Origin of the sequence: Myxococcus sp. XM-1-1-1, assembly GCF_020037095.1 — a bacterium.
Classification (GTDB): Bacteria; Myxococcota; Myxococcia; order Myxococcales; family Myxococcaceae; genus Myxococcus; species Myxococcus fulvus.
On the sequence record NZ_JAIQDH010000023.1, the window covers coordinates 56470 to 113806 of the forward strand.

A 57337-nucleotide genomic window follows, 5' to 3' on the forward strand; every position below is an offset into this window, starting at 1 on the left:
GGGGCACGCCCATGACGCCGAGGATGACGTGGGCCGGCAGCGGATAGGCCAGCTGCTCCACCAGGTCCGCGTGCCCGTCCTTGGCGAAGCGGCCAATCAGCTCGCGCGCCATCTTCTCGATGAAGGGCTCCATCCCGGCGATGCGCTGCGCGGTGAAGCCCCGGTTCATCAGGCGCCTGAGGCGCGTGTGGTCCGGCGGGTCCATGCCCAGGAGCACGTGGGCGATGGGGAAGCCCTGCGACAGGATGCCCCTGGCCTCCTCCGTGAGCTGGGTGCCGCTCACCAGCATGTCCCGGTTGGAGAAGCGCGTCGTCTCCTTGAGGACCTGGAGGATGTCGTCGTGGCGGCTGACCAACCACATGCCGAGCATGGGGTTGAAGCTGACGGGCTCCTCCTTGCGCAGCCGCTCGAAGAACGGGTGGGGGTTGTCCACGTGCGGCCCCGCGAAGGGGTTGTACTGGGCGCCCAGGTGGGGGCAGCGCCCTGTCGGGGCGTGGGCCGGGACTCCGGTCTCTTCCTGCTTCTGAACCGTCACGGGCATGGTGTCACTCGCAGTTCGAGCGCGGGCCCCCCAGCTCACCGCTCGGACATGGGTTGATTGAGGCGTGGGGCACAGCCGGTCCGGAGCCAGGGCGAGGGAATTACCGGGCGAGTTGGAGGCTCTGGAGTGACCGCCTATACAACGATTCCCGACTATTAAGCCAGTGGGGGAGGATTTTTATAGTCTGGCTGGCCTCTACCCATGGCAGGAAGATGCGCTATTCCTGAAATGTGCCGGATTTCAGACGGTTGGCGGGTCCCGTCGGCCGCAAGTCGGCTCGGATTCTGAGGAAAAGGGAGGCGGGGGAGGGACGGCCGGGGAGCGCGAGCGGGCTCGACCGCGGTGTCACCATGGGTGGCCTCGGGGGCCCCGGGGAGGGGGCCGCCACGAAAGCCAGACGGACGGCGGGTGCGGCGAGCTTCAGCCGCTCTTGCGGACGTTGGCGCGGCGCTGCTGCTCCACCCAGGCGTGGGCCTCGGCCATCGTCTTGACGAACTCCGTCTTGAACTCGGTCTTGCCGGTCAGGAACATGCCCAGGGAGATGACCTTGCCGAAGGTCTGCTGGACCATGTCCGCGCCCACGTAGACGCAGCCCTTGAACCACTCCGGCTTGCTGTTGTCGGACAGGTAGCGGCGCGCCTCCGCCTGGAGCTGCGAGTTGCCGATGTCCGCAATCATGAAGTAGGGGCCGGCCTTGGCGACCTGGCTGTAGATTTCAACGGCCCGCTTCATGTCCTCCAGGTTCAGCATGCCGCTGAACACCGCCACCAGCACGTCCTGCTGCTCGTGGCGAATCTGGTGCGCACCGAACTTCCATTCCTGTTGCTGCATGGGCACTCCCTCTGAGCTGGCCACACAAGCATACAACCCGTGGCCCACGGGAGCGAGAATCCAGTCTTCGCCTTCAAACCGCGACTTGAGGACGACCCTGGGTCTGGAATGGGACAGCGGGGGTGTCGCCCGGCACACAGCCGGGCCTCGCGTCTCAGCCCGCCTTGCGCTGCTGTCGGGCGCGGTGCTGGTCGACCCAGGTGCGCGCGTCCGCGAGGGTGTCGACGAAGGTGGTGTCGAAGCTGGTCTTGCCTGTGTAGAGCATGGCGAGCGAGATGGCCTTGCCGAAGGTCTTCTGGACGATGTCGGCGCCCACGTAGACGCAGCCCTTGAACCACTCGCTCTTGTTGTTCTCGGAGAGGTAGCGCCGGCCGGCGGCCTCGATTTGGGAGCGGCCGATTTCCGCGACGATGTAGTAGGGGCCCAGAATCGTGAACAGCTCCGCGTAGACCTCGGAGGTGCGCTTCACGTCGTCCAGGGTGATGGGGCCTTCGAAGGTCGCCACCGCCATGTCGGCTGATTCGATGCGAACGCGGTGCGCGCCGAACTTCCACTCCCGAGGCTTCTCCGCCATGTGCTCCCCCACCCAGAGGTCCTGTCTGTCCGAAGAATAACGCCCGCTCCCGGGCAGAAGGCAAACAGACGTCCCGAGTTGTGTGCCCGAAGTTCCAGGGAGACGTTTTTCTCCACATGCACACGAATTACGTGGTGCCGGGGTGTTCGGGTGAGAACGGGGGCGGTGCGGGTGTGTTGACGGTGGGGGGGGCGGGAGGGGCTCATGCCGGGTTCCCATGGCTCGCCCGTTCTTCTTCTCGCTCGTGCTGGGGCTCGTCCTCGTGACGCTGGGGTGTCGGCGCGGGGAGGGTGAGCGCGAGCGGGGGGCGCGGCTGGTGCTGAAGTACCAGCCGCTGTGGGGGCCTCCGGAGCCGTTCCGGGAGCTCTTGGCGGGCTTCGAGGAGGCGCACCCCGGGGTGACGTTGGTGACGGAGGCGTTGCCGAACTCGTCGGACCTGGCGCACCAGTTCTTCCTCACGTCGTTGGAGGGAGGGGCGGCGGACTTCGACGTGCTGGTGGCGGACGTGGTGTGGGTGCCGGAGTTCGCGCGGGCGGGGTGGATAGCGGACCTGTCCGAGGCGTTCCCGCCCGAGCGGCTGCGCGAGGAGTTCCTGCCGGGGCCGGTGGAGGCGGTGGTGGTGGAGGGCCGGACGTACGCGGTGCCGTGGTACCTGGACGTGGGGGTGCTGTACTACCGGACGGATTTGGTGCCTCGGGCGCCGCGCACGTACGCGGAGTTGGAGCGGTTCGCGTTGGATGCGAAGGCGAAGGCGCCGGGGGTGCAGGGCTTCGTGTGGCAGGGGCGGCAGTACGAGGGCCTGAGCTGCAACGTGTACGAGGCGCTGTGGGGGCACGGTGGGCAGGCGTTGGGGGAGGACGGGCGCGTGTTGTTGGACACGGAGGCGGGGCGCGAGGCGCTCGGGTATCTGCGCGGGCTGCTGACGCGCGGGGTGTCTCCGGAGACGGTGATGGGGTTCGGCGAGGAGGAGGCGCGGCGCGTGTTCCAGGAGGGGCGCGCGGTGTTCATGCGCAACTGGCCGTATGCGTGGAGCGAGGCGCAGAAGGAGGGCTCGCCGATTCGGGGGAAGGTGGGCATGGCGCCCCTGCCCACGGTGAGCGGGGAGCCTGGGTTTGGGACGCTGGGTGGGTATCAGCTCGCGGTGAACGCGAGGGTGTCACCGGAGCGCAGGAGGCTCGCGGAGAAGCTCATCGCGCACCTGACGTCGCCGGAGGCGAACCTGGTGCTGGCGGTGCACTACGCGCGCAACCCGCCGAGGGCGGCGGTGTATGACGATGCGAGGTTGAAACAGGGCTCACCGTTCATCGCGAGCCTGCGGGAGATGGTGGAGCGCGCGCGGCCCCGGCCGGTGACGCCGTACTACAACCTGATTTCGGATGTGTTGCAGAGCGAGTTCTCCGCGGCGGTGGCGGGGATTCGCACGCCCGAGGAGGCCTTGGGGCGGGCGCAGAAGCAGGTGGACCACCTGATGGGGGAGGGGCGATGAGCGGGCTCGCGGTGGGGTGGGCTCGGTGCGGCCGTGCCTCGGGTGGACGGATGCGGCTGCTGCGTGAGCACGAGCGGGAGGCGCGATGAGCGAGCCGGTGCGTGGCTCGCTGGAGCGGGAGCGCCGGCAGGCGTACTGGTTGGTGGCGCCGGCGGTGGTGGTGCTGGCGGGCGTGGCGCTGTACCCGATTCTCGCGGCGGTGTGGCTGAGCCTGCACCGCTTCATCCTTGTCTTCGGCGAGCGGAGGTTCGTGGGGCTGGGGAACTACGCATACCTGCTGAGTGACGCGCGGTTCTGGGCGGCGCTGGGGAACACGGCGTACTTCACCGCGGTGGCGGTGACGGTGGAGTTGCTGCTCGCGGTGCCGCTGGCGCTGCTGCTCCAGAGGTCCTTCCCGGGGCGGGGCTTGCTGAGAGCCTCGGTGCTGGTGCCGTGGGCGATTCCCACCGTGGTGAGCGCGAGGCTGTGGGCGTGGATGTTCAATCCGGACTACGGGCTCATCAATCGCTTGCTGCTCGGACGGGACATCAACTGGCTGGGGGCGCCGGGGTACGCGTTGCACGCGGCGATACTGGTGGACGTGTGGAAGACGACGCCCTTCGTGGCGCTGTTGGTGTTGGCCGGGCTGCAAGGGATTCCGGAGGACCTGTACAAGGCGGCGCGGGTGGACGGGGCTTCACCGTGGAGAATCTTCCGGTCGATAACGCTGCCGTTGCTCAAGCCGGCGCTGTTGCTGGCGGTGCTGTTCCGCTCGTTGGATGCGTTCCGGGTGTTCGACGCCATCTACGTGCTGACGGAGGGCGGGCCGGCGAACACGACGGAGACGTTGAGCATCTACGCGTACAAGACGCTGATGCGCTCGGGGGACTTCGGGTACGGGAGCACGTTGTCGGTGGCGACGTTCCTGTGCGTGGTGGTGCTGGCGGCGGTGTGGCTGCGGCTGTTGGGGCGCGAGGAGCGGGCGCGATGAGACAGCGCGTGGGGTTGGGGACGGCGCTGGCGGTGGTGGCGTTCCTGACGTTCTTCCTGGGGCCGTTCTTCTGGCAGGTGCTGACGAGCCTGTGGCCAGACGGAGAGCTGACCCGGCCGTGGCCGTCGCATCTGACGTGGGAGAGCTACGCGAGCGTGCTGTGGGGGCGGCCGTTCCTGCGGGTGGTGGTGAACTCGCTGGTGGTGGCGGCGCTGACGACGGCGTTCTGCCTGGGGGTGGGCTCGGCGGCGGCGTTCGCGCTGGCGAAGCTGGAGTTCTGGGGGAAGGGGCTGCTGTTGAGCGCGGCGCTGGCGGTGAGCATGTTCCCGCCGATTGCGACGGTGAGCCCGCTGTATCTCATCCTGCGCGCGGTGGGGTTGCGAGACAGCCTGGTGGGGCTGGCGTTGCCCTATGCGACGTTCGCGATGCCGTTGACCTTGTGGGTGCTGACGTCGTTCTTCAAGCAGCTGCCGGATGAGCTGTATCGGGCGGCGAGGGTGGACGGGTGCACGCCGTTCCAGGCGTTCCGGCGGGTGTTGTTACCCCTGGCGGCGCCGGGGCTCGCGACGACGGCGATATTGGTGTTCATCTTCGCGTGGAACGAGTTCCTGTTCGCGCTGACGTTCCTGACGACGCCGGAGAAGCGCACGGTGCCCGTGGCCATCAGCCTGTTCGCCAGCGAGTACCGTGAGCCGTGGGGAGAGATTGCCGCGGCCTCCGTGGTGGCGACGCTGCCCCTGGTGGTGCTGACCGTGTTGTTCCAGCGGAGGATTGTGTCCGGGCTCACGGCGGGGGCGGTGAAGGAGTAGGGCGCACGGGGTGGGAGAGACCCGCCCCCGCGCGGGGGATTCCTCGGGTGAGGCCTGGCGGAGTAAATCCTTTCGCATCCCATGCTCCGTGCTCCGTCGTCCCAGGTTGGTCCGTTCCGGTTGCTGCGGCAGTGTGGCTCCGGAGGCATGGGTGAGGTGTTCGAGGCCGTCAACGAGAACACCGGACAACTGGTGGCGCTGAAGCTGCTGTCCCGGGACGCGTCGAGGGAGCCGCAGGTCGTCGCGCGCTTCCTCCAGGAGGGGCGCGCGCTGGTGAAGCTCGACCTCCCGGATGTGGTGCGAGCCTTTCATTGTGAGAAGCAGGCGGACCAGGTGTTCCTGGTCATGGAGTTGCTCGACGGCCAGGACCTGCGGAAGTGGATGGGTAGGCACTCGGGACGCGTGCCGCGCGAGACGGCCTTGGCCCTGTGCGCGCAGGTCGCGCGAGTGATGGCGGAGATCCACGCGAAGGGCATCGTCCACCGTGACCTGAAGCCGGAGAACGTGTTCCTCTGCACTGACGCGAGCTCGGCCCTGGGATATCGGGTCAAGCTGCTGGACTTCGGCATCGCCAAGCTGCCGCCGTACCGTGATGACGGAGTCGCCGCGACCCAGGTCCATACGCATGAGAACGTGCTCATCGGGACCTATCACTACACGGCACCGGAGCAGCTCCGGAGTGCCTCCTCGGCGAAGGTCTCCGCAGACGTCTACTCCCTGGGGGTGATGTTGTTCGAGTTGCTCGCGGGGCAGCGGCCCTTCGAGTCGGAGGAGATGGTCGAGGTCATCTCCGCGCACGTGAACACGCCGCCGCCCTTCCTGGGGCAGTTGGCGCCGACGATTCCGGGGGCGCTCGCGACCTTCGTGGCGTCGATGCTCGCGAAGTCGCCCGAGGAGCGCCCGACGATGGCGCGGTGTCGCGACATGCTGCTCCGGCCCTGGGCGCAGGAGCAGGACGTCTGTCCCGTGCCGGGGCTGGCGTCCTTCAATGAGTCGCAGGCGGAGCTGTTCTTCGGGCGCGGGGCGGAGACGCGCAGGGTGCTCGAGTCTCTGGACGAAGCACGCTCGGGAGGGCGGCGCTGGGTCTCGCTGGAAGGGCCGAGTGGTGTGGGCAAGTCCTCGCTGCTGCACGCGGGCGTGCTGCCGAGGCTCCGTGAGCCACCGCCGCCAGGGCTGCCGCGCTGGGTGGTCGTCGTGGCGAGGCCGTCGTATGAGCCGGTGCGGAGCCTCGCGAAGGCGCTCGTGACGGCCTTCCCCACGCGGGATGCGGATGCGGTGGAGCGAGGGCTGCGAAGCGGGCCCGAGGGCCTGCGGACCTTCGTCCAGACGAACGTTCCTGAAGACAGCTTGATGCTGCTGGTCGTGGAACCGCTGGAGGAGCTCTTCACCTCGGGGAGCGCCGAGCAGTCGGTGCTGGATGGGCTGCTTGTCACTGCCTTGTCCGGGGAGGGGCGGCTGCGGCTGCTGACGTGCTTGCGCAGCGACTTCCTGCACCGGCTGGAGCAGCTGCCGAGGCTTCCCCACCAGCTTCAAGAAGCGATGCGCTTCCCGCTCTTGCCGATGGGTGAAGCGGCGCTGAAGGAGGTCGTCGAGGGGATGGCGCGCCAGGCGGGGATGCAGCTCAGTGAAGGTCTGGCGGAGCGGATGGTGCGCGACGCGAAGGGAGAGGGCGGCGGGCTGCCGTTGCTCGGGCATGCGCTGCGCTCACTGTGGACCTTGAGCGGCGGCGCGCCCCTGACGCACGAGCACTATGACCGGATGGGAGGCGTGGGCGGCGCGCTGTCCCAGCAGGCGGAGCAACTGCTGGCGAGCCTGGGCGAGCAGGGCCGGGAGCGTGCGAAGTGGATCCTGCTGTCCCTGGTCCAGGTGGGACGTGGCGTGCAGGACACGCGGAGACCACGCCCCAGGAGCGAGGTGTTGGCGGAGGCGGGAGGTGATGCACTCGCCGAAGAAGCGTTGCTTCGCCTGAGCGGGCTGTCCGGGGTGGCGGGCGGTGAGCCCGGACCTCGACTGGTGCTCCTGTCCGGAGGGGCCGAGGTCGAGTCCCAACGTGTGGACCTGGTGCATGAGACGCTGTTGCAGCGGGTCCGCTCGCTCGTCGCGTGGCTGGAGGAGGAGCGGCGAGAGCTGGAGGTGCGCGCGGACGTCGAGGTCGCCGCACGGAACTGGGAAGAGGCCGCGCGGCCGAATGAGTGGCTCCCTCGGGGAACGATGCTGACGCACTACCAGGGCGGTGTCGGCACCCCTGGACGGGGTGCCCATCGGCTGAGTCCTCGCGCGAACGCATTTCTCCAGGCCGCGAGCTGGTTGGAGCGGCGTCGGGTGTGGACCGGCCGCGCATTGGTGGCCGCGGCTTCATTGGCCGTCGTCGTGATGCTTGGAGTGACGGTGCAGGCGTGGGAGCAGCGCGAGCGCGCCGACCAGAACCTCCACCGCATCATGAACTCCGCGGAAGGCATCGTCTCCGACGCGGACTGGGAGCTGAGCTGGATTGCGAACACGCTCGAGGTCCGGCGGGCGTTGCTACGTGGCTTGTCGGACTCGCTGGAGGGGTTCTCCGAGGAGGAGCAGCAGCGGCGAGAGGTCCTCTGGCAACGCATCAAGCTTGCCCACCGGATGGCCGACCTGAGCTTCCTGAATGACACGCTGCAGGTCGCAGGTGCGCACCTCCTCCAAGCAAGGAACCTCCTGACCCAAGGTGAGGCGCTCGGTTTTGGAGACGAGGGTTACCGCATGCAGTGGGCCTTCAATCAATCGAAGCAGGGCAAGGTCGACCTGGCGGCGGGGCGATTGTCCGAAGCGCGAGCCCTCTTCCTGCAATCCGTCGAGTATTTCGAAGCGCAGCGTGCTGCTGAGCCTCGCTCGGTCTCCGGAGACCGGGACTCCGCGGTGGGCCTCAGCGAGCTGGCGGACCTGGAGCTCGCCGAGGGGCATGTGGAGGGGGCCCTGCGCTGGATCGAGCGCGCCGTCCCGCTGTTCTCCACGCGGGACCCTGACTACGGCGCGGCGCTGTACGCGCAGGGCCTGGCGTATCAGGCGGAGGTGATGCGACGGGCGGGGCGCCTGGCGGACGCGCACCCTCGATTGGATGAGGCCATGAGGCTCATGGCACAGGAGGCGAGCACGCATGCCGGGGACCATCACCGCAAGTGGATGCTGGAGTGGGTCCGACTCTGGAGCGCGAGATTGGCCTCTGACGAGGGCCGCTGGACGGACGCAGCGGTGGGCTACACGGCCGCGGTGACTTCCGGGCGCGAGCTGGTCAGGGGGGAGCCCACGAGCAAGCGATTCGCCCTGGCGCTCCTGGAAGCCCTGCGTGGGGCCGAGGCGTTGGCGCTTCGGCGAGGGGATTCTGACCAGGCGGAGGCACTGCGCAGGGAGGGGTGTGCGCTGGTCCATGAGTTCGTTGCGCGCGACCCGGAGGACGTGCGCTTCAAGGCCCTGGCGTGCGAGAGTTTCAAACCGTGACGTGGGGGATGCGCATGGCCGAGCCTTCTTTGTCGGAGTGGTCTTTCGAGGCGCTGTTGCAGCGGGTTCGAGAAGGGGAGAAGGCCGCGCGGGACGAATTGTGGAGCCGTTGTCTGCGACAGGTGTCCCAGTGGGCCGAGAAACAGCGTGCCCAGGTCGAGAAGGTCGGCGCGCGTCCTTCGGACGTCACCCAGGACTCCCTGCTGAAGGCGTTTCAACAGCTCGACCATTTCCAGGGGACCACGGAGCGGGAGTGGTGGGCGTGGCTCCGTCAGATCGTGAGGAACGAGGCCATCGGGACCTATCGACATGGCACCCGGAAGCGGCGCGACGCGACGGCGACGGTGTCGCTGGATGGAGAAGAACTCCTCGGCGTGAAGGCGCAGGAGCGCAGCCCGAGCCAGGTGACGGCACTCCAGGAAGAGTGGCGACGCCTCATCTCCGGCTTCCAGTGGTTGGAAGGTCATCAGCCGGACCAGCACCAGGCCCTGAAGATGTTCCATCTCGATGAGCACCCGGTGAAGGCCATCGCGGAGCACATGGGCAGGACGCCCAAGGCGGTCGAGAGCCTCATGGGGCGTGGGGTGCGCGCCTTGCGTGCCTGGATGGCGGATGAACCAGTCCTGGAGGACCCGCTCTCCACCGAGGCAGCCGCGGAGCGCAACGAGGTGGATGCGGCCTTCTCCAAGTACCTGCGGCGCCTGGAGACAGGAGAGACGGTGGAGGTTGAAGCCTTCGTGAAGGGCTACCCGGACTGCGAAGAAGAGCTCCGGGGCATGCTCCACTGGATGGACCAACTGCGTGCCTTGGACCCATCCAGGAAGCGCTGATGCCGCTCCACGGGATGCAGTGGGGGCGCTACGTCATCGACAGCCTCGTCGCGGTGGGCGGGTCGAGTGATGTCTATCGGGCTCGTGCGCTCGATGGGGATGGCTGGGTGGCGGTGAAGACCCTGAGCCAGAGCGCGAGCCTTCAGGCGGAGCTGGTCGCGAGGTTCCAGAACGAAGCAGAGGCGCTCCTGTCGCTGAGCCATCCGTATCTGGTCAAGGCGCTCGAGATGGGCACGCCCACGGAAGACGGGCCCCCCTTTCTCGTCCTGGAGTGGCTCCCGGTGAGCTTGCATGAGCTCCTCGCGCGGCGAGGTGGCCGACTGTCGTTGGAGGAAGGTGTCCAGGTGCTGCGCCAGCTCGCGCAGGTGCTCCACTTCCTGCACGAGAAGGGCGTCATCCATCGAGACCTGAAGCCCGAGAACGTCCTCATGGCTTGTTCCGGACCTGCCGCACTGGAGGTCCGTCTCACCGACCTGGGCCTGGCGCGCCTCATCCCGGGAGAGGGGGCACAGGCTCCTTCGCTGTACGTGTCCACGGCGAGGGATGCGCTGCTGGGGACGGGGGAGTACATGGCCCCCGAGCAGTGGACCAGTCCCAAGGGCGTGGACGCGAAGGTGGATGTCTATGCGCTGGGGGTGCTGGGCTTCCGTCTGCTGGTGGGCGCGCCTCCTTTCAGTGCGAGTGAGCGTTCGGGGTTGTTCTTCCTGCATGCGCTCAAGCCCCCGCCGCTGGCTCTCCTGGAGGGATTGGCTCCCGAGCCCCTTCGTGTCCTGCTCGGAGCCATGCTCGCGAAGAAGCCGGGGCAGCGGCCCGAGATGGTCGACGTGGCGAGGACCTTGGACTCGCTCGCGAGGGGCTGAGCCCGGTCTGGCGTCCTCTCTTCCGGAACGGATTTCCCGCGTGGGAGAGGTGCGACATGTGGACCGTGGAGCAGGCGATGCAAAGGCTCGTCGAGGAGCAGGAGTTGACTCGCGCCGAGCGTGACAACGTGACGCGGCAGCACGAGGTCGTGCGCGAAGTGCTGATTCGGCGGCTGCCACTGTCGGAGGTGTTCCTGTCGGGCTCGTACAGCCGGGGGACGGCGCTGCGTCCCTTGCACGACGTGGATGTGTTCGTCGTGTTCGACGCCGACCGCCAACCGAGGGGGCAACGGGAGCCTGACGCGTTGCTGGGTGAGGTGCGGCAGGTCTTCGAGGCGGAGTGGCCGGGACGCGACTCGCCGGCCCTGCAGAGACACTCCCTGCGCATCGACTTCTCCTCGGGAATCAGCGTCGACATCGTGCCGGCCTACACGCGAGGACCCGGGGGCTATCTCATTCCCCAGCGGGACACGGGCGCCTGGATTCAGACGAACCCGAAGGAACACCAGGCCGCCTGTGCCCAGGCGGACCAGGCCGCGAGAGGTCGACTCAATCCCCTCATCAAGCTGGTGAAGCAGTGGAACCGAGCTCGGGACAACAGTCCGCTGCGCTCCTTCCACCTGGAGGCGATGTGCTACTCGGCGTTTGCGTCGCCGCCCGAGGGGACGCTGCTGGAGCGACTCGAAGCCTTGTTCCGGCACCTGTCGGAGCGCGTCATGCAGACCTGCCGTGACCCGGCGAAGCTGGGCGTCGCGGTGGATGCTCGGATGACGCAGGGACAGAAGGAGGCCGCTCGCAACCTGTTCCAGAACGCCATCCGGGAGGTGCGCCTCGCTTCGCAGGAGCGCACGTCGAACCCGGAGCAGGCGCACCAGCGCCTCTCGACGCTGTTCGGGCCCGTCTACCGCAAGCGCGGCCCTTGAGCTCCTCGTGGGAAAATGAGCGGGCTCGCGAGGGGTCCACTTCGCGTTGGCGTCTTCCTCGGTGGACGACGTCAACCGAGGTGCGCACATGTCGAACGTGGAGCTGTCCATCAATCGCAGGACCGAGGCGCTCATCCTTCGTTACGAGCACGACCGGCCCGTCATCGAGGACGCGGCACGCCAGACGCTGACGCGTGAGGGGCTGGAGGGTTATCGCGACGTGGCCAGCGCGGTGCTCCATCCGTACGACGAGAGGCTCAGTGTGCGCTCGCTGCGGGGGGAGGAGTGGGCGGGGGCCTTCCTCGAGAACGAGCGGTTCGCGAGCGCGCTCATCGGCAAGGAGAAGGAGCTGGGGCTGGACCACCTGCCGGTGTACCTCTTCGGCTGCGCGCCGCTGGAGCTGATGCTCCACCTGGCTTCGTGCCTGCCCCGACGTCGCCTCCGGGTGTACCAGCAGTCCGGGAGCGGCGAGTGGTCGCTCGGCTTCGACCGGACGATGGCCGCCGCGTCCGAGGACTTCCTCGAGGTGGAGGGGCTGCCGAAGGCGAAGCAGGGCGGCTCGGGCGTGGTGGCGCTCGTCGTGGAGGTGACTCGCGCCATCGGCGACCAGGCGCTGGAGGCGTTCCGCAGGAAGCATGGCGCGAACCTCCTGGCCGAGGTCCGCGTGCGCCCGGTGCGTGGGCCTGGGCCGGCGGCCATCCAGAGCCCCGCGGAGGTGTCGCGCGCGGCGGAGCAGCTTCGCGGTGTGCTCGGGGATTTGCACGAGCGGCTGGGCGGCGCGACGTCGATGCTGCTGGCGATGGACTGCCCGGGGAGCTTCGCCGCCGCGCTGGGCACGGCGGTGAACGTGAACACGCAGCTCCCGCTGTGGCTCCACCACTACGACGCGGACCGGAGGCAGTACCTGCTCGTCCAGGAGATGAAGGCCGGACGCGCCGCGCCCCTGGCGGTGGAGTACACGACCGCGCAGTTCGCGGTGGCGGCGAAGGTCCTCGGCGAGCTGCGGAAGGTCCACCAGGAGTTGGTGTCCTGGTTGTCCGAGCCCGCGCAGCAGGACCTCCTGTCGGAGCTGAGCGAGCAGGACCGGACGCACTTCGTGAGCGGCTCCGTCGAGGATGCGCCGTCGACCGGACCCATCGAGATCTACCGTCACTTCGAGGGCAAGTGGGGCTTCGACGTGGGGATGTTGCTGGCCCTCAAGGAGCTGAAGGACCGCGTGGGCAGCGAGGACTGGAAGGAGTGCGTCCGGCTGTACATGGTCCACGAGGTCTTCCACGTCCAGCAGGGCGGGCTGACCTCGTACACGTTCAGCGGGAGCGGGCGCACGGGCTTCGTGCTGGAGGCGGCGGACTTCGACGCGGACGCCATCGCAATCGAGGTGGCCTTGGCGTGGCGTAAGTCGAAGCAGGAGGGGACGGTGGCGGACGACGGCGAGACCCAGACGATGGAGCGCATCATCTGGAACGCGATGGAGAGCCTGCGCATGTTCGAGCCGGAGACGCCCATCCGGACGCTCTCCGAACGACGGCTGCGCCGCTACCTCATCTGGATGTTCCAGGTGTGCCGGCTCAGCGCGCTGAAGTTGACCGCTGCGCGAGGCCCCGCGCCGAAGCTGGAGCGCGCGACGGTGGAGATCGCCGGCCTGAAGACGTCGCCGGACCCGTTCGAGACGTACTCGCAGCAGCGGGTGGACCTGCTCGACGTGGACCTGAATGACGAGCTCATCACGGGGGTTTACTTCCAGCGCAAGCTGGTGCGAGACCCGGATCGTCGCTGGGTGAAGCGCGTACTCGAGGCGCTCAGCCGATGGGGCGAGCAACCGCGCGAGGACGCGCAGGACGGGATGCGGCGGCTCTTCGAGGAGTTCTTCAACCGTCATCGCGAGCTGGCTCAGTCCCGCTGAGGGAGCGCGGCCCGCCATGGGAGAACAGAGCGCATCCCGGCTCGAGGGAGACCGGTATCAGTACCTGTACGCCTGGCACGAACTGCTCCGGCTGCTCGACGCAAAGTGTCCCTTCGAGCACGGCTATCTGGAGCATCCCGAGGCGGGCTCCGCGGACGACGTGACGCTGCACGCGCGGGAGGGCTCGGGCGTGGCGAGCCGCTTCGTGCAGGTGAAGTGGCACGTGGACCACCGTGAGGTGTACTCGCTGGACTCACTCACGGAGGTGCAGCGCGGGAAGGGACGCCCGCTGTTGCACAAGCTCTTCACGAGCTGGCGTGCGCTGCGTGCCCGAGGGCCCGTGGAGGTGTGGCTCGTGAGCAACTGGGGGGCGGAGGAGCGGCTCGGGCGCTACCTGGTGGGCCGGGACCACTCGCTGGCGCCGGCGTTCTTCTCGGAGTCTCGGCCTGGTGCGTTCGGAGAGGGGGGCTCGCGGTGGGCCGAGCGGTGCGAGACGACGCCGGAGGAGCTGGCGTCGTTCCTCGGGGACCTGCGCTTGCGGTTGGGGTTCGCGAGCATCCGGGACCTGGAGGAGCAGGTCGACTGGCGCATGGACGGGCTCGGGTTGCGGCAGGGCGTGAACCCGAGGGCCATCGTGCTCGATGGGATGCGCGAATGGGTGGAGCGCTCGGGGGAGGTGAAGCGGGTGACGCGCGAGTCGCTTGTGGCGTTCCTGCGGGCCCGGGAGCTGTTCGCGCCGCGGGAGGAGGGGCCCACGGTGAGCCTGTGGGTGCATGGGTGGGCGCGGCGCAGGTGGGAGGGGCCGCCGCCGACCGAGGAGCTGGATTGGACGGGGTGCTTCGAGCGGGACACGCGGCGTCATCCGGAGGAGGCGGTGTGGAGTGAGCGGCTGTGGCCGGAGCTTCGGGCGGCTCGGAAGCGGCTGATGGAGCGGGCGGAGGGGGCGCTGGTGGATGTCCGGGGGAAGGTGCCGCTGAGCGTGTCGCTGGCGGTGGGCTCGCAGTTCTCGGAGGCAGCGGGCTTCCGATTCCGGGCCGAGCAGTTCACGCGGGGGGAGACGTTCCTGTGGCGCTCGGACGTGGGGGCCTCGGAGCGGAGGCTGCGCGCCGTGGAGCGCGAGGGGGCGCCGGAGGGGCAGGCGTTGCTCGTGGTGTTCCAGCTCACGGGGGACGCGGGGGCGGAGCGGGAGCGCTTCGAGGTCGAGCACCCGGGGGTTCACCGCGCGGTGCTGGTGCTGGAGCCGGAGGAGGGGACGGGGGATGGGGCAGTGCGCTCGGCGGGGGACGCGGTGGCGTTCGCCGTGCAGGCTCGGGAGCTCATCCGTCGCGCGCGGAGCCAGTACCGGGTGCGGACGACGCACCTCTTGCTCTACGCGCCTTCGACGTGTGCCTTGTTCCTGGGACAGCGGCTCAACGCCGTGGGGCCCGTGGTGGTGCATGAACTCGCGCTGGATGGACGGTATGTGCCCGTGCTCACGGTGCAGACGGGGTGAGGGGCCGTGCGCCTTGGGGAGGGGGTGTGATTGTTGTTGGAGGTGTCTGTCTTGAAGGGGGTGGCGTGGTCCTGTCTGTAGGGCGCGGTGCTGTCATGGGTTTTCGGGGTGGGCGTGAGGAACTTCGCTGAGTGGAGGTGGTGATGGTGCGGGGTGGGGCGAAGGAGCGTGCGGGCGAACGATGTGTGGGATTGGACATTCAAGCACCTCGGCGTGGCGAGGGCCGCGGAGCTTGAGCTGGGTGAAAAGCCGTGGGGTGACGCGGGGGGGCTCTTTGACAGGTGAATAGGTGCTTGAATGGGGAGTGGGTGAGGGATTTCAATGGGTTGGGTGATGTGGGATGTCGCGTTGGCGTTGGAGTTCGTGGACAGGGTGGGGGGTGCTTGAAAACGGGGGTGGTAAGAGGGCGGAATCGTTTGGGATTCCAGGGCGGCTCCGCCGCTCGCCGTGATGCCGCAAGGCGTTGAGCACGAGTGCTTGCCCAGCACCTCTCCGAAGTCGCAGTCCGCCGCTCGCCGTGATGCCGCAAGGCGTTGAGCACTCCTTCTGGTCCATCGCCTGGGCCGCATCCGCCAGCCGCCGCTCGCCGTGATGCCGGAAGGCGTTGAGCACGCCCAGGCGGGATAGGGGGCACTGCCGGCGCTCATGACCGCCGCTCGCCGTGATGCCGGAAGGCGTTGAGCACTCCCCGTGGCGAGCCCAGAGGGGAATCTCCCCGGCCTCCGCCGCTCGCCGTGATGCCGGAAGGCGTTGAGCACATGCCGATGAACTGCCCCATGTTCGAGCGGGGCAACCCGCCGCTCGCCGTGATGCCGGAAGGCGTTGAGCACAAGAAGTTGTCCACCTCCGGGAAGCTCACGCCCACCGCCGCTCGCCGTGATGCCGGAAGGCGTTGAGCACTCGGTGTTGTTGCACGTCATGTATCGGGTATCGCCCGCCGCTCGCCGTGATGCCGGAAGGCGTTGAGCACAGTGCCCCCTCGGCCAGCGAGGCACCGAGGTCGAGCACCGCCGCTCGCCGTGATGCCGGAAGGCGTTGAGCACCGTCCTGTTGATCCAAATGCCAAACAGCAGCCACAACCCGCCGCTCGCCGTGATGCCGGAAGGCGTTGAGCACCGCTTGGCGTTCGAGAGCAGGGTCGGCGTGACGTTGCCGCCGCTCGCCGCGATGCCGGAAGGCGTTGAGCACTTCTTGTGTATTGGGTAGAGGCCAACGGCGGCCTCGCCCCGCCGCTCGCCGTGATGCCGGAAGGCGTTGAGCACTTTAGCCTCTGATTCATCATCCACTCAAAGGCGTTGCCGCCGCTCGCCGTGATGCCGGAAGGCGTTGAGCACGAATGCTTCTTCGTGCACTGCTCTCCCTTGAGAAACCGCCGCTCGCCGTGATGCCGGAAGGCGTTGAGCACAGGACTTGGTCGATGCTGATTTCCCGCTCGCTGTGCGGCCGCCGCTCGCAGTGATGCCGGAAGGCGTTGAGCACCGGCATCCAGTCTCGTCATGTGCTCCCTCCGGTACCGCCGCTCGCCGTGATGCCGGAAGGCGTTGAGCACCGGGCCCTGCGCGTGCGGCTGCTACTGGAGGAGGTGCTCCGCCGCTCGCCGTGATGCCGGAAGGCGTTGAGCACTTGTCGTCCATCATCCCCGAGAGGGCCTCCCACTTCCCGCCGCTCGCCGTGATGCCGGAAGGCGTTGAGCACTATGGGCCGGCCCTGACTGCGCCGGCATCGCCCGTAGGCCGCCGCTCGCTGTGATGCCGGAAGGCGTTGAGCACAGCGACTGGAAACCATCGTTAGCCAGCAGGAAAAGCCGCCGCTCGCCGTGATGCCGGAAGGCGTTGAGCACACCTGACAGAACGGGTAGCGGATGGTCTCGAACGAGCGCCCCCGCCGCTCGCCGTGATGCCGGAAGGCGTTGAGCACACCGGAATCTGACCGGTCGAGTGCGTGAGGTCCGTCGTCCGCCGCTCGCCGTGATGCCGGAAGGCGTTGAGCACCTTGACCGGCCGGAACTGCTTGCCTCCGTGGGTCCGCCGCTTGCCGTGATGCCGGAAGGCGTTGAGCACATGTCCCACGCGGCGCGGAAGTACTGCACTGAGTACCGCCGCTCGCCGTGATGCCGGAAGGCGTTGAGCACTGGGGGGCCTGCTGGACGACAACGTCGCCGATGCCGCCGCTCGCCGTGCTGCCGGAAGGCGTTGAGCACCTGCGCATCGTCGCGATGACGTGAGCCGGGTAGCTGACCGCCGCTCGCCGTGCTGCCGGAAGGCGTTGAGCACGTGGCGACGTCGTGATTCATGCCGATGCGGCTCCGTCGCGGCCTGTCGGGTCGCGCTCGAGAGGGAGCTTGCTCGGATTGTGCGGGATCTCGTAAGGGAAGGGTCCAAGCTGCGGAAGCTCGTCGTGAAGGGCGCCGAGGAGTGAGTCGTGGAGCGACGGTTCTTCGATTTGAACTCGGACGAGTACGTCAAGGGGCGCTGGTATCTCGGGGACCCGACCCATCTGGACGGCGGGGAAGTTGAAGACGTCTGGCGGTTCTCGGACGGTGTTCCCGTCGAACTCTCCGAGAGACTGCGCGTGCCGGTGCGCACGCCCGGAACCGCGCTCGATATCGAGTTCGCGGGAGTGGGCCTCGTGTCGATTGTCTCCGCACGAGTCGCGTCAGTCTTCCGAGAGTTGGCGCCCCACGACGTTCAGCTCTTCCCCGTGGAGGTCGAAGGGACGAGCGAGACCTGGTTCCTGCTCAACGTGGCCAGACAGCTCCGCTGTATCGATGACGAAGCCTCCGAAGAGGTCCAGCTCCGCACCGCGGAGGACTATGATGACCGGATTGGAGAGTATGGCTCCGTCATCGGGTTGCGAATCGACAAGTCGAAGGTCGGCGCCGAGAAGGTGTTTCGATTGTGGGGTTGGCGTGTACCGCTCATCGTCGACGAAGAGGTGAAGGATGCCTTGGAGGCGAACGGCATCCTGGGGGGACGCTTCGACGAGGTTTGAGGCCGGGAGGTCACAGCCTCAGGGCAGCGTCACCGGGACGGACTGGAGCGCTCCACCCGGGATGTCCGTGGGGAGCATCAGCTCTGGGCGGCCCCCGGGCGTGCCTCCGTTCTTGTACGTGTTGAGCTGCCCCGAAATCATCCACTGGCCCGGCTGGCCCCCGGGGCCCTGGGCGTAGTGGATGAAGGGCGTGGAGCCCGTCGGGAGGTTGTGCTTGCCGGTGGGGTGCGAGTAGTCGCTGGGCGTGTAGCTCCCCGCGGGCTTGAGGTTCGGGTGCTGCGACAGGAAGCCGTCCAGCTCCGCCTTGCCGTTCTTCGAGTAGTCCGCGTGGTGCAGGAAGGACAGGTTGTTGTTCTTCGTGTCGTGCAGCGCATGCACGGCGCAGCCGTTGAGCGCGCCCGTCACCACCATGTTCGGCTCGCCGGGACGCGGATGCAGCGGCACCCCCTGGATGCCCGCGAACTTGCCCTCGCCCGTCGAGAGGTAGTGCATGTAGTGCGCCGGGACGCCCGGGCTGCCCGCGGGCGAGACCGACAGGTTCGTGTTGTTCTGGTACTTGTGGGCGTTGAGCGACACCAATGAGTCGCTGGCGTTGACGAAGGGCTTCTGCGCGGTCGGCAGCGCCACGCCCTGCGGCGCGCCGCCCGGGAACATGTTGTAGGAGTTCAGGACGTTCTGCCCCGCGTGGCCCAGCGGGTTGGCGCCGAACGACGAGGTGACGTCCTTGCCCGGCTGCTTCGTGGGCGGGGTGTTCACCTTGCTCGACGAGGGCTTGCTGCCCTGCGTGTCGAACCCATCCTGCACGGAGTTCAGCTTGGTGGGCGCGGGCTTCGTCTCGACGGGCGGCGGGGCGCTCGGCTTGTTCGCGCCGCTCCCAGTGCCCGAAGGGCCCTTGGTGCTGAAGGGGTTCTTGAAACCGCCGAGCTTGATGCCTTTCACGGAGAGACTCCTGTTGTCGAGGGGATGGATGGCGCGTCGAGGGTGACTTGCAAGGCTCCAAGGCAACTTCCACGCCAGCCGGGTCTCCTTCCTGAGCTCTCAGGAAGCACTGGCACTTGTGGAGAAAGGGACCCCGCCCCGGCACACGCCGGCTGATGTCTCCTGTCCATCCCCTGATGTCTCCAGTCACCACCTTGAGGCCTGGACGCAGGGGGCGGACCGATGACCAGGGTGCCTGCTTCCGCTTCATTGTCCTGGTGCCACAAGGACTCGGGCTTACATTCCAGCCGGATGCCCCTCGTCTTCCTGCCCGACGTCGAGTCGCTGTTCCTTTGGGGAATCGAGCCGCTCCCTCGCGTGCTCTCCGACCTGCGCGGCTCGGGCGACGCCTCCTCCACCCTCCTCGTCACGCCCGACGGGCCTCACGAGTGCGAGGGGCGCGCGTTGCCGCTCGCCGCCACCGTCGAGCGACTCGCCGTGGTGCCCGCCTCCGAGGTCGACACATTCCCCGGCTCCCTCGCGCTCTGGACGCTCGCCAGCAAGCTCGCGCTGGAGTTCATCGCGCGGGAGCGCGTAGCGCCCACTCTCCTGCGCAGGAATGAGCGCATCGAGGCGCGCTGGGCCGCGGCCCTCTCCGCCGCAGAGGACTCCGGCCGCGTCGTCGCCCTTGCCCGGAGCATGCCCGCCGCCGCCCACGCCGTCCCCGTGGACGCCGGTCCCACTCCCTCCGTCTGGGCCCCCGAGGCCCTGCTGCGCGCCTTCCTCGACGCCACCGTGGATGCCTTCGTTCGCGCCGCGCGCGGCGGTGGGCCCTCGCTGCCTCCTCGCGCCACCTCGCGTCGCCCGGCCTCATGGGACGAGCGCTGGCGCGCGGCGCTCTCCGGGCCTCGCCGCGACTTCGCCCCCGAGGGCTTCGCCGAGCGCTCCGTCGTCGACGAGCTGACGCGCTGGAGCGAGCCCGCGCTCGGCGCGAGGGACCGGCTGCGCGCCTGCTTCCGGCTCGAGCCTCCGACGGCGGACCGCGAGCCCTTCGTGCTGAGCTTCCACCTCCAGGCCCCGGATGACCCGAGCCTGCTCGTGTCCGCCGCCGACGTCTGGGAGACCCGCGGACGCCACCTGGAGAAGCTCGGCCGCGCCTTCCGTGACCCGCAGGAGTCGCTGCTCGAGGCGCTCGGCCGCGCCGCCCGGCTCTTCTCCCCCATCGGCCTCGTGCTCGAAAGCCCCCGCCCCCAGGCCCTCCTGCTCGAACCCGACACCGCGTGGACGTTCCTCTCCGAGGGCGCTCGGTTGCTCGCCGACGCGGGCTTCGGTGTCATCGTCCCCGGTGAGCTCACCTCTTCGGGCCGACGCCGTCTGCGTCTGCGCATGCGCGTAGGCGCGAGCGTCCAGACCGCCGGCGTCGTCGAGGGCACCTCGGGCCTGGGGCTCGACTCGCTCCTGCGCGTGGACTGGGACGCCGTGCTGGGCGACACGCCGCTCTCCGCGCGCGAGCTCGCGCTGCTCGCCCAGCGCAAGGCCCCGCTCGTGCGCTTCCGTGGCGCGTGGGTCGCGGTGGATCCCCACGAACTCGACGCCATCCAGCGCCACCTCGCCGAGGGCCCCGGCCACCTGTCCGCGAGCGAGGCCGTGCGCGTGGCCCTGCTCGGAGAGACGCGACACGGACAGCTCCCCGTCACCGTCCTCGCCACCGGCGCGCTCGAGGAGCGCCTGGGCCGGCTGCGCTCGGGCGGCACCACCGCGCAGCCCGCCCCCGATGCCCTGCGCGCCACGCTGCGGCCGTATCAAGCGCGTGGACTGCACTGGCTGGACACCCTGGCGTCGCTCGGGCTCGGCGCGTGCCTGGCCGACGACATGGGCCTGGGCAAGACGGTGCAGGTGCTGGCCTTCCTGCTCCGGAGGCTCGAGCGTGCTCCGCGCGAGGTGCGCCCCACGCTGCTGGTGGCGCCCACCTCCGTGGTGGGCAACTGGGAGCGCGAGGTCGCCCGCTTCGCCCCCTTGCTGCGCCTGACGCCCCACTACGGCGCCGAGCGCGCTCGCGCGGTGAAGGACCTCCCGCGCGGCCCGGGCTCGCTCGTGCTCACCTCCTACGGCCTGCTGCGCCGCGACGCCGAGCTGCTCGCGCGCGTGGACTGGGCCACGGTGGTGCTCGACGAGGCGCAGAACATCAAGAACGCCGCCTCGGCCACGGCGCGCGCGGCCCGGGCGCTCTGCGCCAGCGAGCGCTTCGCCCTCACGGGGACCCCGGTGGAGAACCGCCTCGCGGAGCTGTGGTCCATCCTCGAGTTCGCCAACCCTGGCCTGCTCGGGCCGCTGGAGACCTTCCGGCGCGAGCTGGCGCTGCCCATCGAGCGCTATGGCAGCCAGGACGCCGCGCAGCGCCTGCGCCGCATCACCGGCCCGTTCGTCCTGCGCCGCCTCAAGAGCGACCCGAACATCATCGCGGACCTGCCGGCGAAGAACGAGATGAAGGTCGTCTGCACGCTCACGCGTGAGCAGGCCTCGCTCTACAAGGCCGTGGTGGACGAGGAGCTGCGCCGCATCGAGGACGCTGACGGCATCGAGCGCCGGGGCCGCGTGCTCGCGCTGCTGCTGTTCACCAAGCAGATCGCCAACCACCCCGCGCAGTACCTCGGCGAGTCGGGGCCCTTGCCGGGGCGCTCGGGGAAGCTGGCGCGCGTGACGGAGATGCTCGATGAGGCCCTGTCCGCAGGGGACAAGGCGCTCGTCTTCACCCAGTTCCGGGAGATGGGGGACCGGCTGGTGGCGCACCTGTCGGAGCAGCTGGGGCAGGAGGTGCTGTTCCTGCACGGCGGCACGTCGCGCAAGGCGCGCGATGCGCTGGTGCGCCGCTTCCAGGAAGAGCCCCACGGCCCGCGCGTCTTCGTGCTGTCCGTCAAGGCCGGCGGCACGGGCCTCAACCTGACGGCGGCGAGCCATGTCTTCCATTACGACCGCTGGTGGAACCCCGCCGTCGAGGACCAGGCCACGGACCGCGCGTACCGCATCGGCCAGACGCGCGCGGTGCAGGTCCACAAGCTGGTGTGCGCGGGCACCGTCGAGGAGAAGATAGACACGCTGCTCGAGCAGAAGCGCAGGCTCGCCGAGCGCGTCGTGGGCACGGGCGAGCACTGGGTGACCGAGCTGGACACGGCGGCGCTGCGCGAGCTGTTCTCGCTGTCCTCGGGCGCCGTCGCGGACGAGGCGGAGGAGCACGAGGCGCCCGGGCCGAGCGCACTCCGACGACGCGCGCCGCGCCGGAAGGGGGTGGCGTCATGAGCCGCTGGAATGACTGGGGTTGGACGTCCGCGCCGAAGCGGCCGCCTCCCGAGCACGGCATCAAGATGAAGAAGGCCGGCGTCACGTGGTGGGGCCAGCGCTGGTTGGAGGCGCTCGAGCGTGTGCTGGCGGGGGACTCGAAGCGACTGGCCCGAGGGCGCACGTACGCGCGGGCCGGGCGGACGCATGACCTGGTCATCCGCGGGGGCGAGGTCACCGCGAAGGTGACGGGCTCACGGCCCCGGCCCTATGTCATCTCGCTGAAGCTGGGACAGCTCGACGAGGACGTGTGGACGAAGGCCATCGCCGGGATGGGCGGCAAGGCGCAGTACAGCGCGGAGCTGCTGGCGGGGTCGATGCCCCAGGACATCGACGTGGTGTTCCGCGCGGCGGGCGTGAGCCTGTTCCCGCAGCGGCGCGAGGACCTGGTGACGAGCTGCTCCTGCCCGGACTGGGGAGACCCGTGCAAGCACGTGGCCGCCACGCACTACGTGCTCGGCGAGGCGCTGGACCGCGACCCGTTCCTCCTGTTCGAGCTGCGCGGCAGGACGAAGGAGCAGGTGCTGGGGGCCCTGCGGGCCACGCGCGGGAGCGGGAAGGCGGGCGCGCGGCGTCCAGCTTCGCCTTCGACGAAGCAGCGGGTGAAGTCGGAGGCGCCGGGCGTCGTCCCCGAGGTGCCGGGGGTGAGGTTGGGGAAGCTGACCTCGGCGGACTACGACCAGCCGCGGGCGCCGCTGCCCGCGCTGAGCTTCTCGTTCGACGCGCCGGAGCTGGAGGGGGCGGTCCTGCGGCAGTTGGGGACGCCGTCATCCTGGGGCGGGCAGGAGGGACCTGGGGAGGTGCTGGCGCCGCAGGTCCGGGCGGCGGCGGCGGTCGCGCGGCGCATCGCGCTCCAGGAAGGAGGCGAGGACGCGGCGCCGAAGCCGCGCGCGAAGGGGGCGGCGCGGGCCTCGAAGCGGCGAGGGCGCTGAGCGGGGCCGGCGAAAAAAGCGAGGGGGCGCGAGGGGACGACGTGGCGTTGGCGTCTTCCTGGGTGGAGCTGCGTGATGACCCCTGCTTTCCGAGCATCGGACGTGCCTGGGCTGCCTTTCGAGAGGTATGGCCCGTGGCGTCGCGCCGGCGTTCCATGCGTGGGCGGGTGTCATCACCTGAGTACCCCTTCGTCCAGGGTGTCGGACGAGGACTTCCCCGCAGACGGGTCCCGCCGTGGCGGGGCCATCGAGGATGAACATGTCAGTGATTGACCTCGTCTACCCCGCGCGAGGCGGTGGGGTTCCGTTGGATCATGGGTATGCGTTGTTCTCGGCGCTGTCCCACCGGCTGCCGGGGCTGCACGAGCGCAAGGACGTCGGCATCTTCAACCTGCGGGGGACGCGGGCGAGCGGGAAGAGCCTGCTGGTGGGGCATGGGACGCTGAGGGTGCGGTGCCCGACGGAGGCGTTGCCGGTGTGGATGCCCTTGGGGGGCTCGGCGATTGAAGTGGGCGGGGGCGAGGTGACGCTGGGGGCGCCCCGGGTATTTCCGCTGGAGGCGCCGGTGTCCCTGTCCTCGCGGCTGGTGACGTTCAAGAACGCGGTGGATGACGCGAGCTTCCGGAGCGCGGTGCAGCGGACCCTGACGACGCTGGAGTGCGAGGCCACGGTGCACGTGGGGCGGCGGCGCGTGGTGCGCATCGCGGGGAAGAAGGTGATTGGGTATGGGCTGACGCTGAGCAACCTGTCCGCGTGCGCGTCCGTGACCTTGCAGGAGCAGGGGATGGGCGGACGGCGGCACATGGGGTGCGGGCTGTTCCTGCCCACGCGCCTGCGTGTCGGCGTGGGGAGCTGGCAGCGCGGCCCGAGGGAGCTGGCGAGCCCGGCGTAGGCGACGGCAGACTGGCCCTGCGCTGAAAGGAGTGGGTCGGTGAAGAAGGGCTATCGGTTGGATGCTGTCGCTCGCGGATTCGCGGAAGTCTTCTTGCAAGCCCCATCCTCGAACCGACGTGCGGCCTTGGTGGCGGCTTGTGAGATGGGGTTGAGTCACTCCAGGGTGATGGACCCTCTCGCCAGCCGTGCGCTGGAATCCATCCGGAGTGGCGGTTCAGCGACGCCCACCCTGCGACGGGAGCTGGCTGAACGTGCCGCGCAGCTTGATGAGGCGTATCTCTCCCGGTGCGACGAGGACGGGAGCGCGGAGGCCGAGGCCCTGGAGATGTTCTCGAAGGCCCGTGCCTTTGCCTCCCTGGCCTATGCGCTGGGCGAGGGAGAAGACTGGCTCGAGGCACTGTATGAGGCGGTTTCGACCGTGGACGAGCAGGGGCGAATGGTCGAGCGACTCAGCGCGCTGTTGAAGGCTTGATGTCTTCGCCACGGCTGCGCTCGGAAGTCATAGGGGCCGGGTCGCGTCGCGCAGGGTGCGCAGCGCCGCGTCCGGGTGGGAGAAGGCGAGGATGATGAGTTGGTCCAGCGCGGCTTCGCCCAGTGCCGCCAGTCGCTCCTGTGAATCCGGGGGCAACGTCAGCTCCCGGACGCGCGCAAAGTTGATGAGCGTCCGAGCTCGGTCCCGGGCGCGCTCCAGCGCGCGCTGTTCATCCCAGAAAGGCGAGTCCATCATGATGTTCCTCAACGATGAAGTGAGCTGCTCACTTCCGAAGCGGCGTGACGTCAGGGTACCCAGGACGACGAGCAAGTCCATCTGCTCCCGTGGAGAAAGGTCGGTGGCCTGTCGGATGCGTGTCTCCGCCCAGGTCGCTCGCTCGGGCCCTGCTCGGGCATCGAGGACGGAGAGTGGCAACAGCGGCGTGGCGGCTTGGAGGGCCGGCTGCGAGAAGTCCACCTCCCACAACCGGACCACCAGGAAATCCAAGGTGAGTCGCGGCTGTCCTTGGCAGCGGATGACGTAGGGTGGGCGGATACCTTCGGCCTCGGGGACCACGAGGATGACCACGGGCAACACCGGGAGGTTCTCGCGCAGGTGCACGCGCACGGTGTAGTCCAGGAGCCGCCGTGCGAAGTCCGGGTCTGCTTGTGCCTGGAGCTCGAGCTCCACTGCGAAGCGCTCCGAGTCCGACTCCACGACGAGCACCGCGTCCGCGCGTCGCTCGGATTGGGGGAGGCTGCTGTCCGCGGCGCGGACGAAGCGTGGTGCCTCATCGCCGAAGAGCAGGAACAGCAACTGCGCTGGATGGCGCTGGACGAGCCCCCGGAGCACCAGGTCGAAGATGGGTTTCATGTTGTACCTGAGAGGTAGCATCCAGGTCTGACATCCGTCAGGTAGGGTTGGACGCACAGGAGAAAAACGCACGGGGCCGCGAGGGGGGCGCGCGGCGATGGCGTCCTCCTCGGTGGACATGTGCACCGACGCCCCAGCCCACGCTTCATCCACCACCACCGGGAGCGCTCCGCCGCCCATGGCCGCTCGGAGTCCGTCCGCGCGTCGTGCGCCCTTTCCCGTGGGCGAGGTCGCCCCATGTCTTCACCCCCATCACCGTCCTGCCCCGGCGGGTCGAGGAGGAGCCGCGGTGTGCCCTGATTCTTTGAACCTGCCCGTTCCATCCAAGGCCCCGCGCCCCAGGCGCGGACTGCCCACGGGCCCTCGGCGAGAGACCTTCACCGTGGACCTGAAGACCGTCACGCCCATCCTCGGGGGCGCGCCTGTCCCGCGTCAGCTCTCCGAGGTGGACTCCATCCGAGTGCCCACGCTGCGCGGACACCTGCGCTTCTGGTGGCGCGCGCTGTATGGCCATGCCTACGGCGAGCATCAGCGGCTCGAGCTGGCCCGGCGTGAGCGCGAGCTGTGGGGCGGGATGACGCTGGGCGAAGAGAAGCCCTGTCGCTCCCAGGTGGACCTGTGCGTGCGCGCCGTCACCGTCTCCGCGCAGGACCCGGATGACATCTCGTTGGGCGAGGAGCAGTCCTATGCGCTCTGGCCCGCTCGTGCTCCGAAGAATGGTGAGGCCGCGCCTCGGTGGAAGCCGGGGCTGCGCTTCACGCTGGAGGTCAGCGCTCCGGAGGGCGAGCTGTCCGACGAGGTCCGTCACGCCTTGCGCGCGTGGGTGCTCTTCGGTGGGTATGGCTCACGGCCCCGTCGTGGCTGCGGCACGGTGACGTTCGCCACGGAGGAGCAGTGTCGGCAATGGCTGCCGAAGAACGCCACCCGCGCCGAACTGCGCCGGCTCTTCGGCGATGTGCCCCTCTTCCAGCCCGAGCTCGCGGGGGCTCCGCGCGACTTGCCCCTGCTGCGCGGCGCGAGGCTCCTTCGGGGGCCTCGGGACGAGTCCACGGTCGATGGCAGCAAGGCCTGGCTGGAGGCGCTGGGCTGGCTGCGCGCGTTCCGCCAGGGCACTGCGGGTATCCAGGGCGCGCGTGCTCGCAACCCGAGCCCCACGGGAGACAACCGCGCGGGCCGCTCCAACTGGCCGGAGGCGGACAAGATTCGTCACCACGCGCGCACCTATCCCGAGGAGCACGCGCCGCGCCCGGCGTACTCGAGGACTCCGGCGTGGCCACGCGCGGGCTTCGGGCTGCCCATCGTCGTCCACTTCCAGCAGGGGAAGCGGGACTCCAAGGACAACCACGTCCCCGCCGAGCCCAAGCACATGCAGCTCCAGTGGGTGCGAGACCGGGAGCGCGAGCCGAAGGACCGCCTGGCCTCGCCGCTCATCGTCAAGGCGATGCCGCTGGCCAACGGCCGCTTCGAGCCCATCGCGCTGTGGCTCGAGCGCGGCTACCCCGAGGGCGGCAAGGTCCTCCTGGTGCAGTCCAACCGTCCCCTCGAAGCCACGCGCGCGGACTTCGACGTGCTGCGCGCGGAGGACGACCAACCGCTCTTCACGCCCCTGCGCGAGGCGACGTCGCTGCGCGAGGCGTTCTTCAACTGGCTGCGTGACACGAAGAAGGCTCGGGAGGCGTAAGCCGATGACGACTCAGTCCTATGTGCTCGTGCTCAAGGTCGGCCCGGTGCAGGGCTTCATCGCCCAGGCCCGACGCACGCGCGACCTGTGGTTCGGCAGCTATCTGCTCTCCTCCTTGAGCCGCGCCATGGCGTGCGCGCTCCGAGACGCGGGCGCCGAGCTCATCTTCCCGCATCCGGAGCAACTCGACGCGGCGGCGCCGAAGCCCTCGGGGCGTGTCACCAGGACCGACCAGGCCCTGGCCGACGCCGAGGCCGTGAAGGGCTTCCCCAACAAGGTCCTCGCGGTGGTGAAGGGTGATGCGGCCGAGGTGGCCCGCGCGGCGCGCAAGGCGGCTCGGGCCACGCTGCGCGAACAGTGGGAGCGCGTGCGGGAGCGCGGCGGGCCGCTGCTCGCGGACGGCGCGGACGCGTGGGCGGACGAGCAGCTCGACACCTTCCTGGAGTTCCACGCGGCCTGGGCGCCGATGGAGGACGGTGATTACCTGACGGCCCTCGAGGAGGCCGAGGCCGCGCTGGAGGCGCGCCGGGGGCTGCGCGAGTTCAGGGCCTGGACCCAGGCGCCTCCGGCGGGCACGCACAAGTCGAGCCTCGACGGTGGACGCGCGTCGGTGCTGAAGCGCGAGCGTCCGCGGAGTGGCGAGTGGAAGCGGCTGCGCATCGGTGAGCGCGAGGAGTTGGACGCGCTGGGGCTGCTCAAGCGCGCGGGTGGCGAGCCGGACCAGTTCGTGCCGGTGCCGAGCATCGGGCTGGCGGCGTGGCTGGAGACGGCGAGCAAGAAGCACGGCCCGAAGCTCTCCGCGCTGCGAGGCGCGTGCGCGGACCATCGCGGGTTCACGTCGGTGTACCGGACGGACCTGGCGTGGGTGAACGCGTTCCCGTTCGATGGCCAGCTCCTGCTTCCCGACCGCTGGCGTCCGTACTTCACGGAGTGGAGTGAGGACCCCAAGGCGGCGAAGCAGGAGGCCGAGCGGTTCGCGGATGAGCACATCCGCCCGCTGCTCGCGGCGATGTCCGTGGCGCCGTACCCCTACGTGGCCTGCCTCGTCGCCGACGGGGACCGGATGGGGGAGCTGCTCCGACGGCTGGCGGAGCACGGGGGCATCGAGGCGCACCGCCGTGTCTCCCACGCGCTCGCGAGCTTCACGGCGGAGGCGCGAGACATCGTCCAGTCGCGCTACCGCGGGATGCTCGTCTACGCGGGGGGCGATGACGTCCTGGCCTTCGTGTGTCCGGCGGACGCGCTCCAGTGTGCCCGGGCGCTGGCGGCCGCCTTCTCGAAGCACCTGGCCCCTGTCAGCGGAGCGTCCGTGCCCACGCTGTCGGTGGGGCTGGGCATCGGCCACGTGATGGAGAGCCTGGGGCAGCTGTTGGCACTGGGGCGTCGAGCGGAGAAGGCCGCGAAGGACTCGGGGCGTGACGCGCTCGCGGTCCTCGTGGCGAAGCATGCGGGGCGCGAGCGGCTGTGGACCGCGAGCTGGACACCGAAGGGCTCCGCCGTGGAGCCGCTGACCCGGCTGTCCCAGGACATGGTGCTGCTGGGGGGAGACCGGCTGCCCCTGGGCAAGGTGCACGAGGTGGAGACGATGGTGCGCCGCTTCCCCGTGGAGACGTCGTCGGAGGAACAGGCGGCAGTGCTGGTGGCCGAGGTGTCGCGAATCCTGGCGCGCGCCGAGGGGCGGGCTCGCGACTCCGAGGACCGTGAGCGGGAGGACAAGGCCCTGTCCCTGACGGACGTGGGGCTGGCTGCGCTCGCGGAGAAGCCGCCGGAGTGTGTCGAGACGGTCCACGCGGAGCTGCTCGCGTGGGTGGACCGGATGTTGGTGGCGGGGACGCTCGAACGTTCGCGTCGCGGACTGGAGCTCAGAGAGGGAGGTGGCGCATGAGTGAGGAGTGCTTCGCGTTGCTGCCGCGCGACGGGCTGTCCGTGAAGGATGGTCGCGGCTGGTACACGAGTGAAGTGGGGCGCGGGTACTCGCATCCGTGGCCCTTGCCCACGACGGTGCGAGGCGCGCTGCGCGCCGCGTGGGGACAGGACCTCATGTCGAACCGGCCGGGCGTCCGGCTGACGCCGGAGGCGTGGGAGCAGCGCTCCGCGAGCCTCGCGCTGAAGGGGTTCGTCGCCTTGCGGCGTGACCTGGGGGAGACGTCCTTCACCCCGCGCCACCGGATGTGGCCCGCGCCCGCGGACGCGGTGGTGGTGGCGGGCAAGGACGGCGAGCCCGCGCGGGTCGAGCGACTGCGTCCATGGTGGCCCGACTCGGAGGGCGTCATCACCTCGCTCGGTCCCGATGAGGACCGGGCGCGTGAGGCGCTGTGGCATCCCCGACCGGACCACGAGGGGCGGATGGGCAAGCCCTCGGGAGATGCGCCGGCGTTCTGGTCCGAGGCGGACATGGTCGCGTGGCTGATGCGCAAGGACATCGCGGCTCCAGCGACTCCGGGCCCCGGCCACCGCACGGACCTGCACGTGGCCATCGCGCCCGACAAGCAGACCGCGGAGGACACGATGCTGCACTCGCGCCAGGTCGTGGAGTTGCTGCGCCTGGAGAAGCGCGAGGGCGCGGCGGCGCCGGTCGCGGTGGAGTGGGCGCTGGGCGTGCGCTGCAGGCAGCCCGAGGGCGAGGCGGTGACGGGCTTCCCCTCGGGCGTGCTGGGGCTGGGAGGCCGCAGGCGGTTGACGGAGGTGGAGCGCGCGACAGTCGACCTGTTCGCCTGCCCCGAGGACTTCCAGCCCGAGCCCTCGATGGGCTTGAAGCTGGTGCTGGCGACGCCCGCGAGCTTCGAGCGCGGGTGGCTGCCGGATGGCTTCGCGTGCGCGGAAGGTGGCGAGCCCGAGTACGCGGGCACGTTGCCTGGGGTGGAGGGGCGGGTGGTGTTGCGCGCGGCGCTGGTGCCTCGGGCGCAGGACGTGTCCGCGTGGGACATGGTGAAGCGCCAGCCCCGGGCGACGCGGCGGTGGGTGCCGGCGGGGTCTGTCTATTTCTTCGAGAAGGTCGGTGGGGGCCAGTTCACCACCAAGGAGCTGCGCGCGTTGTGGCTGGCCTCGTGGGGCGGCGGCCGCGACGAGGCGCTCGGGCAGGTGTTGCCCGGCGTCTGGGAACTGCCCCCGGAGTGTGGAGCGTGAGCATGGAAAGCCGAGCCTATCTGCTGCAAGCCCTGTCCCCCCTGCACGTCGGCACGGGGCAGAGCGTGGGAGTCATCGACCTGCCGCTGATGCGGATGCGCTCCACGGGCATCCCCATCATCCCCGGCTCGTCGCTCAAGGGCGTGCTGCGCGACGCGAGCGCGAGCGACACCGTCCGGACCGACGCGGTCTTCGGCCCCCGGCGCGCGAAGAACGGGCCCGAGGGGGACGAGCCCAGCGAGTACGCGGGGGCGCTGGTGGTGGGCGACGCGCGGCTGCTCGCGCTGCCGGTGCGCAGCTTCGTGGGGACGTTCGCGCTGGTGACGTCGCCGTTGCTGCTGACGTTGGCGCGTCGGGACTGGGGTGGACGGAAGGGGGGCGGTGAGGCGCCTCCGCCGGTCCCCGCGCTGAAGAAGCACCGCGCGCGGGTAGCCTCGTTGAAGTCCTGTGTCTGTCTTCACGAGCAGGCGGGCGGGGCGCGTGTCTACCTCGAGGATCTGGACCTGGAGGTGGACGCCGAGGACGACGCGGTGCTCGGGGCCTGGGCGGAGGCGCTCCAGCGCGCGCTGCCCGGTGATGAGCGGGAGCTGCTCGCGCGGCGCCTGGTGCTCGTGGATGACGAGACCATGAGCTTCCTGTGGGAGACGGCGATGCAGGTGGACACCCGCGTGAGCATCGACCCGGACACGGGCACGGCCGCGAAGGGGCAGCTCTGGACGGAGGAGAGCCTGCCGGCGGAGACGCTGCTGATGGGGGTGATGGCGGCGTCGCCGTCCTGGAGCCCGAAGCATGTGATGGCGGCGAGCGCGGTGTTGGACGCGGCGCTCGGCGGGCAGGGGACGATGCTCCAGTTGGGTGGCAAGGCGACAGTGGGGCGTGGGTGGTGCCGGCTGTTGTCGTGGACGGCGGGCGACACGGAGGCCCGGCGATGAGCGGCGTGACGCGAGAGCAGCAGCGGGCGACGGATGCGTATGCCCGGGTGACGGCGGTCCCCTCGGGCCTCCGGAACGACTACAAGCCGCGCGTGCATGGCCTGGGGGCGTCGGTGCTGCGGGATGGGCTGGCCGCGGCGCTCACGTTCCTGGAGCGGGAGCGGGACCCGAAGGAGACGAACGCCGCGATGTTGCTGCTCGAGGACCTGGCGAAGGTGCTCGGCAAGGCGCGGCTGCCGGGGTTGTCCTCGGCGCTGACGGGGGAGACGCTGCCGGGCGCCGTGCGGAAGCTGGGGCTGGAGGAGTACATGCTGGCCACGCGCGAGACGCTGCGGCTGGTGGTGTGGTTCCGTCGCGCGGTCCAGGCCACGTTCAAGGAGGCTCCTCGTGCGTGAGGTCCTGGCCACACTCCCCCGTTTCGAGGCGACGGGCCCAAGTCACGCGGGGCTGGCCCACGAGCGCTACGCGCCCCAGAAGGACGACGAGAAGGAAGAGAGCGGCTCGCCATGGCGGAGGTGGTTGGGCTGGATGGACGGGGCGCGGGAGCCGGAGCACTACGGGGTGGCGTACCGCCGGTGGCGCGGCTCGCTGACGCAGTGGCACACGGCCTCGGTGGAGATGCGAGCGACGGGGCGGCTCCTGGCGGGGCACGGGAATGCCTCGCCGACGGGGGTGGGGCTGACGCTGCATCACACCTGGGGCGTGCCGGTGATTCCGGGCTCCTCACTCAAGGGCGTGCTCGCGGCCTACCTGCGCGCGAGCTTCGAGCCCGACGAGGTGGCGGAGGCGAGTCGTCGGCTGTTCGGGGTGCCTGGGGATGAACGGCTCGGCCAGGAGGCGAGCGTGGGGCAGGTCCTCTTCCACGACGCGCCGTGGGTGGCGAGTCGCGGAAAGGAGGGGGTGGCGCCACGGATGCTGGCCCGCGATGTGCTCACGGTGCACCAGCGGGGCTGGTACGGGACGGCGGGGTCGTGGCCCAACGACTACGAGTCGCCGAACCCGGTGGCGTTCCTGTCGGTGCGCCCTGGGGGACGTTTCCTCGTGGCGCTGAGCGTGGCCCCGGGGGCGGACGAGGAGACGCTCCGCTTGTTGCGCTGGGCCGCGGACCGGTTGTGCGAGGCGCTGCGTGACTGGGGCGTGGGGGGCAAGACGGCCGCGGGATACGGGCGGCTGGTGCCCGAGGGGAGCGTGGTCGTCGCCGCGCCGCGGGTGGTGTCTCGGCCGTCACCGGAGCGCGACGCGTTCAAGGCGTGGGGGGAGGCGCAGCGGGCGGCGAAGACGGAGCAGCGCAAGGTGCTCGAGGACTTCGACGCGCAGTGGAGAGCGAGGTTGATGTCCCTGTCGCGCGAGGCGCGGATGGAGTGCGCAGAGGCGCTTCGCGGGTGGGTGAGGAACCCCAAGCTCCAGGCGCGTCGCGACGAGTTGCTCAGGCTCCTGGTGGACGGCGCCTGAGGAATTCCTTCTGGGAGCGTCACGAATGCGGCGTGACGCTCCTCACGGGATGCATGTGGCGGATGAACAGCGTCCGCCCATGGTTCGACGAAGCGCTCTTTGTCAGATGAATAGGCGTTTGGCGTTTCGAGAGAGACTTCGCCGCTCGCCGTGATGCCGGTAGGCGTTGAGCACACGAAGCATTCGGGCTTGAAGTCCTCCTGAACGGTGATGCCTCCGCTCGGCGTGATGCCGGAAGGCGTTGAGCACTTGATCCACCCACCACGAGGGTTGACCAGAGAGGTCACTTCCTCCGCTCGCCGTGATACCGGAAGGCGTTGATCACTCCGTGCCGCTAGCGGAGAGGTCGGGCGTCACGACCGCCGCTCGCCGTGATGCCGGAAGGCGTTGAGCACACCTCCCAGTCCGGGTCCATCTGCACGAGGGTCGTGATCGCCGCCGCTCGCCGTGATGCCGGAAGGCGTTGAGCACCAGAGAATGTAGTAATGTGGCCCCTTACCTTGTGCAGGCCGCCGCTCGCCGTGATGCCGGAAGGCGTTGAGCACCGTGCTTCTTCCGCATCCTCGAAGGCACCACGGTCCCGCCGCTCGCCGTGATGCCGGAAGGCGTTGAGCACATGGCATCCACCTCGGGGGGCGCTCGAACTCGAGCTTGCCGCCGCTCGCCGTGATGCCGGAAGGCGTTGAGCACGTGCCAGCCGAGCAGGTGTACACGCGATCATCGGGGATCCGTTGCTCGCCGTGATGCCGGAAGGCGTTGAGCACCGCGTGAGCGCGTTGGGGCTCGCGGCGTAGATGGGCGTCAGCCGCTCGCCGTGATGCCGGAAGGCGTTGAGCACCCATGGACGAACGTAAGCTGATGCTGATTTCCCGCCGCCGCTCGCCGTGATGCCGGAAGGCGTTGAGCACGCGTACTGGTTGGCTCGCCGTGCGTGCACCACGTCCTTCCGCCGCTCGCCGTGATGCCGGAAGGCGTTGAGCACGCCGTGGGCGTGCCGCTGATGCGCAGCAACGGCTGCACGCCGCCGCTCGCCGTGATGCCGGAAGGCGTTGAGCACCATTTGCCACTCCTTTACAGATATCGGAACAGGACGACGGTGCCGTTGCTCGCCATGATGCCGGAAGGCGTTGAGCACCTGGCTTCCAGCTCACAGGCGAGTTCGCTGGCCCGACGCCGCCGCTCGCCGTGATGCCGGAAGGCGTTGAGCACCGCTCCTGCGGCGTGGGACGGCACAGGTGGACGACCGTTGCGCGCCGTGATGCCGGAAGGCGTTGAGCACACGCGGCGCACCTAGAAGTCGTCCACTTTTAATTAGCACCGTTGCTCGCCGAGATGCCGGAAGGCGTTGAGCACAGCTGGCGGGCCTGCCCCTTCGACGCCCGCGCCCGCTGCGCTCGTTGCTCGCCGAGATGCCGGAAGGCGTTGAGCACTGGTGCCAGCAGCGCTCCTTCGACTAGCCCACGGTCCGCTGCGCGTCGAGATGCCGGAAGGCGTTGAGCACCGTTCCGGATGTCCAGCAGACTCCAGATCATTCCTCCGCCGCTCGCCGTGATGCCGGAAGGCGTTGAGCACGAGGATGCAGCGCTCGATGATTGAGCGCGCTGGGCCGCTGCTCGCCATGATGCCGGAAGGCGTTGAGCACGTGTGCACGCACATCGGCTCGAAGTGCTTCTCCGGGTCACCCGCCGCTCGCCGTGATGCCGGAAGGCGTTGAGCACGTGGCGTCCACGTGCCGGAGGAACGCCCCGCGCTGCTGGCGCCGCTCGCCGTGATGCCGGAAGGCGCTGAGCACTGCAAGAAGTGATTGTCCGTCGCGAGCGCGAGCGGCCGCTGCTCGCCATGATGCCGGAAGGCGTTGAGCACCTCGGCGTCAGCGACCCGTACTCGGCGCGTTCGTTCCGCCGCTCGCCGTGATGCCGGAAGGCGTTGAGCACAGCGCGCCGTCCCGGACCTCAAACCGCTTCCAGCCGCCGCGCGCCGTGATGCCGGAAGGCGTTGAGCACTCGAGCATCTGGACGAAGGGCTCCGCGTCCTTGGACTCCGCCGCTCGCCGTGATGCCGGAAGGCGTTGAGCACTGTCCCTCGGGGGAGAGGCGCACGACGTGGTGGACCCGCCGCTCGCCGCGATGCCGGAAGGCGTTGAGCAAAGGCAGCGGTCGTTGACGACCGTGTAGCCGGGCAGGGGCCGCCGCTCGCCGTGATGCCGGAAGGCGTTGAGCACAGTTGCTCGACAGGTGAGACGAGGAAGATGTCCTCCGTTGCTCGCCGTGATGCCGGAAGGCGTTGAGCACTTCGTCCACAACACGCACAGCAACCCCTGTCTGTCGCCGTTGCTCGCCGTGATGCCGGAAGGCGTTGAGCGCCGATCACACCATGATCGCCCCCCGTGTTGGGGCCGTTGCTCGCCTCGATGCCGGAAGGCGTTGAGCACATCTCGATGGAGCCCACCAACTTCGCCTTGGCGGCCGCCTCCCGTTGCTCGCCGTGATGCCGGAAGGCGTTGAGCACTCAAATCAATCATGTACTTTCTATTCGCATCTGCGTCCGTTGCTCGCCGTGATGCCGGAAGGCGTTGAGCACGCGAGGACGCGATCCTTGATGACCGCGAGCACGGGACCGAGGAGCTTATCCTGTATGCGGAGACAGCCCGAACGCACGCCGAGCAACACCTCGGGGCCATGAAGCTGGCCCGGCGCGTAGTGGTGGCCCGTGTCAGCGCCGAGTCCCACCGGTGAGTGCTGGCTGCCGGTGCCCGCGCCGAGCAACCCCACGGAACCCAGGGGCTCGCCCACTAGACTTCTTCAAACGTCGCCCCGGTGGCTCCCATGCTTTCCAAGGCGTCTTTGATGTCCTCCCGGACAATCAGCACGATAGCCCAGCCCTGGGGACGGAAAACCTTGGCGTCACCTACCCGCGCGGGGTCGATGCGCATGCCACGCACGTCCCGGTACTTCCCCAGCTTCTCGGGCCGTCCATCCTCCGGGGTCCATTTCCTGACGAGCCTGGATGCTCGCTCGTCAATGCACTGGATGAGCTGGGTCGCCACGAGAATGACGAACGGCTCAGGCTGGCCCTCAATCTCCACGGGTAGGAACTGCACTTCCTCGGGAGCAAGTCCCGAGAGGGCGGACGCCACTCGGGTGTGGACCACCGGGGCCGCGAACGCCGCCCGCGAGAAGTCGAGCGCCCTGCCGGGGACATTGATGGGGAGCTTCAAGGGGCCCGGGTCCGGGAGTCGCTGGCCCCGATAGAACATCCACGGGTCGTCCACCTCTCGTCCTTGAGCATCCGTAGGGGTGCCGAGCAACCAGCGCCCCCGAATGCTCATGTCGTCCTTCAGGTCGTAGTACCGCATGGGCATGGGACCCATTGTGGTGGTCCTAGGTCCCCGTCACCAGTCTGTTGAGGTCACTCCCTGGCGTGGCGATTTCCCCGGCGAGGTCGCGCAGTTCCGCAGTGAGTGCCTCGCGGCATTTCTGCAGGGTGCGGCACCCCTCCGTTGCGTCAGACAGGCGTTGGAAGACTGCTTCGTGGTACTCCTGTGGGTGGGGCCCCTTGTGGCCCTTGATACGGACGATGTTGGCCGGCTCGTTCAGCGACATGCCCGCCTTGTCGAAGATCTTCTGGAACTGAGGCGACCACGGTCCTGCGTTGTTCGTGGACTTCCACCACTTGTCCGTCGCGATGTGGTGGTTGTGGCCCTCCGCGTCCACCGGAGCGGCTGCCGCGCCCCCCATGGCCTGCGCGGTCATGGCCACCGCGGCCGGAGCCAGAGCCACGGTGACAGCCTCGCCTGACACGGCCACTGCTCCCACTTCTCCCACGGCGGCAAGGCGGATGCCCGCGCGGCCCCCGGCCAGCGCCGCCGCCTGCGCTGAACCGGGCAGCGTGGGCACCTTGTTAGCGAAGCCCGCCGCCGTGTTCCCCACAGCCACCGTCGCCAGCAGCACGAAGGCTCGTGCCGCGTTCTGCCCCATGACCTTTCCGTAGCGATCGCCCGCGTCGCGCAGTTCGTCAAACGTGGTCGCCCGGTCTGCCTCTTCCACCAGCCGTTTGAAGCCCAATACCAGCGTCCAGAAGGTGTCCACCCCCAGGTAGGCAATGGCTGTTGCCGTCATCACAGCAGCCAGGCCCTTGCTCACGGGCTCGGGCACCGACCAGAGGACCAGATAGAGGGTGAGGGTCCACAGCGCCGCCGACAGCGCCGCGTGCGGGTCGGCCATTCCCTTGAAGGCGTCCAACATTTCTTCCAGGACCACGCCTTGGGCCATGGCCATGGCCAACGCATAGCGTCCATCGCCGGTCACGGTGGAGCTGTCCACCAACAGGCGTAGACAGTCGCCCTTGCGCCCAGTGCGCTCGCACCAGCGCAGATATGCCCGCGTCAACTCCTCCTCCGCTGGCGGCATGTCGGAGGTCAGTGCCGCCTTCTCCAGCGGCGTCATCTGCCGGGTGCGCGGGTTGAAGAGGTACGCGCCGCCGCGAGCCTCCACGCCCAAGAGGTCCCGTGCGGCCCACTGGGGATTGGCCGCGGGCCGCATGTGCCGCGCCAGCCGGGCCACTGCCTCTTTGAACTCGCGCCGCTCCACCTCCACCGGGCCGGCTTCGCCGCTGTGAGGAGTGAAGACGACCGGTGGACCCCGGCTCGTCTCCAGGCGCACCACGCGCCCCGAAGCACAGCCCGTCAGCCAAACCAGCAGCAGCGCGGCAGCGCGATGCATCCTCATCCAGCCCCCAGCGGGAAAGGTCTCCATCCTCCGCGACGAGGCCGGACCACGACCAGAACCCAGCGAATGGGCCTCCCGCAGCGGAGCGGGCGCCGAGCGCTCTCCAGGGGAAGGCGTCCGCCGCAAGTAGTGATGCTGTTGACCGCCGCGACGATTTTCCCGCCGCTCGCCGTGATGCCGGAAGGCGTTGAGCACATCATCTCCCTCATGATGCCGTAGACCGAGGGGTCGAAGCCCGTTGCTCGCCGTGATGCCGGAAGGCGTTGGGCACCCAATCTCGCCCGCGTCCTTCGCGGCGGTGATGATGCCGTTGCTCGTCGTGATGCCGGAAGGCGTTGAGCACTCCTTGTGAATGCCGTCCACCTTCTCGTCCAGCCGCGCCGCCGCTCGCCGTGATGCCGGAATGCGTTGAGCACTGGCGCGCCTTGCAGTGACCGATGAACTGCATCCCGTTGCTCGCCGTGATGCCGGAAGGCGTTGAGCACGAAGAGGTCGCTCATCGAGTTGACGAAGATCTTCCCGTTGCTCGCCGTGATGCCGGAAGGCGTTGAGCACCGGTTGAAGTCGTCGCGAAGGGTTGTCCACTTAGCCCGTTGCTCGCCGTGATGCCGGAAGGCGTTGAGCACTTGTACTTGCGGCGCATCTTGGCGATGGTGACTTGCCGTTGCTCGCCGTGATGCCGGAAGGCGTTGGGCACACGAGGGGCTTGGCCGTGTTCTTGTAGATATTGTTGTTCTCCGTTGCTCGCCGTGATGCCGGAAGGCGTTGGACCTCGGACCCGTGGCTCCACTCGCGGCCCTGTCACACGGGTACATGTTTCACGCTGCGAACAGGTCCGGCCCAACAGCTCTGGAAATTTTTCGCAGGGCCGTCCTTGCGGCTTATTGGCAATTTTCAGCTTTGACTTCCGAATCAATCCTGTGCGCGAATCGGACGTCATCCGGAAAGTCCGGAGGACGGAGCAATCACGGACGTATCCCCAAACGGCACGTCGGCGGGCGAGCCCTGCTGGCGGGAAGGCACCCTATGAAGGCGTTCCAAGTCTCTGGTCGCGCGCGTCTGCCCCGGTGGGCACAAGCCCTCGTCATCACGACGCCCATGCTGCTCGTCGGCTGCGGCCTCGGTCAGCTCATGAGCGCCCCGTGGATCACCAACGCGAACAACAACAACGTCGTGTTCCTGGGCGACTCCATCTTCGCGCTCTCGGGGGAGATTCAGACCGCCCTCCACGCCAAGGCGGGTGGGACGTTCCGCAACTACACGACCTCCGGCGCGGAGATCGAAGGTGGCGTCATCACCCCCTCCGTCCGCGGCCAGTTCGACCTCGCCGAGTCCGACAATCCGAACAGCCACATCGTGGTGATGGATGGCGGCGGCAACGACATCCTCATCCCCACCATCGCGCTCGCTGACCCGTACAACTGCAAGACGCAGTGGTATGAGTTCGGCCGCCTGTCGCAGAGCTGCAAGGACTACATCGACGACATCTACGTCGAGGTCGCGGACCTGCTGAACGACATGTCGACCAGCGGCGTCACCGACGTCGTCTACCTCGGCTACTACCGCACCAAGTTCGGGCTCCTCAACGCCAGCGACCTCGACCAGGCCGTCGACTACGGAGACCAGATTCTCGGGACCGCGTGCGCGAACGCCGTCGTCGACTGCGACTTCGTCGACCCCCGCTCGGCCATCACCAACGCCGACATCAAGGCCGACGGCGTCCACCCGACGACCTCGGGCTCGAACAAGATCGCCAACCTCATCTGGGCCAAGCTGGAGCCGCGGCTCTGATGCTCGGTCGGCGCGGGAACATCATCGTCCTTCTCGCGGCCGGCGCCCTCCTGTCGGCTGGCGCGTTCTCCCTCGTCCGAGGTGGGGACGCGCCAGTCGCACAGGCCGATGTGTCGCGGCCCGTGCCCGCTCCGGTGTCGTCCCCTGGGGAAGCGCCTCGGCGGACCGTCAGGCAGGACTCCGGACCGACGCAGAAGGACCCGACCGCCGAGGTGTCCGCGCGCTGGATGCAGGAGGCGCAGGCCCTCAGCCAGGAGGAGGAGGCGAAGCGACGCGAGCTCCTCGACGTGGACCCGAGGCTCTCGCTCGAGGCTCAGCAGGCAGTGTTCCTCGACCGGCTGTCCACCATCGCTGGCGTGGACCCGCGAAAGACGGAGGCGCAGCTGGTGCGCTCTCAAGCGACGGAGCTGTTCCTCCGGCTCGAGCCGGTGCAGGCCCACCTCGTCGGGATGCCGGTCGAGGAACGACGGGCCGCCCTCGCGGACATCCGGCGACGCATGGGCTACTCCGAAGAGCAGGTTGCACGCAAAGCCGCGGAGGATGTGTACAAGGATGCCCGCTGGGAGAAAGGGCTCGCGTACATGAAGGCGCGAGAGGCGCTGCTCTCGCGGCTCGGGCAGACCGAGTCCCTGGACGCCGAACTGGGCTCCTTGCGCGAGCAGTACTTCGGCCACGAGGCACCGACGCTCGCGCGCGAGGAGGCCGCGGGGTTCTTCCGCTTCCAGCGGCGCCGCGTCTACGGGAGGAACTGAGCGGCTTGCATCGCACCACGCCGCCCACCATGACGCCGCTCGCGGACCGCGCCGCTAGTGCCCGCCCGAGGCGCCCGTCACCGCCGCGCCGACGGACGTGGGCGTCACCTCGCCCACGCTCATCAGGGCCTCGCGGTTCTTGACGAGGATGAACACGCCCATCACCACGAGCAGGCCGGAGAAGGCCGTCTTCAGCGTGGCCTGGGACACGAAGTGGGAGGCCCAGGTGCCGGTCAGGATGCCGGCCACGGCGATGGCCGTGAAGACACCCAGCGCGCCCCAGGGCACCTCGACATGGCCGAGGTAGCCCGCGAAGCCCACCAGCGAGTTGAGCGCGATGACGAGCAGGCTGGTCCCCACCGCCTGCTTCATCGGCAGCCCCACCAACAGCACCAGCGCCGGGACGATGAGGAACCCTCCCCCCACGCCCACCAGCCCCGTGAGCCCGCCCACCCCCAGGGCCGCCAGCACCATGACGGGCACGGGCGCCTTGTGGGGCGAGGGCGCGCTCGCGGCGTCGCGTCGGCCGTTGCGGAACATGAAGAACGCGGACACCAGCATCACCGCCGCGAACAGCAGCAGCTGCGTCGCCCCGGACAGGAGCGCCGACAGCCTCGCCCCGCCATAGGTCCCCGCCATGGCCACCAGCGCGAACAGGAGCGCCGCCCGGAACCGGACGTTCCCCTTGCGCCAGTGGCTCGCCGCGCCCACCAGGCTCGTGACGCCCACCACCGCCAGTCCCATGGCGATGGACTCCTTGGCGCCGAAGCCCAGGACGTACACGAGGATGGGGACGGTGAGGATGGAGCCGCCGCCGCCAAGCAGGCCGAGCGACAGCCCCATCAACGCCGCCAATGAGAAGCCGAGCAGTTCCATGGTGTCCTTCCGTGACGCGCGCTCAGCCCGGGAGCGGCTCACGCACGGCGAGCATCCCGCCCGCCAGGTTGTAGAGGTGCTGGAAGCCGGCCCGGGCCAGCAGCCCCGCCGCCCGGGCGGAGCGCCCGCCCGAGCGGCAGATGAGCAGCAACGGCGCCTCGCGGGGCCACGTCACCGCCACGCGCTCGAGCGTGTCCAACGGGACGAGCTCGGCGCCGGGCAGATGCCCCAGCGGCCCCGTGAACTCGTCCGGCTCGCGCACGTCGATGCGCCGCGTGCCCGGGGCGAGCGTGTCGAGCTGCGCGGGTGTGATGTCTCGATAGGGAATCGGTGTCGTCATGTCATGGCTCCCGCCCGTGAGGGCGTCAGGCCCCCTGGGGCGCGGGCGCCGTGTGGCCACAGGCCCGGTTGGCGGGGACCGCGATGTCTATCTTTCGCGGCTTGGGCAGGTTCAGGTTCTCCATGATGTGGATGAACTCCGCCTCGCTCTTGCCCGCCACGCGGGGGTTGTGCCGCTTCTCCTCGGCGATGCTCGACACCGTGCGCCCCTGGTAGTCATGGCCGGGATACACGAGCGTCGAGTCGGGCAGGGTGAAGAGGACGCGCGTGAGGCTGTCGTACAGCTGCCGCGCGTTCCCGTTCTGGAAGTCCGTGCGGCCGTTGCCCCGGATGAGCAGCGCATCCCCCGTGAACACGCGGTCCCCGAGCAGGTAGCTGAGGCTGTCGTCCGTGTGCCCCGGCGTGGCGAGCACCCGGAAGACGAGCTCGCCCACGCGCACCTCGTCCCCGTGACGGACGTGCATGTTGGCGCAGCTGGCGCCCCCCACGCCGCCCACCACCGTGGCCTGCGTGCGCTCGCGCAGCACGCCCGACGCGGTGACGTGGTCGGCGTGGACGTGCGTGTCGAACACGTGGGTGAGCGTCAGGTCCAGCTCCGCCACCAGCTTCAGGTCGCGCTCGACCTGCTCGAGCACCGGGTCGATGAGGACGGCGTGGCGCGTGGCCTCGTCGCCGAGGAGATAGGTGTACGTCGAGGACTCCGCATCGAAGAGTTGTCGGAAAATCATGTCGTTGCCTCCTGAGGGTGAGAGCCCGACGCGTTCCAAAAGGATTCTTCACGCCCGCGCGAATCCTTTCCGGCGCGCACGGGCTCTCACGTGACATGGCTTCTTCCTTCCTGCTTCCTCTCCTCGGCGGTGCGCTCATCGGGTTGAGCGCATCCCTGCTCCTGTGGGCCAACGGCCGGGTCGCCGGTATCAGCGGCGTGGTGGGCTCGCTGCTGGCCCCCGTGCGCGGTGACGTCGCCTGGCGCGTGCTGTTCTTCCTGGGGCTGCTGTCGGGCGGGCTGCTGCTCGTCTGGCTGCGTCCCGAGACCTTCCCCGCGTCCGCCTCCCCGAGCGCCCGCGGCACGCTGGTGCTGGTGGGCGCCGGGTTGCTCGTGGGCCTCGGCTCGCGGCTGGGCAACGGCTGCACCAGCGGTCACGGCGTCTGCGGTCTCAGCCGAGGCTCGCAGCGCTCCTTCTGGGCCACGCTCACCTTCATGACCACCGGCGCCCTCACCGTCTTCGTGGTCCGTCACGTCCTCTAACGGAAACTCCCGATGCGTCTTCTCATCACTGCCTTCCTCAGCGGTCTCATCTTCGCCCTCGGACTGGGGCTCGCCGGCATGACGGACCCGGCCAACGTCCAGGGCTTCCTCGACATCGCGGGCGACTGGGATTACCGGCTCGCCTTCGTCATGGGCGGCGCCATCGCGGTGCACGCGGCGCTGCGTCCCCTCATCCTCCGGCGCGGGCGGCCGCTGTTCGCCCCGCGCTTCCCCGACCTCCTCCGGGGCAGGCCGGACGCGAAGCTCCTGGCGGGCTCGGCCCTCTTCGGCGTGGGCTGGGGGCTCGGCGGTTACTGCCCTGGTCCCGCGCTCACCTCGGTGGCGAGCGGCGCGCCCCAGGTGCTCGTCTTCGTGGCCGCGATGTTCGGCGGCTTCCTCCTCGCGCGCCTGCCATGGGCGCGCGGGAGCGCGGGGGCGCGGAGCCCCGGCTCAACGACGGTGGAGCCGCTCTCCTCGCCTTGAGGCGGGAGCTCGACACGAACCACGGGGAGGGAGGGAATCCAAATCCCTCCCTCCCCACGACTTCACAGCCTACGGGCTGAACGTCCCCGTGAGCACGCTGGCGCGGGCACGCGGCAGCGCGCGCTTGAACGGGCTCGTCGCCAGGTCGGAACCGGGCTGGTACCAGCTCTGGATTTCAGCGAAGTACGTCTGGCCCGACTGGAGCACGCCCGGCGGCAGGTACACGCTCTGCAGGTCGGTGTGCAGCGACGTCACGCGAGTCGCGGTGGTGGCGCCGTTGCTCGTGCCCAGCCGGTAGATGTTCACCACATAGTTCGTGGCCGTGCCAATCAGCGGCTTCGACCAGCGCAGCGAGGCGTCCGTGCCCACGCCCGTGAGGGTCTGGAACGCGCCACGGGTGTTGACGAGCGGCGCCTGCACCGGCCCGATGAGGGGCTGCACCGGCGCTGCGGAGAACGCGCTCGCCTCCTGGTCCACGCGGATGTCCACGCTCATGGTGAAGGGCGTCGCCGTCCCCAGCGCGTACGTCTTCGTGAAGCCCGCGGCCGCCAACGCCACCTTCTGCCACGTCGCCGGCAACGGGTTGTTGTAGGTCATGCTCCCCGTGACGATGTCGGTCTTCAGCGCGTCAGGATTGAGCTTCACCAGGAGCGGCGGCCCGCTGATGGACGCGAGCGCCTGGCCCACCGCGGCCGGCCGCGCGGACATCCAGATTTCGTTGTACGTGCTCACCGCGCTCGGGTTCACCTGGGTGCGCAGGGCGTCGAACGCCGAGCGCCTCCAGTCCACCGAGAACGTGCCCGTCGCCGCGGGCTGGGTGAAGGTCCCGGAGACGGAGGTCGACTGGCCATCCGCATGGGTCAGGTTCGCTTCGAGCACCTTGTGCATCGAGCGGTAGGGCACGCCCATGGGGCTCGACTGCAGCCGCATCTGCGCCAGCGAGAACACATCCCCGAAGGCGAGGTGGTTGAGCAACACGGGGTTGGTCATGTTGGCGTAGTCGAAGCTCAGCGCGGAGAACGACGTCGCGCCCGCCTGGGGGAACCCCGTCTCGTTGCCGTAGAGGTAGCCGAACGCCCCCGGGTTCAACGAGTACATGTCCATGTAGTCCCCCGTCTGCCAGGGAGACAGGCCGGACGCGGACACCGTCACGGGGGTCGGCTGCCAGGGGAAGAGGCCATTGCGCCCCCACTCCGTGGAGCCCAGGTCGAACGTGCGGCCCGTGCTCACCAGGAAGCGCGAGCCCACCCTCAGGTAGATGCGGCCGGAAGGGACGTTGGGCACGGAGATGCTGCCGTCCGCGGCGCCCGAGCCCGGGTACGCCGTGAACGCTCCCGTCGTTGAATCCCGCGTGTAGGCCACCACCGTCGTGGCGGACTGGTTGTAGGAATTCGTCACATTGCCTGACGACGTGACGAACGTCACCGGGCTCGTCCCCGTGACCTGCGTGTTCAGTCCCTGGATGACCTGGGAGGCGGAGTCCTCCGCCACGGAGGTCTCCATCGCCTCGCCTTCCTCGAGGCCCGCGCAGCCGGCCCCCGTCAGTCCGACCAGGAGACCCAGGGAAAACAATGAGCTTTTCATGTGGATGAATGATGTCCCGTTGAGACGGCGTCCGGAATGGCGCCGCTGGAGATGATTCATATCGCGCGGGTCTGACATTGATTGATGTGTCTGGGTATTTGTATGGGAATGAAACTTCGGCATCGAACCGCGATGCACGCGGTGATACCGGAGTCGCTTCGCCCCCGCGCTTTGTCAGAGGGGGCTGGTAGGGTCCTTTTCGTCCGCCAGACCTCCGGGCGGACGCGGCATGGGGCCCCATGCTCGTCGCGTCGGGGGGACACCGTTCCTGCTCGTGAGGGGCCGGTCTCGTCACGGCCGCGTGTGGTGTGCTGCCGCTCGCATCGAGGCGTGCCGTTGCCAGGTCCTGGATCCAGGCCTGGTCGTGCATGGCCGTCGCGGTGGCGCAGCCTCACCCCGCGGCGTCGGCGAGACCAGGCCCTTGCAATTGCAGGCTTTGAGTGGGACCGCGACGCGCCTGTCGGTGCCTCGCACCCTTGCGGCGCGGTCGCCTTGTCTCCACAGGTGCTGTTGGCGGGGAGCGCGATGTCTGTCTTTCGGAGCCTGGGCGGGTGGAGGTTCTCCAGGCTGTGGAGGAACTCCTCCTCGCGCACGCTTGCTTCCTTCCTGGCAGGGGCGCTCGCCGGCATGAGGTACTCGCACTCCAGTGCGTGAGCCCCTGATACGCCGGGCGTGGGAGCGATGTCCCGTTCCATCGTGGGAACTTCCCACCCGGGTCGCCGTGTCTTCCCTGTCGTGAGCCCCCGCGCCTTCATCGAACGAGCCCTGGAGCACCTGCCCGCCCTGCGGCGCGTGGGCCGACGGCTGACGGGCAGCGCGGTGGAGGCCGACGACCTGGTGCAGGAGACGCTGGCGCGCGCCCTGGAGCAGCGAGGCGCACTGAAGGAACCCGCGAGCCTCAAGGCCTGGCTGCTCGCCGTACAACGCACCGTGTTCCTCAACTCCCGGCGTGGACTGCGGCCCCGCCTGGAGGTGCTGGAGGGTGGGCGAGGTCAGCCGCTCCCGCCCGAGCCCTCCGCCGACCTCGAAGTGGAACTGCACGCGCACGCCTTGAGCGAGGGGATGCGCGCGGCGCTCGACGCTCTGGCGCCCGAGTGGCGCGACGCGCTGTGGCTCCGCGAGGTCGAGGAGCTGAGCTACGACGAGATTGCCCAGGTCCAGGGGTGCCCGGTGGGCACCGTGCGCTCACGGTTGGCACGGGCGCGACTGGCGGTGTTCGACTTCCTCGAGAAGGAGAAGTCCCATGGAAGCCTGTAGCCCCGGCTGGCAGGAGCGGCTCTCCGCGTGGTTCGACGGCGAGGTCTCGGCATCCGAGCGACGCGAGGTGGAGCAGCACCTGCCCCGATGCGCCGGCTGTGCTCGGGAGGCGTCCCGTTACGCTTCGCTGCGGCGGACCCTGCAGACAGAGCGCGCCATGGAGGCCCCGGTTCCGTTGGCGCTGGCGGGACGAGTCACCGGACTGGCGCCGCGCCCGAGGTGGGCCTCTCCCTCGCGAAGGCTGGCGGCGGGCGTGGCCGTGGCGCTCGCGTCGGTGGGGCTCTTGTGGACGTCCTGGCCCGGCGGGATGAACGAGGCGCTGGCGATGGACCTGGAGCGGCATCACCTCAAGGCCTTCTCGCGCGTGACGCCCTGTGAGTTCGAGTCCTCGGACCCCGCGGCGGTGAAGGCGTGGGTGGAGCGGGAGGTGGGCTACCCCGTGGACGTGCCGGTGGTGCCCGGGGCGACGCTCCTGGGCGCGCGGCGCTGCAGACTGCACGGCAAGCTCTCCGCGTCGCTGCTGTACCGACATGAGGGGGGCAAGGCGATGACGCTCTTCCTGCCCCTGCCGGGCTCGCAGGCGGCGAAGGAGGCGGCGCGCTTCGCGGGCGATGGCCCCCGCTGCACCCGAGGGCCCGTGGGCGAGCGCATCTGCGTGGCGCCCGGTGGGGACGCGCGGGCCTCGCTCGCCGTCTCCGAGCTCGAGCCCGACGTGCTCCTGGCCGCGCTGGCCCGCCTGGCCCCCTGACCCGGGCCCTTCGCGCCCCCCGGGAATCAGGACGCGTGCCGGGGCGCTGAATCCTTTTGCCGCCGTCCTGGCTCTGACCGGGCTGAACCCACACTCCCGGGGGCACTCCGCCTCCGGTGTCGGATGGAGCCGTCATGAAGGTCGCCCTCGCCGTCACCGCCGCCCTGCTCGTGGGGCTGGTCCTCACCGCCTGCTCACACCTGCGCGCGGGAGACCCCGCCGTGGCGGATGAGGCGCGCCGCCGGGTGGAGGCGGGGGCCACGCTGGTGGATGTCCGCTCGCCCGAGGAGTTCGCGGACGGTCACCTGCCGGGCGCGGTGAACATCCCGGTGGGGGAGCTGGCGCGGAGGCTCGGCGAGCTGGGGCCGCCGACCACCCCCGTGGTCGTCTACTGCCGCAGTGGCGCACGCAGCGGCCGCGCCGAGCGTCTGCTGAAGGAGCAGGGGTTCCAGGACGTCTTCAACCTGGGCCCCATGTCCGCGTGGCGGTGAGGCGCGTGGGGCGAAGGGGTCACGGCACTTCGGCCCGGGGCCTGGCGCGGCGTGAAGCTGCGAGGTGCTCCGCATGGCGCCCCGTCCGCGCACGAGCCTGGGCGCTCCTCCGAGGTGGAGGTTCGAGGAGGAGCGCTCCTGGTCGGGAGCGTCGCGACGCTTGCGGTGTGTCCGCCCGGTCGGCGCGCGCCGTTGAGGCGGTCCCGTTCCCCGGGCGCCTGGACGCCTCGTGGCGGAAGCCCGAGGGACGCACTTTGGGCCCGGGAACTCCGCGACGCATGAGACGTGTCCTCCCCGGCGTCACCCGCCATCCCTCACCAGGTGCTCGATGAAGTTCCGCCCCCTGCTCGCACTGCTCGCGCTGGTCTCCGGTTGCGCGGCGTCGCCGAAGTCCGCCGCGCCGCCCTCGAAGCGTCAACAGCTCACCGTCCTCTACGTGGCCGACCTGCACGCGCAGCTGCGCGCGCACCCGGAGCTGTTCTGGCGCGACGGCGAGGAGCGCATCGAGCTGGCGGGCGGCTTCGCGCGCCTGTCCGCCGCCATCCAGCGCATCCGCGCCGAGCGGGGTGGCGACGTGCTGGTGCTCGACGGCGGTGACACGATTCAAGGCTCGGGCGCGGCGGCGCTCACCGAGGGCCGCGCGCTCATCGCGCCGCTCAACGCCCTGGGCCTGGACGGCGCGGTGCCGGGGAACTGGGAGGTGGTGTACGGCCCCCAGGTGCTTCGCCAGCGCGCCCGTGAGCTGAAGCATCCGCTCTTCGCCGCGAACGTGCGCGACGCGGCGAGCGGCGAGCGGCTCTTCCCTCCCTCCCTGGTGAAGGACGTGGGGGGCGTGAAGGTCGCCGTGGTGGGCTTCACGGACCCGGACGTCCCGCGTCGACAGCCGCCCGGATACAGCCAGGGGCTGCGCTACGACGGCCCGGAGGCGCTGCCCACGCTGGTGCGCGAGGCGCGCGAGCGCGACGGCGCGCAGGTGGTGCTGTTGTTGTCCCACGTGGGGCTCGCCAAGGCCGTGGGGCTCGCGGCCCGGGTGCCCGGCGTGGATGTCCACCTGTCCAGCGACACGCACGAGCGCACCTATGCCCCCATCGAGCAGGCAGGCACGTGGGTGGTGGAGCCCGGCGCGTTCGGCTCCTTCCTCGGCCGGCTGGACCTGTGGCTCGAGGAGGGGAAGGTGGTGGACCGCCGCTGGGAGCTCATCGAGCTGACCGCGTCGCGCTTCCCCGAGGACCCCGAGATGGCGCGGCAGGTGGAGGCCGCGCTCGCCACGCACGACGAGGCGCTCCTGGCGCAGGTGGGCCACACCGACGTGACGCTCGCGCGCTACGCGGTGGTGGAGAACCCGCTGGACAACATGCTGGCGGACGCCATCCGCGCCGCGGGCGGGACCGAGATTGGCCTGTCCAACGGCTTCCGCTTCGGCACGCCGCTGTTGCCCGGGCCCGTGCGCGAGGCGGACCTGTGGAACCTCTTCCCCGTCACCAACAAGTTGAAGACAGGCAAGGTGAGCGGCCGCCAGCTGCGCGCCTTCTGGGAGCAGGAGCTGGAGAACGTCTTCGCGAAAAACCCGGAGCACCGCTTCGGTGGATGGCTGCCGCGCCCCTCGGGGATGACGGTGCGCTTCCGCGCCGACGCACCCAAGGGCCAGCGTGTCCTCGCGCTCGAGGTCGCGGGGGAGCCGGTGGTGGACTCGCGCCTGTACACCGTGACGGCCTGCGAGCGCGACGGCGACGCGCCGGACATGTTGTGTCGAATCCCCGGCGCGCTGGAGCCCCACGTGCTCGACCTGGACGCGCACGAGGCGGTGCGCCGCTTCCTCGCCGGCGCGCCTCGACTGAGCGACGCGCTGGAGGGCCGCGCGGTGGGCGAGGACCTGCCGGCCGTGCTCCGCACCCAGCAGGTCTCGCGATGAGCCCCGCGCCGGACCCACGACGTCATGAACCCGGGCCTGAGATGACCGCACCTGTCGCCGCTCCCTCCTCGACCGTCGTCACCGAACCCCAGGCGATGTGGCGCCGCCGCCTGCCGGGCCTGGGGCTCGCCGCCGCGCTGGCGGGCGTCAGCTACGCGCTGGCGCTCCTGCCCGGCCTGAAGGTGGTGGGGCCGCTCACGGTGGCCCTGCTGCTGGGCATCTCGCTGCGCACGTCGCTGGGGCTCTCGCCCGTGTGGAGGGAGGGCACGCGGTACGCGGCGCGCACGGTGCTGCGGCTGGGCATCGTGCTGATGGGGGCGCGGCTCGACTTCGGGCTGGTGGCGAAGGTGGGCCCGCGCGTGCTGATGCTGTCGGTGGCCGTCATCGTCGTCGGCATCCTCGGCATCCGGTGGGTGACGCGGCGCTTCGGCGTCCCGGAGAAGCTGGGGACGCTGCTGGCGGTGGGGACGTCCATCTGCGGCGCCAGCGCGGTGGTGGCCGCCAGCTCCGTCACGCGCGCGGAGGAGGAGGACACCACGCTGGCGGTGGGCCTGTGCGGCGTCCTGGGCACCGTGGGCGTCCTCTTCTACGTCTTCGTGGGGCCGCTCCTGGGGCTGAGTGACGCGCAGCTCGCCATCCTCTCCGGGGCCACGCTGCACGAGGTGGCGCAGGTGATGGCCGCGGCCTTCACGTTTGGCGCCGACGCCGGGGACCTGGGCACGCTGGTCAAGCTCACCCGCGTGGTGCTGCTGGCGCCGGCGCTCGTGGTGCTGGGGCTCGTCTCCGGGGTCGGCGGGAAGGTGCGCTACTCGCTGAAGGAGCCGCCCATCCCCTGGTTCGTCATCGGCTTCCTCGCGGTGGGCGTGCTGGGCACGGTGGGGGTGGTGCCCGCCTGGGCCCGGGCGTGGCTGTCCACCGCCAGCGTCTTCCTCATGGTCCTGGCCATGGCGGCCATGGGCCTGGGCACCCACCTGAGCATGGTCCGCCGCGCGGGCCTGCGCGTCGTCTACGCGGGGCTCGTCGGCTTCGCCGCGCTGGCCCTGTTCGCCTGGGGCCTCATCCACCTGCTGTCCATCCAGTAGTCCTCCCGCCGGAGTCCGTCCCGATGAATCGCCTCGTGTTGCTGCTCGTCACCTCGCTCGTCACCGTCCCCCTGGCCGCCTCCGGCTCGACGCCCTCCGAGTCGCGGCGGACGCCCGCGCCCCAGGGCAAGCTCGTCTTCGTGGCCACCACGGGCCTGGAGGACCTCGGCACGCTCTCCAGCGCCTTGCGCCACGCCAGGAGCGCGAAGGAGTCGGGGCACCTCTCGGACGTGGTGTGGCTCACCTACGGCCGCGCGGTGGTGGCGCTGGACCCGACGGTGAAGGCGGTGCCGGAGGAGGTCCGGCAGGCGGCCCAGGCCGCGAAGGCCGCGGGCGTGCGACTGGTGGCGTGCGGCACCGCGCTCCAGAAGTTCGGCATCGACCCGAAGAAGCTCCAGCCCCAGGCGGAGGTGGTGGACAATGGGGTGGCGGAGCTGGCGCGCCTGGTCGCCGAGGGGTATCAGCTCATCCGTTACTAGCGAGGCCGGGGCGAGCTGGCGCGCCCGGGGGGCCGCCCGAGCTCGCGGGCGGGCGCTCGGGCCCGTGGCCTCGGTTGCCGGGCGCTGCTCGCCGAGGCTGGCAGGGGAGGGCCCTCCAGGAAGGCGCGCAGGGGCTCCGACGTTCTTTCGAGGAGGAGGTGGGAGGCGGATGTCGACGCGAACCGACGAACAGTTGATGGAGGCCGCGCGCTCGGGAGATGGCGAGGCCCTGGACGAGGTCCTCACCCGTCACGAGAAGCAGGTGTATCGCTTCGGGCTGCGCATGTGCGGCTCGGAGGAGGACGCCAAGGAGGTCCTCCAGGAGACGCTGCTGTCGGCCTTCCGCGGCCTCCACGCGTTTCGCGGCGACGCGGCGCTGTCCACGTGGCTGTTCCAGGTGGCGCGCACGCACTGCCACCGCCTGCGCCGTCGTCGTGTGGGCGCGCCCGAGGACTTCCAGCCGCTCGACGCGCCCGAGGCCTCCAGGGTGGCCGCGGACGGGGCGACCCCGGACCAGGTGTCCCAGGTCCGGCAGCTGGGGGAGGTGTTGCAGGCGGCCATCCTCGCGCTGCCGGAGGCGCAGCGCGAGGTGCTCATCCTCCGGGACGTGGAGGGGCTGACGGCCGAGGAGGCCGCCGACGTGGTGGGCATCGAGGTGCGCGCCCTCAAGAGCCGGCTGCATCGCGCGCGGATGCAGCTGCGCGAGCACCTGGCCACCCTCCTGGGCCAGGAGGGCCCGGGGCAGCAAGCGGGGTGTCCGGAGCTGGCGCGGGAGCTGACGGAGGAGCTGGACCAGGCCGCCTGCATCCGCCTGGAGGACCACCTGTCACGCTGTCCTCGGTGCAACGAGGCCTGCGACGCGCTCAAGCGCACCGTCTCGTTGTGTCGGCGCATCCCCGGAGACGCCGTCCCCGCCCCGGTGCGCGCCGCGGTACGGCAGGCGCTGGCCCGCGCGGTGCCGGCGTGAGCCGCCGGGCCGCGCCCACCGCTCAAATCATGTTCCCCGCCGCCCACGAGCCCCACGCGGTGAGGCTGGTGTAGCTGACCTGCAGGTCCGCCAGTGTGAGCGGGACGATGTTCACCTTGCCGTCCGTCTTGCCCACGTTCTGCTCCGCCGCCGCGCGCCACTGGTCGACGTTCTTGGGCATCCCCCAGTGCTCGAAGATCTCCTCCCGCATCGCCTTCACGAACGCTCCGTCCTGGATGACGGCGCTCACCTCGGCGTCGAACTGCATGCTGCGGTAGGTCCAGTTGCTGCTCCCGATGAAGGCCAGCTTGTCGTCGACGATGGCCACCTTCGAGTGCACATACGGCGACTTCCCCTTCGCGCCGTTGAGCAGCGGTGAGTACATGCTGAAGGACTCGGACTCGATGGCCGTGATGTTCTCCAGGTACTCCCACGTCCCGAGCCAGGCCGTCTTCAGCTTCCAGTGGACGCCCCGGTTCATGAACTGCGACGCCGGACGGAACGGCAGGTTGGGGTGCTTCCACGACTGCATCAGCGAGTCGTCCCCCGCATGCAGCCGCTTCTCCAGGTCCGTGATGTACGTGTCGTTGTCCAGGCAGCCCGTCTTCTGGACCTGCGGCGACGGCGGCAGCAGCAGCGAGCGGCCGCTGAGGACCCATCCCTCGTAGCGCAGGCTGCAGTCCTTGAGGTCGCTGGCCTTCACCTTGCCGGCGCTCTTGGAGGTGAAGCTGGTCATCCCCGCCATCGCGATGGCCCGGAAGGCGAAGTTCATCACGTACGCGTACCCGCTGTAGTCCCCGAGCACCGTCTCCTTCGGGTGTGGGACCATCAGGATGATGCGCACCCCGCGCGCCGCGGCGGCGACCAGCGCGTCGATGATGCACGGGTCCGTCAGCGCCTGGTTCTCCATGTAGACGAACTGCTTCGCCTTCTGGATGTGGCCCACCAGCTCCTTGCGGATGTCCCGCTCGGCCTTCTTGCCCTGGATGTCCGTGGTCACGAACGTCACGGCCTTGCCGCCGCCGCTCCTGTCCGGGGTGTGGGGCGCGGCGGGTGGCGTCTTGCCCGCCCACAGCTCCGACCAGTAGTGCCCCACGACGCGGTGGATGTCTCCCTTCAGGTGCACGGCCGCGTCGTGCCAGTGATTGGCCGCGTCATGCGTCGTGGCGGACTTGTAGTCCTCGCCCAGGTTCATCCCGCCCAGGAGCAGGTCCTCGCTGCCGGAGGTCTTGAACAGGGCAATCTTGATGTGGAGGCTGGTGAAGGGGTGCAGCGTGGTGCCTGCGTACGAGTGGTATTTGAACTCCAGGCTCCCGTCGGGGAACTTCCACTCCGTGAGCAGGTGCTTCCACTTGTCCAGCCACGCGGTCCAGTCCTCGCGCCAGAAGTGGTGATGCGGCACGAAGCACTCGGACTTCCAGCCGTTCCACAGGATGACCTGGACCTTCACCCCCGCCTTCGCGGCCGAGGAGAGCGCCTGCGCGAGCGTGCGCTGCGGCGCTCCGTCCACCGCGGGCAGCGTGAGCGACGGGTCCGCCTTCCAGTACGCCAGGCGGATGGTGGCGCCCTTGCCGTCCAGCTCCGCGCGGCGGATGTGCCGGTGCAGCTCCAGGAAGAACTTGTCACCGTCGAGGATGAAGTTCGCGGTGTCGCAGCTGGTGTCGACGCGCATCGTGGGGGCGTGCCAGTGCAACCCGGGGGCCACGTGCGGGGGCCGGGGGCGCGTCGTGAGTCGACACGCCTCCGGGGGCTCTCGCGTTCAAGCCCGACGCAAGTGCGTTCCCGCGCGACGCCGGGCTACTTCCCCTCGAGCTCGGCGGCCCAGATGTCCTTCACGCCGCCGATGTGGTCGAAGGCGCAGTGGGTCGCACCGGCGACGACCTTCTCCTCCAGCGGGAAGGCGTAGCCGCGGAACGCGGTGAGGCTGGCCTGGATGTCGGTGAGGTACTCGTCCTTGTCACCGTAGGCGTAGACCAGTCGCGTGGAGCCGCGCAGCTCGGGGCGCGTGCTGTCCCAGTCCATCTTGCCGCCCCAGGGCGCCTCGCCGCCGCAGCCCAGCGCGTACACGCCCCGGTAGCGGTCGCCGTACCTGGGCAGGAAGCTCGCGGTGAGGAACACCGAGCCACCCGAGGAGCCGCCGAAGAGGATGGGCTCGTTGATGATGTTCCAGCCCTTGCGCAGGGCATCGAGCACCTCCACCAGCGTGGCCGCGTTGTCACCCGCGAGGTCGCGGTCGGCCTCCGTCCCCTCGACGGCGCAGTTGGTCACCGAGGGCTTGGTCCACCACGCGCACTTGTTCGGCGCCAGCACGGAGACATAGAGCGTGTCGTTGTCGTAGGCCCACGGCGCCTGGAGGCGCGGCGCGGTGTCCCCCGTGTGCGCCCGGGCCCCATCGCCGTGCAGGTAGACGGCCAGACGCATCGGCGCGGGGACGATGCCCACCCGAGGCTCGATGATCTTCAGCTCCGCGCCCGCCACCTGCGTGACGCAGTACGGATACGTCTGGCTGTTGCTCGTCACCGAACCGGTGCGCTCACAGGGCAGCTTCCCCGAACCGCCAGAGGTCCCCGGGCCCGCGTCCGGCTGGGGCGTGGGGCCGCCGTCACCCGAGCCCGCGTCCGTCCCCGCGTCGGTTCCGGAGTCCGAGCCATCGGGTGTTCCCGCGTCCGAGCCGGCATCCGGCGTGGGTGTGGGGTCGGGGTCGTCCGAGCAGGCGGTGAGGGACAGCGCGAGGAGGGCGGAGACGAGGAGACGGAGCATGGTGTGTCTCGGCAGGGGAATGAGAACGGTCCCAGGCTACCGCGTCCCCACCCACACGCCGCCGCCATCCGCCACCGGGTGACCCTGGCTGTGTTCACCGGTGGCCCTTGGGGCGTCCGTGCTCGTGTCGGGCCGGCTTGCGTGGACGCGGTGCTCGCATCGACGAGGCTCCTGGCGCGGCCCTCCACGCGACAATCCCTCTCATGCCGCGCGCTGGCAGATGCCTTGTGTCATTCGCCACGTGCAAGGGGGGCGCGACGGCGTCGAGGGCTCGGTGCCGTGGGCGTGACGACCCGCTTCGGGCTCGGCTCGACCGCCGCGCCTCCGCGTCGTGGGGCGACGGCGGACCTCCCCGCGAAGGGCCGGGTGACGGGTCATCGGCGTGGCCCCGTGGGCTGGGCTTCGATGGGACGCCGTGGCTGACCGCACCGTGAGAGGGCGTCGATGCGCTGAGCGGCCGTTCATTCGTTCAGGACTTCACGCTCGTCCGCTCGTTCTGGCCTTGTTGGCAATGGTCATGGAGGGGCCCCAACGGTTCCGATGAGGCTGTCTTTCGACGGTGTCTACATATGCGGGGCCTCAATCAATCCCTTGCGGGCTGGAGGCGCGCACTGCCGGTCGCCGTGGCATGTCGCTGTAAGTCCTTGATGGGAGGCTGTCAGACCGAGGGGCAGGCGTGTGGGACGTCTGGCGCTGAAGCCTGATAGTCATCACCCGGCAATGATCGGAACGCCTCGCATCCGGGGAGGGAACGTTTTTTCCCTCCTTCCGATAATGAGGTGTCGATTCAGAAGGAAAAGGGGAGCGCCATGAGTCTGGCACCTACGGGTGGAGCAGGGTCTTCGAGCGCGGCCGCGGCGGCCGAGGCACAACGCAGGGCGGCAGAGGCGGCGCGCAGAGCGGCGGAAGAAGCCCGTAGGGCAGCAGAAGCGGCACGCAAGGCGGCGGAGGCCGCGCGCAAGGCGGCGGAGGCGGCACGGAAGGCGGCGGAGGCCGCGCGCAAGCAGCAGGCGGAGGCGAAGAAGACGGCGGAGGCGGCGAAGAAGGCGGCGGAGAAGCCGGGCCAGAAGCCGGAGGACGCGAAGAAGACGCAGGCGGACGCGGCCGCGGCGGAGAAGGCGAAGAAGGCGGCGGACGAGAAGGCGGCCGCGGCGGCGAAGAAGCTGCAGGCGGCGGAGGAGCAGGTGGCCTTGTCGGCGAAGAAGGCCGAGGAGGCGATGGGGAAGGCGAACACGGAGGCGGTGAAGGAGAAGAAGCCGCAGCCGTACAGCCAGAAGGACATCGAGAGCGTCAAGCCGAAGAAGAACGAGCTGGTGTCGGCGTTCGACGGGACGGCGCGCAAGGCGGAGCTGGAGAAGCTGCTGGGGACGACGGCGCCACCGCCGGAGAACTCGGTGAAGCCGGTGGAGGGAGAGAAGCCGCCGGAGGCGCTGGACGCGCTGGACGCGAAGGATTTGCAGGACGCGACGAAGCTGAAGGACGGGGAGAAGTACAAGGACCCGTCGTCAGGCGCGACGTACGACGTGAAGAAGAACGCGCTGACGGGCGACACGACGCTGTCGGACGCGAAGAGCGGGAACACCGTCACGGTGAAGAAGGACGGCAGCTACACGTCCACGGTGACGGCGAAGGAGAAGGGGAAGGAAGGGGCCACCGGCGAGACGACGTGGACGAAGACGTCGGACGCGCAGGGGAAGACGACGGGGCTGGAGTCGAAGAAGAGCCAGACGCAGCAACACCCGGAGACGGGCGAGACGACGACGTCGTCGACGACGAAGTACGACGTTTCCAAGTCGCCGCCGAAGATTCAGAGCCGCACGGAAGAGGTGCGGATGGAGAAGCCGCCGGCGTCGCTGGCGAACCGCCCTGGGACGCCGAAGGGCCCCGCGACGCAGACGACGCAGACGGACTACAACGAGTGGGGCATCCCGACCCAGCAGGTGAAGAAGACGGAGATCAAGACTCCGGGCTTCAACGCCGACGCGGTGAACGGCTTCGAGGCGGCGCAGAACAAGGCGCTGAACGACGCGTCGAAGGGTGAGGACCACCACAAGACGAACAACTCGCCGACGTCGCTGAAGCCGGGGGAGTCGAGCCTCACGGTGACGGAGGAGACGAAGTACAACGCCAAGGGCGAGCCGGCGGTCTCCACGCAGAAGACCGAGTCGGTGGCCACGCAGCCGCTGTCCTCCGACAAGAACGGCAATGGCGTGCAGGTGGTGCGCAATCAGCAGGAGGTGACTCGCGGCCCGAAGGACGCGGTGCTGACGGACTCGCTGCCGGCCGTGTCGCAGAAGACGCCGGGCAACGTCACCAGCAAGACCACCGTGACGGGGTATGACCCGGACGGCTCGCGCTTCGACGAGGGCCACGCCAATCGCACACAGACCGTCTCGCAGTCCTCGGGCACGGTGGACGCGAACGGGCAGTTGCAGATGAAGCACCAGCCGACGGAGGTGAAGAGCCTCCAGGAGGCGGGTGACAACCGCTGGAAGTACGACCACGTCGGCTTCGATGTCGATGCCAACGGCCAGGTGAAGAAGGACCAGGAGCCGAAGGAGCTGGACAAGGAGCGTCAGCTCCCCTGGTACGAGGACGCGAAGGACTTCGTCACCGAGGGACTCGGGGACCTGGCCGGGATGGCCGGAGACTTCGCCAAGGATGCGCTGGGCTTCGCGAAGGACGTCGTCCTCAAGCCCATCGACATGGCCATCGACCAGATCACCGCCCCCATCGAGGGCGCGGTGGCGGACGAGATCAAGAAGCTCAACAGCCCGGGCGATACCATCACGCTGAGTGGCAACCTCGACGTGAAGGTCGGCCTCAAGGCCGGCATCGACGGCGAGGTCGAGGTCGAGAAGACCGCCGATGGGAAGTACCAGCTGTCCGCGGAGGTGACGGGGGATGTCGGCGTGGGCCTGGTGGGCTCGGCGTCGGTGTCCGCGGGTGGCCGCGTGGAGATGAAGTTCGACACACCGGAGGAGGCGGCGAAGGCGGCGGTCATCCTGGGCAAGGGACCCGCGGCGCTCGCGTCGGGCGGTGAAGACCACAAGTTCATGCTCGACCACCTGTCGGCGATGGAGGTGAACATCGGCGCCGAGGCGGAGGCGGGCCTGGGCGGCAAGTTCGGTCCCGCGAGCGCGGAGCTGTCGGCGAGCATCGGCGCGACGACGAGCTACCGGGTGGAGTTCGACAAGGGCAAGCCGACGAACCTGGTGCGCTCGATTGAAATCGAGGGCTCCGGCGCGGCGAGCATCGCGGGTGGCCTGAAGGGCAAGGCGGGCATCAACATCGGCGGCGAAGTGACGGGCTCCGTGAGCATGGAGACGTCGATTCCGCTGGATGCGAGCAAGGTGGACGCCAAGGACATGCTGGCGTTCATCGCGAGTCCGGCGACGGCGGCGTTCGCGGGGCCAGCGGAGACGAGCCTCTCTATCGAGGGCTCGGTGGACGCGGGCCCCGAGGGCCGCTTCTTCACCGCCGAGGTCAGCGGCCTGAGCGGCGAGGAGGTGCAGACCATCACCAAGAACCTGGTCAACGGCAACT

Annotated in this window: 46 protein-coding genes and 2 CRISPR repeat arrays (2 of these 48 running past the window's edge); of the genes, 33 read left to right on the forward strand and 13 right to left on the reverse strand. The window is 69.5% G+C overall.

Annotated elements, in window-relative coordinates; genetic code table 11:
- From K8640_RS33720 to K8640_RS33730, 3 genes are all read right to left on the reverse strand, one after another.
- Positions 1-541, reverse strand: the 5' portion of a protein-coding gene (locus K8640_RS33720; RefSeq protein WP_223750829.1) for a cytochrome P450. It extends 752 nt beyond the left edge of the window; only the first 541 of its 1293 coding nucleotides appear in the window; it begins with the start codon at positions 539-541; the stop codon falls past the left edge of the window.
- Positions 542-961: 420 nt separating this feature from the next.
- Positions 962-1372 (reverse strand): STAS/SEC14 domain-containing protein, encoded by a 411-nt coding sequence (locus tag K8640_RS33725; RefSeq protein ID WP_223750830.1) that lies wholly within the window; start codon positions 1370-1372, stop codon positions 962-964.
- Positions 1373-1526: 154 nt separating this feature from the next.
- Positions 1527-1946: an STAS/SEC14 domain-containing protein gene (locus tag K8640_RS33730; RefSeq protein WP_141332792.1), complete on the reverse strand. Its 420-nt coding sequence runs from the start codon at positions 1944-1946 to the stop codon at positions 1527-1529.
- Positions 1947-2163: 217 nt separating this feature from the next.
- Here K8640_RS33730 and K8640_RS33735 point away from each other — a divergent pair, with 217 nt between their 5' ends.
- The 10 genes from K8640_RS33735 to K8640_RS33780 all read left to right on the forward strand — a co-directional run bounded on the left by K8640_RS33735 (position 2164) and on the right by K8640_RS33780 (position 17678).
- A complete protein-coding gene (locus K8640_RS33735; RefSeq protein WP_223750831.1) occupies positions 2164-3432 on the forward strand; it encodes an ABC transporter substrate-binding protein in 1269 nt (422 codons plus the stop codon).
- Between the two features lie 85 nt (positions 3433-3517).
- Positions 3518-4402, forward strand: coding sequence for a carbohydrate ABC transporter permease (locus K8640_RS33740; protein WP_223750832.1), 885 nt, complete (start codon positions 3518-3520; stop codon positions 4400-4402).
- Entirely contained in the window at positions 4399-5211 is an 813-nt protein-coding gene (locus K8640_RS33745) for a carbohydrate ABC transporter permease (protein WP_223750833.1), read from the forward strand. Before K8640_RS33740 ends, K8640_RS33745 begins: the two co-directional genes overlap by 4 nt.
- 81 nt (positions 5212-5292) lie before the next feature.
- The gene (locus tag K8640_RS33750) at positions 5293-8679 is read left to right on the forward strand and encodes a serine/threonine-protein kinase (protein WP_223750834.1); all 3387 of its coding nucleotides are present in this window, start codon (positions 5293-5295) and stop codon (positions 8677-8679) included.
- A 14-nt stretch (positions 8680-8693) separates the two neighbouring features.
- Complete coding sequence (locus K8640_RS33755; RefSeq protein WP_223750835.1) at positions 8694-9509, forward strand: sigma-70 family RNA polymerase sigma factor; 816 nt, start codon at positions 8694-8696, stop codon at positions 9507-9509.
- Positions 9509-10369 carry a serine/threonine-protein kinase gene (locus K8640_RS33760; RefSeq protein WP_223750836.1) on the forward strand — a complete coding sequence of 287 codons (861 nt, stop codon included), beginning with the start codon at positions 9509-9511 and terminating at the stop codon, positions 10367-10369. Before K8640_RS33755 ends, K8640_RS33760 begins: the two co-directional genes overlap by 1 nt.
- A 56-nt stretch (positions 10370-10425) precedes the next feature.
- Positions 10426-11292: a CBASS oligonucleotide cyclase gene (locus K8640_RS33765; RefSeq protein WP_223750837.1), complete on the forward strand. Its 867-nt coding sequence runs from the start codon at positions 10426-10428 to the stop codon at positions 11290-11292.
- Positions 11293-11380: 88 nt separating this feature from the next.
- Positions 11381-13195 carry an SAVED domain-containing protein gene (locus K8640_RS33770; protein WP_223750838.1) on the forward strand — a complete coding sequence of 605 codons (1815 nt, stop codon included), beginning with the start codon at positions 11381-11383 and terminating at the stop codon, positions 13193-13195.
- Positions 13196-13211: 16 nt separating this feature from the next.
- Positions 13212-14687 (forward strand): SAVED domain-containing protein, encoded by a 1476-nt coding sequence (locus K8640_RS33775; protein ID WP_223750839.1) that lies wholly within the window; start codon positions 13212-13214, stop codon positions 14685-14687.
- Positions 14688-15122: 435 nt separating this feature from the next.
- A CRISPR array of direct repeats spans positions 15123-16960; the repeat unit is 36 nt; unit sequence CCGCCGCTCGCCGTGATGCCGGAAGGCGTTGAGCAC.
- 148 nt (positions 16961-17108) lie between these two features.
- On the forward strand, positions 17109-17678 hold the full coding sequence (locus K8640_RS33780) for an imm11 family protein (RefSeq protein ID WP_223750840.1): 570 nt from the start codon (positions 17109-17111) through the stop codon (positions 17676-17678).
- 18 nt (positions 17679-17696) lie between these two features.
- Here the strand turns inward: K8640_RS33780 and K8640_RS33785 are convergent, their stop codons facing one another.
- On the reverse strand, positions 17697-18617 hold the full coding sequence (locus K8640_RS33785) for a hypothetical protein (protein ID WP_223750841.1): 921 nt from the start codon (positions 18615-18617) through the stop codon (positions 17697-17699).
- A gap of 291 nt (positions 18618-18908) precedes the next feature.
- Here K8640_RS33785 and K8640_RS33790 point away from each other — a divergent pair, with 291 nt between their 5' ends.
- From K8640_RS33790 to K8640_RS33805, 4 genes are all read left to right on the forward strand, one after another.
- Positions 18909-21893 carry a DEAD/DEAH box helicase gene (locus K8640_RS33790; protein ID WP_223750842.1) on the forward strand — a complete coding sequence of 995 codons (2985 nt, stop codon included), beginning with the start codon at positions 18909-18911 and terminating at the stop codon, positions 21891-21893.
- Positions 21890-22864: an SWIM zinc finger family protein gene (locus tag K8640_RS33795; RefSeq protein WP_223750843.1), complete on the forward strand. Its 975-nt coding sequence runs from the start codon at positions 21890-21892 to the stop codon at positions 22862-22864. The genes K8640_RS33790 and K8640_RS33795 overlap by 4 nt, the downstream gene beginning before the upstream one ends.
- Positions 22865-23123: 259 nt before the next feature.
- Positions 23124-23756, forward strand: a complete 633-nt coding sequence (cas6, locus tag K8640_RS33800) for a type I-MYXAN CRISPR-associated protein Cas6/Cmx6 (protein WP_141330485.1) — start codon at positions 23124-23126, stop codon at positions 23754-23756.
- A 39-nt stretch (positions 23757-23795) separates the two neighbouring features.
- Complete coding sequence (locus tag K8640_RS33805; protein WP_141330483.1) at positions 23796-24230, forward strand: hypothetical protein; 435 nt, start codon at positions 23796-23798, stop codon at positions 24228-24230.
- Between the two features lie 27 nt (positions 24231-24257).
- Here K8640_RS33805 and K8640_RS33810 read toward each other — a convergent pair whose 3' ends face one another.
- Positions 24258-25103, reverse strand: a complete 846-nt coding sequence (locus K8640_RS33810; RefSeq protein WP_141330481.1) for a hypothetical protein — start codon at positions 25101-25103, stop codon at positions 24258-24260.
- A gap of 382 nt (positions 25104-25485) precedes the next feature.
- Here K8640_RS33810 and K8640_RS33815 point away from each other — a divergent pair, with 382 nt between their 5' ends.
- From K8640_RS33815 to K8640_RS43430, 7 genes are all read left to right on the forward strand, one after another.
- A complete protein-coding gene (locus K8640_RS33815; RefSeq protein ID WP_223750844.1) occupies positions 25486-26784 on the forward strand; it encodes an RAMP superfamily CRISPR-associated protein in 1299 nt (432 codons plus the stop codon).
- 4 nt (positions 26785-26788) lie between these two features.
- Positions 26789-28669, forward strand: coding sequence for a type III-B CRISPR-associated protein Cas10/Cmr2 (gene cas10 / locus K8640_RS33820; RefSeq protein ID WP_223750845.1), 1881 nt, complete (start codon positions 26789-26791; stop codon positions 28667-28669).
- A complete protein-coding gene (locus tag K8640_RS33825) occupies positions 28666-29910 on the forward strand; it encodes a type III-B CRISPR module-associated protein Cmr3 (RefSeq protein WP_223750846.1) in 1245 nt (414 codons plus the stop codon). Before cas10 ends, K8640_RS33825 begins: the two co-directional genes overlap by 4 nt.
- Before the next feature lie 2 nt (positions 29911-29912).
- Complete coding sequence (cmr4, locus tag K8640_RS33830; RefSeq protein WP_223750847.1) at positions 29913-30842, forward strand: type III-B CRISPR module RAMP protein Cmr4; 930 nt, start codon at positions 29913-29915, stop codon at positions 30840-30842.
- Positions 30839-31237 (forward strand): type III-B CRISPR module-associated protein Cmr5, encoded by a 399-nt coding sequence (locus K8640_RS33835; RefSeq protein WP_223750848.1) that lies wholly within the window; start codon positions 30839-30841, stop codon positions 31235-31237. Before cmr4 ends, K8640_RS33835 begins: the two co-directional genes overlap by 4 nt.
- On the forward strand, positions 31230-32294 hold the full coding sequence (gene cmr6 / locus K8640_RS33840) for a type III-B CRISPR module RAMP protein Cmr6 (protein ID WP_223750849.1): 1065 nt from the start codon (positions 31230-31232) through the stop codon (positions 32292-32294). The genes K8640_RS33835 and cmr6 overlap by 8 nt, the downstream gene beginning before the upstream one ends.
- A gap of 931 nt (positions 32295-33225) precedes the next feature.
- Entirely contained in the window at positions 33226-33483 is a 258-nt protein-coding gene (locus K8640_RS43430; protein WP_407940346.1) for a hypothetical protein, read from the forward strand.
- A 1602-nt stretch (positions 33484-35085) separates the two neighbouring features.
- On the opposite strand, the gene K8640_RS33845 is transcribed toward K8640_RS43430, so the two are convergent.
- The gene (locus K8640_RS33845) at positions 35086-35649 is read right to left on the reverse strand and encodes an imm11 family protein (protein ID WP_368668598.1); all 564 of its coding nucleotides are present in this window, start codon (positions 35647-35649) and stop codon (positions 35086-35088) included.
- 25 nt (positions 35650-35674) lie between these two features.
- Positions 35675-37015, reverse strand: coding sequence for an AHH domain-containing protein (locus K8640_RS33850; protein WP_368668597.1), 1341 nt, complete (start codon positions 37013-37015; stop codon positions 35675-35677).
- Positions 37016-37185: 170 nt separating this feature from the next.
- A CRISPR array of direct repeats spans positions 37186-37789; the repeat unit is 26 nt; unit sequence GCTCGCCGTGATGCCGGAAGGCGTTG.
- Between the two features lie 258 nt (positions 37790-38047).
- Between K8640_RS33850 and K8640_RS33855 the strand changes: the two genes are divergently transcribed.
- Together K8640_RS33855 and K8640_RS33860 are read left to right on the forward strand one after the other, a co-directional pair.
- Complete coding sequence (locus K8640_RS33855) at positions 38048-38812, forward strand: SGNH/GDSL hydrolase family protein (protein ID WP_223750850.1); 765 nt, start codon at positions 38048-38050, stop codon at positions 38810-38812.
- Positions 38812-39564, forward strand: coding sequence for a hypothetical protein (locus K8640_RS33860; RefSeq protein WP_141330463.1), 753 nt, complete (start codon positions 38812-38814; stop codon positions 39562-39564). Before K8640_RS33855 ends, K8640_RS33860 begins: the two co-directional genes overlap by 1 nt.
- A gap of 54 nt (positions 39565-39618) precedes the next feature.
- Here K8640_RS33860 and K8640_RS33865 read toward each other — a convergent pair whose 3' ends face one another.
- From K8640_RS33865 to K8640_RS33875, 3 genes are read right to left on the reverse strand one after another with little or no spacing between them, the layout of a single operon-like run.
- Entirely contained in the window at positions 39619-40440 is an 822-nt protein-coding gene (locus tag K8640_RS33865) for a sulfite exporter TauE/SafE family protein (protein WP_223750851.1), read from the reverse strand.
- Between the two features lie 22 nt (positions 40441-40462).
- The gene (locus K8640_RS33870; RefSeq protein ID WP_141329155.1) at positions 40463-40780 is read right to left on the reverse strand and encodes a rhodanese-like domain-containing protein; all 318 of its coding nucleotides are present in this window, start codon (positions 40778-40780) and stop codon (positions 40463-40465) included.
- Between the two features lie 25 nt (positions 40781-40805).
- A complete protein-coding gene (locus tag K8640_RS33875) occupies positions 40806-41507 on the reverse strand; it encodes an MBL fold metallo-hydrolase (RefSeq protein ID WP_223750852.1) in 702 nt (233 codons plus the stop codon).
- A gap of 95 nt (positions 41508-41602) precedes the next feature.
- Between K8640_RS33875 and K8640_RS33880 the strand changes: the two genes are divergently transcribed.
- A complete protein-coding gene (locus K8640_RS33880) occupies positions 41603-42028 on the forward strand; it encodes a YeeE/YedE family protein (RefSeq protein WP_141329151.1) in 426 nt (141 codons plus the stop codon).
- Positions 42029-42040: 12 nt separating this feature from the next.
- Complete coding sequence (locus tag K8640_RS33885; protein WP_223750853.1) at positions 42041-42511, forward strand: DUF6691 family protein; 471 nt, start codon at positions 42041-42043, stop codon at positions 42509-42511.
- 69 nt (positions 42512-42580) lie between these two features.
- Here the strand turns inward: K8640_RS33885 and K8640_RS33890 are convergent, their stop codons facing one another.
- Positions 42581-44095 (reverse strand): ABC transporter substrate-binding protein, encoded by a 1515-nt coding sequence (locus tag K8640_RS33890; RefSeq protein ID WP_223750854.1) that lies wholly within the window; start codon positions 44093-44095, stop codon positions 42581-42583.
- A 735-nt stretch (positions 44096-44830) separates the two neighbouring features.
- On the opposite strand from K8640_RS33890, the gene K8640_RS33895 reads away from it, so the two are divergent.
- The 7 genes from K8640_RS33895 to K8640_RS33925 all read left to right on the forward strand — a co-directional run bounded on the left by K8640_RS33895 (position 44831) and on the right by K8640_RS33925 (position 51031).
- Complete coding sequence (locus tag K8640_RS33895) at positions 44831-45352, forward strand: RNA polymerase sigma factor (RefSeq protein WP_223750855.1); 522 nt, start codon at positions 44831-44833, stop codon at positions 45350-45352.
- Positions 45339-46100, forward strand: a complete 762-nt coding sequence (locus K8640_RS33900) for an anti-sigma factor (protein ID WP_223750856.1) — start codon at positions 45339-45341, stop codon at positions 46098-46100. Before K8640_RS33895 ends, K8640_RS33900 begins: the two co-directional genes overlap by 14 nt.
- Positions 46101-46234: 134 nt before the next feature.
- Complete coding sequence (locus tag K8640_RS33905) at positions 46235-46591, forward strand: rhodanese-like domain-containing protein (RefSeq protein WP_223750857.1); 357 nt, start codon at positions 46235-46237, stop codon at positions 46589-46591.
- Between the two features lie 328 nt (positions 46592-46919).
- Positions 46920-48503 carry a bifunctional UDP-sugar hydrolase/5'-nucleotidase gene (locus tag K8640_RS33910; RefSeq protein ID WP_223750858.1) on the forward strand — a complete coding sequence of 528 codons (1584 nt, stop codon included), beginning with the start codon at positions 46920-46922 and terminating at the stop codon, positions 48501-48503.
- 41 nt (positions 48504-48544) lie between these two features.
- A complete protein-coding gene (locus K8640_RS33915) occupies positions 48545-49585 on the forward strand; it encodes a YeiH family protein (RefSeq protein WP_223750859.1) in 1041 nt (346 codons plus the stop codon).
- A gap of 23 nt (positions 49586-49608) precedes the next feature.
- On the forward strand, positions 49609-50064 hold the full coding sequence (locus K8640_RS33920) for a DsrE family protein (protein WP_141329137.1): 456 nt from the start codon (positions 49609-49611) through the stop codon (positions 50062-50064).
- A 169-nt stretch (positions 50065-50233) separates the two neighbouring features.
- Complete coding sequence (locus K8640_RS33925; protein WP_223750860.1) at positions 50234-51031, forward strand: sigma-70 family RNA polymerase sigma factor; 798 nt, start codon at positions 50234-50236, stop codon at positions 51029-51031.
- 22 nt (positions 51032-51053) lie between these two features.
- Here the strand turns inward: K8640_RS33925 and K8640_RS33930 are convergent, their stop codons facing one another.
- Positions 51054-52703: a phosphatidylserine/phosphatidylglycerophosphate/cardiolipin synthase family protein gene (locus tag K8640_RS33930; RefSeq protein ID WP_223750861.1), complete on the reverse strand. Its 1650-nt coding sequence runs from the start codon at positions 52701-52703 to the stop codon at positions 51054-51056.
- Between the two features lie 125 nt (positions 52704-52828).
- Entirely contained in the window at positions 52829-53791 is a 963-nt protein-coding gene (locus K8640_RS33935; protein WP_223750862.1) for a hypothetical protein, read from the reverse strand.
- Between the two features lie 809 nt (positions 53792-54600).
- On the opposite strand from K8640_RS33935, the gene K8640_RS33940 reads away from it, so the two are divergent.
- A protein-coding gene (locus K8640_RS33940; RefSeq protein ID WP_223750863.1) for a hypothetical protein crosses the window boundary here: on the forward strand, positions 54601-57337 show its 5' portion. Its footprint extends 1823 nt past the window's final position; 2737 of the gene's 4560 nt are visible here — the first part of the coding sequence; its start codon is at positions 54601-54603; the stop codon falls past the right edge of the window.

Coding starts and splice junctions, on each gene's coding strand:
- K8640_RS33725 (WP_223750830.1), bottom strand. CDS start 1,372: ATGCAGCAACAGGAATGGAAGTTCGGTGCGCACCAGATTCGCCACGAG.
- K8640_RS33730 (WP_141332792.1), bottom strand. CDS start 1,946: ATGGCGGAGAAGCCTCGGGAGTGGAAGTTCGGCGCGCACCGCGTTCGC.
- K8640_RS33735 (WP_223750831.1), top strand. CDS start 2,164: ATGGCTCGCCCGTTCTTCTTCTCGCTCGTGCTGGGGCTCGTCCTCGTG.
- K8640_RS33740 (WP_223750832.1), top strand. CDS start 3,518: ATGAGCGAGCCGGTGCGTGGCTCGCTGGAGCGGGAGCGCCGGCAGGCG.
- K8640_RS33745 (WP_223750833.1), top strand. CDS start 4,399: ATGAGACAGCGCGTGGGGTTGGGGACGGCGCTGGCGGTGGTGGCGTTC.
- K8640_RS33750 (WP_223750834.1), top strand. CDS start 5,293: ATGCTCCGTGCTCCGTCGTCCCAGGTTGGTCCGTTCCGGTTGCTGCGG.
- K8640_RS33755 (WP_223750835.1), top strand. CDS start 8,694: ATGGCCGAGCCTTCTTTGTCGGAGTGGTCTTTCGAGGCGCTGTTGCAG.
- K8640_RS33760 (WP_223750836.1), top strand. CDS start 9,509: ATGCCGCTCCACGGGATGCAGTGGGGGCGCTACGTCATCGACAGCCTC.
- K8640_RS33765 (WP_223750837.1), top strand. CDS start 10,426: ATGTGGACCGTGGAGCAGGCGATGCAAAGGCTCGTCGAGGAGCAGGAG.
- K8640_RS33770 (WP_223750838.1), top strand. CDS start 11,381: ATGTCGAACGTGGAGCTGTCCATCAATCGCAGGACCGAGGCGCTCATC.
- K8640_RS33775 (WP_223750839.1), top strand. CDS start 13,212: ATGGGAGAACAGAGCGCATCCCGGCTCGAGGGAGACCGGTATCAGTAC.
- K8640_RS33790 (WP_223750842.1), top strand. CDS start 18,909: ATGCCCCTCGTCTTCCTGCCCGACGTCGAGTCGCTGTTCCTTTGGGGA.
- K8640_RS33795 (WP_223750843.1), top strand. CDS start 21,890: ATGAGCCGCTGGAATGACTGGGGTTGGACGTCCGCGCCGAAGCGGCCG.
- cas6 (WP_141330485.1), top strand. CDS start 23,124: ATGTCAGTGATTGACCTCGTCTACCCCGCGCGAGGCGGTGGGGTTCCG.
- K8640_RS33810 (WP_141330481.1), bottom strand. CDS start 25,103: ATGAAACCCATCTTCGACCTGGTGCTCCGGGGGCTCGTCCAGCGCCAT.
- cas10 (WP_223750845.1), top strand. CDS start 26,789: ATGACGACTCAGTCCTATGTGCTCGTGCTCAAGGTCGGCCCGGTGCAG.
- K8640_RS33825 (WP_223750846.1), top strand. CDS start 28,666: ATGAGTGAGGAGTGCTTCGCGTTGCTGCCGCGCGACGGGCTGTCCGTG.
- cmr4 (WP_223750847.1), top strand. CDS start 29,913: ATGGAAAGCCGAGCCTATCTGCTGCAAGCCCTGTCCCCCCTGCACGTC.
- K8640_RS33835 (WP_223750848.1), top strand. CDS start 30,839: ATGAGCGGCGTGACGCGAGAGCAGCAGCGGGCGACGGATGCGTATGCC.
- K8640_RS33845 (WP_368668598.1), bottom strand. CDS start 35,649: ATGCGGTACTACGACCTGAAGGACGACATGAGCATTCGGGGGCGCTGG.
- K8640_RS33850 (WP_368668597.1), bottom strand. CDS start 37,015: ATGCATCGCGCTGCCGCGCTGCTGCTGGTTTGGCTGACGGGCTGTGCT.
- K8640_RS33855 (WP_223750850.1), top strand. CDS start 38,048: ATGAAGGCGTTCCAAGTCTCTGGTCGCGCGCGTCTGCCCCGGTGGGCA.
- K8640_RS33860 (WP_141330463.1), top strand. CDS start 38,812: ATGCTCGGTCGGCGCGGGAACATCATCGTCCTTCTCGCGGCCGGCGCC.
- K8640_RS33865 (WP_223750851.1), bottom strand. CDS start 40,440: ATGGAACTGCTCGGCTTCTCATTGGCGGCGTTGATGGGGCTGTCGCTC.
- K8640_RS33870 (WP_141329155.1), bottom strand. CDS start 40,780: ATGACGACACCGATTCCCTATCGAGACATCACACCCGCGCAGCTCGAC.
- K8640_RS33875 (WP_223750852.1), bottom strand. CDS start 41,507: ATGATTTTCCGACAACTCTTCGATGCGGAGTCCTCGACGTACACCTAT.
- K8640_RS33880 (WP_141329151.1), top strand. CDS start 41,603: ATGGCTTCTTCCTTCCTGCTTCCTCTCCTCGGCGGTGCGCTCATCGGG.
- K8640_RS33885 (WP_223750853.1), top strand. CDS start 42,041: ATGCGTCTTCTCATCACTGCCTTCCTCAGCGGTCTCATCTTCGCCCTC.
- K8640_RS33890 (WP_223750854.1), bottom strand. CDS start 44,095: ATGAAAAGCTCATTGTTTTCCCTGGGTCTCCTGGTCGGACTGACGGGG.
- K8640_RS33900 (WP_223750856.1), top strand. CDS start 45,339: ATGGAAGCCTGTAGCCCCGGCTGGCAGGAGCGGCTCTCCGCGTGGTTC.
- K8640_RS33905 (WP_223750857.1), top strand. CDS start 46,235: ATGAAGGTCGCCCTCGCCGTCACCGCCGCCCTGCTCGTGGGGCTGGTC.
- K8640_RS33910 (WP_223750858.1), top strand. CDS start 46,920: ATGAAGTTCCGCCCCCTGCTCGCACTGCTCGCGCTGGTCTCCGGTTGC.
- K8640_RS33915 (WP_223750859.1), top strand. CDS start 48,545: ATGACCGCACCTGTCGCCGCTCCCTCCTCGACCGTCGTCACCGAACCC.
- K8640_RS33920 (WP_141329137.1), top strand. CDS start 49,609: ATGAATCGCCTCGTGTTGCTGCTCGTCACCTCGCTCGTCACCGTCCCC.
- K8640_RS33925 (WP_223750860.1), top strand. CDS start 50,234: ATGTCGACGCGAACCGACGAACAGTTGATGGAGGCCGCGCGCTCGGGA.
- K8640_RS33930 (WP_223750861.1), bottom strand. CDS start 52,703: ATGCGCGTCGACACCAGCTGCGACACCGCGAACTTCATCCTCGACGGT.
- K8640_RS33935 (WP_223750862.1), bottom strand. CDS start 53,791: ATGCTCCGTCTCCTCGTCTCCGCCCTCCTCGCGCTGTCCCTCACCGCC.